Below are 57,671 nucleotides of genomic sequence, written 5' to 3'. Positions count from 1 at the left end.
TGGCCGCGTTCCAGACGCCCGCCGACGCCCAAACCACCGCTCCCGGCTCGTTCAATGCGGTGGACAAGCCGGTCACCCGTGCGGACACCGCCGCGAAGTTGGGCGGCGACGAACTGACCCGGAACCCGCTGAGCATTGGCGTGGTCGGCGAGGGCGGCGTTCCCGTCGAACAGGTGCGCGCCGCCGCCGTGACCGCGACGTTCGACGCCAAGGACGCCGGCAACGTGACGCTTGCCGGCCAGACCTTCGCGGTTCCGGCGGGACGCAGTGTGGTTTCCACCGTCGCCGTTCCGGATGACAAGGGCGCGCTTGAGATCAGCGCGGACAAGGATCTGGGCGAAGTCCGACTGGACGTGCGCGGCTGGGTCGCCGGTTCGGCGCAGGACGCCGCGACGGCCAACGTGGAGGGCGGCTATGTGCCCTCCTCCGGTTCCCAATGGGTGAAGACCCAAGGCGCGGCGGCCTATGCGCCGCAGCCGGTGGAGCTGGCGAACCGCTCCGCCGACGGCACGTTCGCTCTGGCTCTGGTAAGCGCGGACAAGCCCGCGGACGCGTCCGCCGCCCATGTCTTCACCGAGTATGGCTCGGCGGTGAAGGGACGTGCGCGTGGCGCCGTGGTGGATAAGACCGACGGCGCGCTCGCACAGCTCGACGTGGTTGATACCGCAGCCAAGGATGGCGCGTCGGTCACTTCCAATGCTGCCGGAATCTCGTCACAGGCGTTGCTGTTGGGAGACGTGATCGGTCAGGTGCCGGATGGCGCCGCCAAAGACGTTGCCACCACACTGGATTCCCCGGCGCAGGGCGTGGACGTCAATCTGGCCACCGAAGGCAAACTGACGCTTGAAGGCACGGTCAAGTCGGCCGTTGCCGTGGATCGCGTGGAGGTGTATGCGGATGGCAACCTCATTGGCGACGCGGCGGTGACCTACGCCGCGGATGGTGCGCACTGGAAGTACCAGACCGCCGTGCCATCCACCAAGCAGTATGCATTCAGCGCCAAGGCGGTGACCCGCGCCGGTGACGCGGCGCAGGCTGACCGTGCGATCAACGTGGCGCTGCCCGCCCCGGACGATACGGTCATCAACCCGCAGGCCACCACGGTGGTGTCGGACGACCAGTCCGCGCCGATCGCCAAAGTGGAGGCCAACACCGTCCTGTTCAAGGGCGATCCGAACCTGACGCCCGGCCAGATCATGAGCGCGACGCCCGGTGCGGCCGCGCCCAAGGGATTCCTGCGCAAGGTGCTCGGCGTGCAGAAGACCGCCGACGGCTGGCTCGTCACCACCGAGGACGCACAGCTCACGGATGTGATCTATCAGGCCAACATTGATCAGGACCAGCCGGCGTTCCCCTCGACGGGCAGCACGGTTGACGAATCCTCCGCGAAGCTGGATCCGTCCTACACCTCGCTTGGCGACGACAATGCGCCCACGGTGAAGCTGACCGAAACCGGCGATGCTCCGTCCTCCGGCGATGGCGGCCAGGACCCCGCGCCCACCGAGGACCTGCCGGCGACCTCCGGCAGCAGGGCCATGACCCCGTCCTCCGCGATGCTGAGCGCAAGTGCCGCCGCCCGTTCCGGCACGTGGGAACCGGACAAGGACCTCAAGTTCGCCCAGATCGACGTCTCCTGCTACGGCGCCTATGCCAAGACCTCGGAGAACGGCAAGGAGCAGGTGGAGAAGAAGGCGTCCTGCGGTCAGAGCGACAAGATCGAGAAGGAGAAGATCAAGGCGAAGATGGAGGCCGAGCGCACCTTGGGCGCCTCGCTGCAGGCGAGCTTCAAGGGCAAGTACGGCGTGCGCTTCCAGATGCAGATCGCCTATCCGAACCACTTTTACGAGATCTTCCTTCCGTACGTCTACAAGTTCAAGGTGTGGACCTACGGCGACAGCCACGCCGAGATGGATCTCAAGGCGTGGGGCGCCATCCACGAGTCCTTCAACAACACGCTGGCGACGATCAAGGGCAAGCCGGTCACGTTCGTCGTGGGCGGGGTGACGATCACGCTGACGGCGGAGATGCAAATGGGCTTCGAAGGCAATCTGGACGCCAAGTTCAACGCCTCGTACAACCCGAAGTGGGACAACCACTACGAGTACGGCGTCGTCTACGTGCACGCCGGGCGGTGGAACCCCATCGACATCAACGAAAGCAAGTCGTCGGACGATCATTCCTCCAACTGCTCGTACCTCAATGACCTGCAGGCCGATGGCACGCTGAACGCCGCCGCCGGACCGTGGATCAAGCCGGCGCTGTACCTGTACGATTCGGCCGGCGTGAACATCACGGCCAAGGTCAAGGGTCAGGTGGACGCCTCGTTCAAGACGAACAAGGCGGACGCCGACCACGCCGCGGACGCCAAGGTGAAGCTGTCCCTCGCCGGTTCCCTGCAGTCGGGCGTGAACTTCAAGCTGCCGCTGGGCAACAAGGAGCTCCTCAAGCATGACTTCAAGGAGGAGAAGCTGGGCCCGGTCACGGTCTACAGCAAGGACTGGCAGATCGGCCAGTGCGCGCCGGACAAGGACGTGCTCGTCAACGTGACGTTCACCGACCCGCGCTATGGCGACTCCAAGACCGTCGAATACAAGCTCGGCGAGAAAATCAAGCTCACGCAGGACTACGTCGAAAAGCAGCTCGGCGTCGCATCCGGCACGCTTGACGGCATCGACGGCTTCACCACCACGGCGGACGGCTCCGGCGCCAGGATCGCGCTCGGCAGCGAGTACACCGTGCCGGACAAGGCCGTGACGCTTTACGTCCACTACAGCAAGGAACCCGCTCCGCCCGCCGACCTGCCCGCCAACGAGCAGTCGGTGGTTATCGGCAAGGAAACCGCGTTCCTGGTGAGGAATGACGGCACCGTGCTCTCGTGGGGCACCGGTTCGTATGAGCTCGGTCAGGGCAATCCGAGCGGATGGCCCGAAGGCTTTGACTCGATGCGTCCGAATCCGATTCTCGGACTCGACCATGTGCGCAAGGTCGTGACGGATCAGGATGGCGCCGTGCTGGCCCTCAAGGACGACGGCACCGTGTGGGCATGGGGTGACGACGCCGTGCTCATGGGATCCGGACTGGCGAGCGGTGCCGGCAGTTACACGCCGCGGCAGGTGCCCGGTCTGACCGGCGTCAGGGACATCGTCATGAGCCCGAATGGATGGGGCTTTGCTCAGGTCTATGCGGTGAAGGACGATAACACCGTGTGGGCATGGGGCTATCAGGGTTTCTCCAGCCTGGGCGTGGGCAACACCGACCAGTTCATCAATGTGCCGACGCAATTGCCCGGTCTGACGGATGTGGATCATCTGTACATGGCGAGCATGGATAATGCCTATAGTGACCGTGGTGCGCGGTTCGCCATCCGCAAGGATGGCAGCGTGTGGGCATGGGGCCGTAACTATTACGGCACCGTCGGCGTCGGTTCCGATGATGAGTCCGTTACCACGGCGCGCCCGGTTCCCGGTCTGAGCAATGTCAGACAGTTCGCTGTGCGTAATGTTTCCTATGGCGGTCCTACCTATGTAGCCTTGCTCAACGATGGCAGCGTCAAGGTGTGGGGCGATGTCGACGACCTTAGCTGCGACGGCTCGCACGATAATTGCCGTGCCAACGCTCCGGTGACGGCCAAGGGATTGGTGAACGTCCGCCAGATCGAGGTGGCTGGAAATGCCATCTATGCGCTGGCGAACGATGGCACGGTGAAGGTGTGGGGCTCCGCAAGCTACGATGGCACCGGCTCCAACACCACGTCGGCCATTCATCAGGATCCGGTCAAGGTGGAGACCCTGTCGCAGGTCAAGCAGCTCGTCAATGCCGGTCGAGCTGACGGGTCAGCCGGGACCATGTTCGCCGTGCTCAACAACGGCACGGTGAAGGCGTGGGGCCCGAACTCTGCCGGTCTGCTCGGCGTGGGCGACGACGAACCGAGTCACGCGGTGAACACGCCGCTCCAGGTGACCGGGCTGTCCGGCGTGACGCGGCTGACTGTCGGCGGCGCCTACTACGACGGTTCGCCCGCAGCCAGCATGTTCGCGCTGACCACATCCGGCAAGGTGTTCGCATGGGGCAGCAACACTACGCGGGACGGAAGTGCAGATGCCAGTCTTCTGGGCATTGGCGTAACGGCGCGCGACAAGCCGTTCGTGTCCACGCCGGCACAGGTGAAGAACATTGCAAACTTGACCGGGCTCAGTGAAAGGCGCGATTGGGTATATTCCACCCAGGTCAATTACGCCATTGACAAGACCGGTCAGGTATGGAGCTGGGGTTACTCGGGTGAGGGACTCCTGGGCTTTGGTACCGGAAAGTACGCCACCGCGGTCCCGGTCAAGATAGCCACGAAGTAGCACGCTGCATCGTCACCTCGGGTGCAGGTTGAACGGATCCAGTGCGGTATGGGGCCTCCGGCCTCGTCGCCGCACTGGATCCGCTCATTGTGTTTCGGATGGGCTGCGGATTGAGCGAATCCAGTGCCGCGCGGCGCCGAAGCGGCCGGTACGCACTGGAACTGCTCAATGTGCACAAGCGTCGGTCCGCAAATTGAGCGGATCCAGTGCCGCAAGCAGTGCGCAGGGCAACATTGCGGGCTCAAAACGACGAAATCGGCAATTCTAAGCGCCAAACCCCCGCCACAGCGTCCGTTTGGCGCTTAGAACCCGGAATTTCGTCGTTTTGAGCCCGCAATTTGGTGCAGGGCCCGCTACTGCATCTGGCACATGACGCTGATGCTCAGGGCGGGCACGGTCCACAGCCCGGCGAGTTCGTCGGCGGTGGCCTGCTGCTGGGCGGCGGCTTCGGTGGCGATGCCGTCGTGGTCCATCGTCTCGGCGGAGCGGGAGATGGCCTCGGCGTCGCTGGAACCGTCGCGCGCGTCGTCCATGGCGTCGGTGACGGCGGTGATCGCGTCGTCGGTGGCGTTGCCGCCGGGCTTGCGCCGCGTGGCGTAGGTGAGCACGTGCGGGTCGTCGGTGGCGTTGGCCCCGCCCCCGGTCGAGCCGTTGCCGGCCGAACCGCCGTCCGCATACCGCTCGCCCAACGCCGGCGAAACGTCGAACTTCGCATAGTCCAGCTTCCGCTGCGCCGCCAGCTGCGCCTGCACCTGCTTGACCAGCGACGTGATGGCGTCCGATTCGTCCACGACGCTCGTCCAGTTGACGTCGCCGTCGACGTGCTCGTTGACGCGCCGTACCGCGAACCCCGGCGCCGGCGCAAATCCGACCGCCTCGGCGGAGCTCCATTCGCACTGCCACTCATAGTCGTTCGGCAGACGGAACGCCGCATCCTGATCGACGCCGTTGATCACGATGAGGATGTCCCGCGCGTCGTCGTTGGCCTGCGAGCGCAGCCGCATCACGAAGCTGCGTCGGCTCGTGTCGAACCAGTCGCCGTCCATGGGCGTGGTGCCGTCGGGCAGGTACCACTGCACGCGGCTCGACGGGCGGAACAGGCCCAGCTGCGTCAGGCGCGTGAAGAACTCCTCGTGGTGGTACAGGCCGAGCGCCTTGCGGATGGCGATCAGGCGCGAGACGCGTTCCAGCCGCCGCATCTGCGGGGTTTTGCGGGTCTGGTACAGCCAGTCCCAGTCGAGCCACGTGGTGTCGTTGTCCTGCGCGTACGGGTTGTTGTTGCCGCCCTGCGTGTTGCCGAATTCGTCGCCGGCGAGGATCATGGGCGTGCCGAGCGAAAGCATGAGCGTGCCGAGCATGTTCATGGCCGCGCGTTCGCGCTTGCGCAGGATCGCGGGGTTCTTGCTCGGTCCCTCCACGCCGAAGTTGGCGGAGTGGTTGTTGGTCGTGCCGTCGTTGTTGTTCTCGCCGTTGGCCTCGTTGTGCTTGTTGGCGTAGCTGGTCATGTCGGTGATGGTGAAGCCGTCGTGGCTGGCCACGTAGTTGATCGACGAGACGCAGCCGCGGCCCGGTTCGGTGGCGAACAGGTCGGCCGACCCGCACAGGCGCGTGGCCATCTCCTGCATGCCGATGGCGGGCGTGGATCCCGGCTGCGTGTCGGTGAGCCAGAAGCGGCGCGTGGAGTCGCGGAACCGGTCGTTCCATTCGCTGAACGGCATGCCGAACCCGCCGGTCAGCCAACCGTTCGGGCCCAAATCCCACGGTTCCATGATGAGCTTCAGGTTGCCGAGCAGCAGGTCCGCGCGCAGGGCGTACAGGAACGGGTGATGCTTGGTGAAGTTGCCCTCGAGCCGGCCCAGCGTGGCCGCGAGGTCGAAGCGGAAGCCGTCGATGCCGATGCGCTTGGCCCAGTAGCGCAGCGAGTCGACGGCGAACGTGACCACGTGCGTGTTGGTGAAGTCGAACGTGTTGCCGCATCCGGTGGTGTCGATGAGCCGCCCCTCGTTGGCGGGCTCCCGGCGGTAGTAGGGCACCGCGTCGAGTCCCCGCCAGCAGGTGGTGGGCCCCTCCACGCCGCCCTCGCATGTGTGGTTGTACACCACGTCCATGATCACCTCGAAGCCGGCCTCGTGCATGGCCCTCACCATGTTGATGACCTCGTCGCGCACGGCTCCGGCGCCCTTCTCCTGCGCCGCCTTGGTGGCGTAGCTCGGCTCGGGGGAGAAGTAGCTCAGCGTGGAGTATCCCCAGTAGTTGTGGCGGCCGTGCTCCTGCAGGAACAGCTCGTCCTGCTTGGCCTGGATGGGCAGCAGTTCGATCGACGTGACGCCGAGCCCCTGCAGATACGCCAGCGTGATCGGGTGCGCGAGCCCGGCGTAGGTGCCGCGCAGCTCCTTGGGCAGCCACGGCGCCTTGGCGGTGAAGCCCTTGACGTGCAGCTCGTAGAGCACGGTCTTGCTCCACGGCACGTGCGGGTGCGACGGGTCGGCGTCGTGCTTGGTGACGTCGCGGTCGTCGATCGCCACGGAGACGGGCATCTTGCCCAGCGCGTCCACGGTGCTCATCGGGCCGAACGCGGAGCCGATCACCTTGCGGTCCTTGACCTCGCACTGGTAGGAGAACGCCGCCGGATCGAGCTGCATGTGCCCGTCGATGCCCTTGCCGTACGGGTCGAGCAGCAGCTTGTACGGGTTGAACCGCAGCCCCTTCGCCGGGTTCCACGCCCCGTCCGCGCGGTAGGCGTAGCGCATGCCGTCCCACGCCTTGGGCAGGTGCACGTACCACAGGCCGTAATTGGGGCCCTCCATGCGGAACAGCGTCTCGCGCACGTACATCGACTCGATGATGCGCGTGCACACCGGGTGGCTGTGGATGTCCTTCAGAAACGGCGTGGGCGCGCCCTCGAAGATGCGCACCGCGTCGTTGAAGAAGGCGGTGGGCTGGTCGACGGGCTCGTACACGCACAGCCACACCTGATCGGCGGTTTCGGAACGCACCACAGCGTCCGCGCCCCCGTCCTCGGTGAAGTAGAAGCCCGGTCTGGTCGCGTAACGATGCGGTATCGCATACCGCTGGGGTATTGCGTTCTTCATACTTTCATTGTAGACGGGGGTGTTGGATCCGCCGGATTGGGGCTTGCTTCCCCGGTTGCTCCCTCAAGGTCGGCCATCGCGGCCCGCACGAACGGCAGCGCCGCGCCGACCGTCGTCCCGTGCTCGATCCGGGCCGCCGCGCGCAGGCGGAAACCGCCGTCCGCTCCGCCGTTGCCCGCCACGCGTTCGCGCAATGCGGCCAGATCGCGCTCGTCCAGGTACCCGGCCGCCTCGCCGCCCACGATCACGTCGCCGGGCACGACCGAGCGCGCGTTGCCGATGGCCAGCGCCAGCGAGTCCAGCCACTGGGACATGCGCTCGCGGTGGTGCGTCTCGCCCTGTTCGAGCACGCTGAAGAAGCCCGGGATGCTCTCGTAGTCCTCGGGCAGCGTTTCGAGCGAGCAGTAGGCGTCCATGCAGCCTCGCCGCCCGCAGCGGCATTCGCGTCCGCCGGGCACGAGCGTCATGTGCTCGATCCTCCCGCCGGTCGGGTGCACGCGGCCGTCCACGATCAGCGCGCCGGAGGGCCTGCGGTCCAAGTAGACGCACAGCGCGTCCGTGAGCGTGCGGTCGCGCCACAGCTCGGCCTCGGCGTCGGCGATCGGCGCGCGCACGGCGTTGGCGGGACGGCGTTGGCGCAGGGCCTGCACGAGCGCGGCGGGCATGATCGGGGCGGGGGAGGCGTCCATGACCGTTGCGGGGACGGCCACGCCCACTCCGGCGACGGGCCTGCGCAGCGCGTCCGCGAAGTCGCCGATCGCGTCCGCCGCGCGCTGGGCGTATGCCGCGTCGTCGCGCAGCCGCATCACCCGCGAACGCGCGTCCGTCACGTCTCCGTTCATGTCCACCGCGACCATGGTCAGGGCGGTGGCGCCGAGCTCCGCGCCGATCGCCGTGCGGCAGCGCGGGTCGAACGCGTAGGTGCCGGCTCTGCGCCCGCCGGTGGAGGCCAGTTCCCCGTCCCGGCGGACGACGCCGTCCGCGGCGAGGTCGCGCAGGTTCTGGGTGACGGTGGGCAGGCTCAGCCCGAGCGCCTGGGCCAGATCCCGCTTGGTGGCGGGCCCCTCGGCGTTGAGTCGGCGGATGATCGCGGCGCGGTTGTGCCGTTTGACGTCGTCCGGCGTGAGCGCCCGCGCGGTGGTTGGTTTGGTGTGCGCGGTGAATGCGGTGCCGTCGTCCATGACCGTTCCCTTCCGCGTTGCCTTGGCGTTCCGGTTCCGGTACACCGGCATCCCGTAGCCGATGCCCTGTATCCGGCGTCGCGGCAACTTTTGAAAAGTGACTTTTCTAAAAGTCTACGTTGCTGAGCGGATATGGAAAATCAATTATCAAAAGTGTGTCGGGCCAAAGGGTGGCGATGGTGTGCGGTAGGGGCAAAAAGCGAACAGAATGCATCAAAACACGATATTTCCGCCGGTTGATGTTCATGTAACCGCTATCAGATAACAAAAAAGCATCAAAATCAAACATGAAGCGCACGACACGTGACCCCGGTGCGAAAGCTTGCGGGCTTCGGTACATTGTGAGCTAGGTCACACCTGATGTGACGGCGTCGCCATGAGGCGAGCAACGAAGCCCATAACTCAAGATGAAACCAAGCCATGCGGTTTGCGAGGCAAGCCGTTCACCCTACGAGGAGGATACCGTGGCGGAAGCGAAGAAGAACACCGAGCCGGTCGAGCCCACCAAGCCGGCTCCCGAGGACAAGCAGGCGGCCGCCGAGGCCGAGGTCGACGCGCTGGTCAGGAAGGCCCTCGTCGCCCTCGACGAATTCGAGAAGCTCGATCAGGAGCAGGTCGACCACATCGTCGCCAAGGCGTCCGTCGCCGCGCTGAACAAGCACCTGGTGCTTGCCAAGATGGCCGTCGAGGAGACCGGCCGCGGCCTCGTCGAGGACAAGGCCACGAAGAACATCTTCGCGTGCGAGCACGTCACCCACTACATGGCCGGCCAGAAGACCGTCGGCATCATCCGCGAGGACGACATCATGGGCATCGACGAGGTCGCCGAGCCCGTGGGCGTGGTCGCCGGCGTCACCCCGGTCACCAACCCGACCTCCACCGCCATCTTCAAGTCCCTCATCGCCCTGAAGACCCGCTGCCCGATCGTCTTCGGCTTCCACCCCGGCGCGCAGAACTCCTCCGTGGCCGCCGCGAAGATCGTGCGCGACGCGGCCGTCGAGGCCGGCGCCCCGGCGAACTGCATCCAGTGGATCGAGCACCCGTCCATCGAGGCCACCGGCGCCCTGATGAAGCACCCCGGCGTCGCCACCATCCTCGCGACCGGCGGCCCCGGCATGGTCAAGGCCGCCTACTCCTCCGGCAAGCCGGCCCTCGGCGTCGGCGCCGGCAACGCCCCGGCCTACGTCGACTCCGACGTGGACATCGAGCGCGCCGCGAACGACCTCATCCTGTCCAAGCACTTCGACTACGGCATGATCTGCGCCACCGAGCAGGCCATCATCGCCCACAAGGACGTCTATGCCCCGCTCGTCAAGGAGCTCAAGCGCCGCAAGGCCTACTTCGTGAACGCGGAGGAGAAGGCCAAGCTCGAGCAGTACATGTTCGGCTGCACCGCCGGAAGCGGCCAGACCCCGAAGCTCAACTCCGTGGTGCCGGGCAAGTCCCCGCAGTTCATCGCCAAGGCCGCCGGCTTCACCATCCCGGACGACGCCACGATCCTCGCCGCCGAGTGCCGCGAGGTCTCCGACGACGAGCCGCTGACCCACGAGAAGCTCGCCCCGGTGCAGGCCGTCCTCAAGGCCGATTCCAAGGAGCAGGCCTTCGAGATGTGCGAGAAGATGCTCAAGCTCGGCGCCGGCCACACCGCCGCCATCCACACCAACAACCAGGAGCTCGTGCGCGAGTACGGCCTCAGGATGCACGCCTGCCGCATCATCTGGAACCAGCCCTCCTCCCTGGGCGGCGTGGGCGACATCTACAACGCCATCGCCCCGTCCCTGACCCTGGGCTGCGGCTCCTACGGCGGCAACTCGGTGTCCGGCAACGTGCAGGCCGTGAACCTGATCAACATCAAGCGCATCGCTCGGAGGAACAACAACATGCAGTGGTTCAAGATCCCGGCCAAGACGTACTTCGAGCCGAACGCGATCAAGTACCTGCGCGACATGTACGGCATCGAGAAGGCCGTGATCGTGTGCGACAAGGTCATGGAGCAGCTCGGCATCATCGACAAGGTCATCGACCAGCTGCGCGCCCGCTCCAACCGCGTCACCTTCCGCATCATCGACTACGTCGAGCCGGAGCCCTCCGTCGAGACCGTCGAGCGCGGCGCCGAGATGATGCGCGAGGAGTTCGAGCCGGACACCATCATCGCCGTCGGCGGCGGCTCCCCGATGGACGCGGCCAAGATCATGTGGCTGCTCTACGAGCACCCGGAAATCTCCTTCTCCGACGTGCGCGAGAAGTTCTTCGACATCCGCAAGCGCGCCTTCAAGATCCCGCCGCTGGGCAAGAAGGCCAAGCTCGTGTGCGTGCCGACCTCCTCCGGCACCGGCTCCGAGGTGACCCCGTTCGCCGTGATCACCGACCACAAGACCGGCTACAAGTACCCGATCACCGACTACGCGCTGACCCCGTCCGTGGCCATCGTGGACCCGGTGCTCGCCCGCACCCAGCCGCGCAAGCTGGCCTCCGACGCCGGCTTCGACGCCCTGACCCATTCCATGGAGGCCTACGTCTCCGTGTACGCCAACGACTTCACCGACGGCATGGCCCTGCACGCGGCCAAGCTCATCTGGGACAACCTGGCGGAGTCCGTCAACGGCGAGCCCGGCCTGGCCAAGACCAACGCGCAGGAGAAGATGCACAACGCCGCCACCATGGCCGGCATGGCGTTCGGCTCCGCGTTCCTGGGCATGTGCCACGGCATGGCGCACACCATCGGCGCCCTGTGCCACATCGCGCACGGCCGCACCAACTCCATCCTGCTGCCGTACGTGATCCGCTACAACGGCGAGATCCCGGAGGAGCCCACCAGCTGGCCGAAGTACAACAAGTACGTCGCCGCCGAGCGCTATCAGGACATCGCCCGCAACCTCGGCATCGACCCGGGCAAGACCCCGGCCGAGGGCGTGGAGAACCTGGCCCGCGCCGTGGAGGACTACCGCGACAACAAGCTCGGCATGAACAAGTCCTTCCAGGACGCCGGCGTGGACGAGGACTACTTCTGGAGCGTGCTCGACCAGATCGGCATGCGCGCCTACGAGGACCAGTGCACCCCCGCCAACCCGCGCATCCCGATGATCGAGGACATGAAGGACATCGCCGTGGCCGCCTACTACGGCGTGCCGCAGGCCGAGGGCCACAAGATCCGCGTCGAGCGCGAGGGCGAGGCCGCCACCGAGGAAGCCTCCCAGCGCGTCTGAGCGGGCGCCCGGCCGTCTGACCGGTCGGCATTGACCGGGGGCCGGCGGATAGGCGGATAACGCAAAGGGCCGCTCCCGAAGCACACATGCGATATGCGACGCTTCGGGAGCGGCCCTTTGCGTGGCTCCGCTCCGTGGTTCCGTGTCATTCGTCCCCGCGCCGGTCGCCCTCCGCATTGCTGATCGCCTCGGCGATGTTGTCGTGCGAGAAGTCATGGTTGCGGTACTCCGGATTGTCCACCGGCAGATGCTGCACCAGCGTGTCGAACACCTGCGTGTGGATCTCGCCGCGCTCGAGCACCGCGTCGAGCACATGCCCGCCGATCGAATGGTCGTCGGCGAGGAAGTGCTCGTGGAATCCGGCCACCGCGGCACCGTGGAACATGATCGGCGAAAAATACCCGAGCATCGTGCCCCGCACGTCCTGGCCGAGGAAGATCGCCTGACGGTCGGCCACCTCCTCGAGCGTGGGGTAGGGCGCCTGCTGCTTGATCACCGCGCGCGTCTTCATGAAGCTGAATGTGCCGCGCACGATCACCGCGAAGAACGTGTTCGCGCGCCCGTTGGCCTCCACGATGCGCCGGTTGAGCTCCTCGAGGCCGATGTCGGCGCGCTCGCACTGGTATTGGAACGCCGCCTGATGCATGGTGGCGAACGGCATGGTGAAGTCGTCGGGCACGGCCTCCACCTTGCCGCTGCGGCCCACGCGCCAGGGCCTGCCGTCGAGCACGATGATCTCGCCGTCGAGGCCCTCGCCGGTGCCGATGCCCGTGTCGCCGTGCGTGAGCAGTTCGCCCATCGTGGTGGTGCCTTCGAGCAGCCCCGGCACCAGCAGGGCCAGCGTGCCGTGTTGGTACAGCACGTTCGCCCGGTGTTCGCGGATCGGCTCGATGTTCTTCGCGATTGATGCGCTCATGCCTTCACCATACGGCACCCCGCCGGGCGTTCGCCAGACCCGTCTTCCGCGTCGAACCCGCCGGATGGCGAACGTCCGTCGAAAACTACATGCATAAATCCGATTTGTGCGGTGGTTTTTGCGGGTCTGCCCGTCTATCGGCGGCGCAAAACGGCGGAATGGCGGTGGCTGTTTCCCGGCATATTGCGGAAATCGACCGCACAAATCGGAAGTATTATTGCGGCAGGGCCTGAGCGGGGCATAGTTTGCCTTAAAGCAACGTAGTAACCGCGGAATTGGCAAGCGGCGGAAGACTGCGCATCGCAATTCGGGGGATCACGGGCGTGACTGCGGCGGATGGCCTCGCGCTGCACGGCGTTAGGATGGGCGGCATGGGCAATGAACAGCATGCGGCGGACGTCACCGTCGTCATCACGGGATTCAATCAGGGGGACATGCTCGCCGACGCGGTGGAATCCGCCTTGCGCCAGAGCATCGGACCGGCGAGCGTCATCGTGGTGGACGACGGCTCGACGGACGAGGATTCGATTGCCGTGCTGGATGCCTTGGGACGGCGTGGCGACGAGGGCGTGCGCGTCATCCGCCAGCGCAACGCCGGGGTGTCCGCCGCGCGCAATGCGGGCATAGCGACCGCGGACACCACATATATATCTGTATTGGACGGCGACGATCTGCTGCTTCCGGATTTTTTGAACCGCACCTTGGCCGCACTGCGCGCGGCCCCGTCCGTGGTCGCGGCGTCCGGTTGGCTCAAGTGCTTCGGCATTCTGGATTGCGTGGTGCGGCCCAGCGGCGGCACGCTTGCGGATTTCCTGCCGCGCAACTGCTGCCCCTCGGCGTGCACGTTCCGCCGGGAGACCTGGGAGCGCTGCGGCGGCTACGACGAGTCCATGCGCGAGGGCTTCGAGGATTGGGAGTTCTGCCTGAGCCTGCTGGAGACCGGCGGGGAAGGGTCCCGCGTCGAGGTGGTCGGCGAACCGCTGGTCAACTACCGCACGGCCCCGGTGAGCTCGAACGTGAAGAGCATGGAGCGGCGCACACGCCTGCTGGGGCACATCATCGAACGGCATCGCGCCTCCTACGCCGCGCACGTCGAACAGACGGTATTGGCGCTGGATGCGCTGGCCGGCGAGCGGCTGCACCTGTGGGAGGACGCGGTGCAGGTCCATCCCGAGCTGCGACAGCACTCCATGCTCACTCGTGGTTTCCTCGATCACCCCACCTACGGCGACGGCGGCATGGCCGCGGCCGTGCGCATCAACCGCGCCCGCTGCTCCGCGCCGCAATACCCGCCCGAGCCCCGCTGACCGTCCGACGTCCCCATTGCCGGATCCGGACGGGGCGGCACACCTCGCGCGGAACCTGCATGTCCGGAGACGGCGCGCTCCCCAGATGGCGTCCTGACCGTCGGTACCTTGCCGGGCCCACTGCATAACTGCGCATCAGGTGCTTGCTTGCGCTCCGTTCCTTGCCTGTGTCACGTTCCTGCCCAATCTGTGCCCGCAAATTGCAATATTGGGCAGAAGCGGAAGATTAGAGTGTTGGCTGGTGCCCTAATCCTATGTTTCTGCCCAATATTGCAATTTCCCCGCGCAAATTAGGCAGGATCGGCATAGGGGCTTCCGGGAATGCGCGGAGGATCGTGTCTTGGAACGCCCGCGAGCGCCAACTTGGCCTGCACTTTGCCGGGGTTCATTAGCACGTCGCGGTATGACGTGCGCAGAATGGTGACGTTGCCGAGAAGCTGTAGATCGTCCTCGCGCTCCTTCTCCGCCAGTACCGCGCCGACGGAGTCCGAGCCGTTCATCGCCGGGTTCTCGTATTTTTCACGGCCGTCCAGTTCCAATACGATGATGCGTCCGTCATCCAACCGCCACAGAAAATCGACGCGATATGCCCGCCCGCCCATGGGACTGCGGAACCATTGCTGCAGGTCCGGCACGGCGAAGCCCCAGATGATGATCCATGCCCGGACGATCGACTCTCCGCCGTTCTCGCTGCGTCCGTCTGCGTGCGCGACGACGAACCGTGCCCGTTGCGCTCCGGCGCACCCTCTTTGCTGTTGCACGAAGGATTCCAGCTGCCCTTTGGTGAAGTGATGCTCGCGCAGTGCGGCATCGCAGACCGCCAGGGCTTCGGGGAACGGTAGCGTCCTCGCGCAGTCGAACGCGGTCTGCATGAGCCCGGTGACGCGCAATCCGTTGATGACGACGGTTTGCGGATTGGGAATGTAATGGAACTTGAGATAGCGTCGGTCCCGGGAATGGGTGCTTGCCGTGACGGCCAGATGGATTTGGCCGTGCATGGTGTAGGTCCGATTAAGTCCCCAGACGGCCGCGGCGCTGATCGCGCAGAAGATCCACCGTGGGTGTTTGGCGGCCAATGCGCGGAGCATATGAAGAATGCGCTCCGCATATGGCAGTGCGTTCCAGTATTGCGGCCGCGCGTACAGATCGCATCGCACACGAAGCAGCTCCCCGGATTGCACGCGCGGACGGATGATGGCTCGCTCGGCGTCGTTGCCCGCCATCAGACACATGCCCGATCGCTCCGCGTCGCCGATGAGGCGTTCCAGCTTGTCATTGCGCTTCATAAGGGCACGGTACATGGGCATGGGCTGGCGGGGGAAGCCTAATGGGACCATGTGCGCGGACGTGCCCCACCTTTGGGGCTTTCGGGAGTGTCGCGCACCAGGTTATGCACAGGTGCGCGAATGTGCGGCGTTCGGTTTCCTTGGCATTGTGATCTGTTGGGGTTCTCTGGGGTGTGCGACGGCTTGCGATCTCGTGGATGATCTCACCGAATCCGCCCGGGGCATTCATGCGATGCAATGGGGATTGTGACTCCGACCACTGAACGTGATTCGGTAAGTATGACCGGTGAGCGTGCCCGCTGACCGTGCTCATGCGCGTGCATCCGGTGAATGTGCTCGGCGATGTGACCGAGCGGCCGTATTCAGCACTGTTGCCGTCGTACGCCCGTATGCCCCGCACCCGTTCCTGCCCAATCTGTGCCCAGAGATTGCAGGATTGGGCAGAAACCTGAGATTAGGACTCGTATTTGAGCTGTAATCCGCAGTCTTTGCCCAATATTGCAATGTACGCCCGCGGATTGGGCAGGAATGAAGTTATTCGTGACATGCGTCGCGCGAGTGCGACTCGTCCACGGCGCCGTGAAGCCGGCAATCCGGTGGATTGCCGGTAGGCGACGCCGAGCTGCCGAGCCGTGAAGCGTAGCCCTGTGGGCTGCGCATAGGCGAGGTGAGCGGGCCGTTTGGCCGCGAAGGCCGGGTGCAACCCGGCACGGAGGCGAGGCAGGAATACGGCATCCGCGGCGTGGCGCTAACGTGACTCGTCCACGGCGCCGTGAAGCCGGCAATCCGGTGGATTGCCGGTAGGCGACGCCGAGCCGACACCGCGGAGGCGAGGTAAAAAAACGGCATCCGCGGCGTGGCGCTAACGCGACACGCCCGGATTCTTCTAGGGCCATCCCCCGTGCTTTAATAGTCAAGTTGCCTGTTTTGGGCTCGCAAATTGGAATTCAAAAAGCGAGCGTGAGGCGGCCGCGCGTGGCAAGCGTGCGGGCGGGTTCACGCACTGATGTGGTTAAGACCGCCGGGTTCGCCCGCGTGCGTCGAACTGCCGGTGCCCTTGGAACAGGTTGGTAATAGTAACGAATCGCTAGAAAGGGCGGACGGCAATGGCGGGACAGAAAATCCGCATCAGGCTTAAGTCCTATGACCACGAGGTCATCGACCAATCGGCGAAGAAGATCGTCGAAACGGTGACGAACGCGGGCGCAACTGTTGTTGGCCCCGTTCCGCTGCCGACCGAGAAGAACGTTTTCTGTGTTATCCGTTCTCCTCACAAGTACAAGGATTCTCGCGAGCACTTCGAGATGCGCACTCACAAGCGCCTCATCGACATCGTGGACCCCACTCCGAAGGCTGTGGACTCCCTGATGCACATTGATCTGCCCGCGGACGTCAACATCGAGATCAAGCTGTAAGGGAGGAGGGAACCATTATGACTTCGCAGCGTGGCAGCCACAAGGCTATGCTCGGCAAGAAGCTCGGTATGTCTCAGGTTTGGGACGAGAATGGCTTCTTCGTCCCCGTCACCCTGGTGGAGGTTTCCACCAACGTGGTGACCGCCGTCAAGTCCGAGGAGACCGACGGCTACAAGGCCATCCAGATCGGCTACGGCCAGATCGACCCCACCAAGGTGACCAAGCCGCTCGCTGGCCACTTCGCCAAGGCCGGCGTCACCCCGCGTCGCCACCTCGTTGAGGTGCGCACCGCGGACGCCGAGACCTACGAGCCCGGCCAGGAGATCACCGCCGAGGTGTTCGCCGAGGGTTCCGAGGTCGACGTGACCGGCACCACCAAGGGCAAGGGCTTCGCCGGCACCATCAAGCGCTGGGGCTTCAAGTCCTACCGTCGTTCCCACGGTTCTCACAAGAACGAGCGTCGTCCGGGTTCCGTCGGCGCATGCGCCACCCCGAGCCGCATCCTCAAGGGCAAGCGCATGGCCGGCCGCATGGGCCACGTCACCTCGACCGTGCAGAACCTGACCGTCGTCTCCTCTGATGTGGAGAACGGCGTGCTCGCCATCAAGGGCGCCATCCCGGGCCCGAAGGGCAGCATCGTCCTCGTCCGCACCGCAGTGAAGGGAGCCTGATAAATCATGGCTAACATCGCTCTGAACCTTACGGACGCCCAGGGCCAGGCCGCCGGCACCGTCGACGCCCCCGCCGAGATCTTCGGCTTCTCCGCCGAGGAAGTGGAGTCCCGCATTCCGCTGATCCACCAGGTCGTCATCGCCCAGCTCGCCGCTGCCCGTCAGGGCACCCACGCCACCAAGACCCGTGGCATGGTCTCCGGCGGCGGCAAGAAGCCGTGGAAGCAGAAGGGCACCGGTCGTGCCCGCCAGGGCTCCATCCGCGCTCCGCAGTGGTACCACGGCGGCGTCGTCCACGGCCCGCAGCCGCGCGACTACTCCCAGCGCACCCCCAAGAAGATGAAGGCTGCAGCCCTGCGCTACATCCTTTCCGATCGCGCCAACAACGGCCGCGTCCACGTGGTTGACTTCGGTGTCACCGACACCCCGTCCACCAAGGCCGCCGTCGCCGCCCTGGCCGTGACCGAGAACCGTTTCACCACGGTCGTCCTCTCCCGCGAAAACGTGAACGAGTGGCTGTCCGTTCGCAACATCCCCACCGTGCACCCGATTTTCGCCGATCAGCTCAACACGTACGATGTGGTCACCGCCGAGGACGTCGTCTTCTCGAAGGAAGGCTTCGAAGCCTTCGTCGCCGCGAAGACCGCCCAGGCTGAGACCAAGGAGGCCTGATCCCCATGGCAGCTATCCACAACCCCGCGCACGACGTGATCATCAAGCCCGTCGTCTCCGAGAAGAGCTACGCCAACTCTGACCGCGGCCAGTACACCTTCGTGGTGGCCGGCGACGCCAACAAGGTCCAGATCAAGCAGGCTGTCGAGCAGATCTTCAAGGTGAAGGTGACGAACGTCAACACCCTCAACCGCGCTGGCAAGGTCAAGCGCACCCGCTTCGGTTTCGGCCAGCGCGTTTCCCAGAAGCGCGCCATCGTGACCGTGGCCGAGGGCCAGACGATCGACATCTTCGGCAACTGAAGGCTAGCCGAGAAAAGTTAAAGGAAGAACTACATTATGGCTATCCGCGTTTACAAGCCGACGACCGCAGGCCGTCGCAACGCGTCCGTTTCGGATTTCTCCGAGATCACGCGTTCCACGCCTGAGAAGTCGCTGGTTCGCAAGCTCACCAAGACCGGCGGTCGCAACTCTTACGGCCGTATGACCTCCCGCCACCGCGGCGGCGGTCACAAGCGCGCCTACCGTCTCATCGACTTCAAGCGTTGGGACAAGGACGGCGTGCCGGCCAAGGTCGCTCACATCGAGTACGACCCGAACCGCACCGCCCGCATCGCGCTGCTGCACTACGCAGACGGCGAGAAGCGCTACATCATCGCCCCCAAGGGCATCAAGCAGGGCGACGTCATCGAGACCGGCGAGGCCGCTGACATCAAGCCCGGCAACAACCTGCCGCTGAAGAACATCCCCACCGGTACCGTGGTGCACGCCATCGAGCTCCGTCCGCTGGGCGGCGCGAAGATCGCCCGCTCCGCCGGCGCCGCCGTGCAGCTCGTCGCCAAGGACGGCGCCTACGCCCAGCTGCGTATGCCGTCCGGCGAAATCCGTAACGTGGACGCCCGCTGCCGCGCCACCGTCGGTGAGGTCGGCAACGAGGACCACGCCAACATTCAGCTCGGCAAGGCCGGCCGCGCCCGCTGGATCGGCAAGCGTCCGTGGACTCGCGGTGAGTCCATGAACCCGGTCGATCACCCGCACGGTGGTCGTACCCGCGGTGGCAAGCCGCCGGTGTCGCCTTGGGGCAAGGGCGAGGTTCGTACTCGTCGTCCTAAGAAGGCTTCGAACAAGATGATCGTTCGTCGCCGCCCGAATGGTAAGAACCGCAAGTAAGGGAGTAACGAGAAGATGACTCGTAGCATCAAGAAGGGCCCCTTCGTCGACGCCCACTTGCAGAAGAAAGTCGACGAGCAGAACGAGAAGGGCACGAAGAACGTCATCAAGACGTGGTCGCGCCGTTCGATGATCACCCCTGATTTCATCGGACACACCTTCGCCGTTCACGATGGCCGCAAGCACGTCCCGGTGTTCGTCACCGAGGCCATGGTTGGCCACAAGCTCGGAGAGTTCGCCCCGACCAAGACCTTCAAGGGTCATGTGAAGGACGACAAGAAGGCACGCCGCTAAGGAGTAAGGACACATGGAAGCTAAAGCAATCGCTCGTCACGTCCGCGTGACGCCGCGCAAGGCTCGCCGCATGGTCGACCTCATCCGAGGCAAGCAGGCGACCGAAGCCATCACCATTCTCAAGTTCGCTCCCCAGGACGCGTCCCTCCCGGTTCGCAAGGTCCTCGAGAGCGCCATCGCGAACGCCCGTGTGAAGGCCGACAAGGCCAACGAGCCGTTCCGCGAGAACGACCTGGTCATCAAGGAGACCTACGTTGACGAAGGTGTGACCCTCAAGCGCTTCCGCGCTCGTGCCCAGGGCCGCGCCGCTCGCATCAACAAGCGCACCTCCCACATCACCGTCGTCGTCGCTACCAAGGAAGGAGCCCGCTAAAGATGGGTCAGAAGATTAATCCCTTTGGCTACCGTCTGGGCATCACCGAAAACCACCGTTCCAAGTGGTTCTCCGATTCCGCCAAGGTCGGCGAGCGCTACCGTGATTTCGTCCTTGAGGACGACCAGATCCGCAAGGCCATGAGCAAGGATCTCGAGCGCGCGGGCGTGTCCCGCATCGTCATCGAGCGCACCCGCGACCGCGTGCGTGTGGACATCCACACCGCCCGCCCGGGCATCGTCATCGGTCGCCGCGGCGCCGAGGCCGAGCGCGTTCGTGCCAAGCTCGAGAAGATGACCGGCAAGCAGGTTCAGCTCAACATCTTCGAGGTCAAGAACGCCGCGCTGGACGCCCAGCTCGTCGCTCAGGGCATCGCCGAGCAGCTGACCAACCGCGTCACCTTCCGCCGCGCGATGCGCAAGGCTCAGCAGGACGCTATGCGTGCTGGCGCCAAGGGCATCCGCATCAAGCTCTCCGGCCGTCTCGGCGGCGCGGAAATGAGCCGTTCCGAGTTCTACCGCGAGGGTCGTGTTCCGCTGCAGACCCTGCGCGCCCTGATTGATTACGGCTTCTTCGAGGCCAAGACCACCTACGGCCGCATCGGCGTCAAGGTGTGGATCTACAAGGGCGATATGACCGAGCGTGAGTTCGAAGAGCAGCAGGCTCAGCAGAACAACCGCCCCGGCCGTCGTGGCGACCGTGATCGTCGTCCGCGCCGTGGCAACCGTTCCGCCGAGGCCCAGCAGCAGACCGCCGCCGCAGCGCCGGCCGCCGCCGAGGCTCCTGCCGCCACGGAAACGAAGGAGTGAGCTGATGCTTATCCCAAAGAGGACCAAGTACCGTAAGCAGCACCGTCCGGACCGCCATGGCATGACCAAGGGCGGCGCCAACGTCGCCTTCGGCGATTACGGCATCCAGGCGCTGGCTCCGGCCTACATCACCAACCGTCAGATCGAGGCCGCTCGTATCGCCATGACCCGCTACATCAAGCGTGGCGGTCGTGTGTGGATCGACGTCTTCCCGGACCGTCCGCTGACCAAGCACGCCCTGGGCGCCCGAATGGGTTCCGGTAAGGGCGCGCCCGAGTTCTGGGTTGCCAACATCCACCCCGGTCGCGTGCTGTTCGAGATCGGCGGTGTGTCCGAGGACGTCGCTCGCGAGGCCCTGCGCCGCGCCATCGACAAGCTCCCCATGAAGTGCCGTGTGATTGCGCGTGAAGGCGGTGACATCTGATGGCAGTCGGAACCAAGGAATATTCCATCAAGAACCTGACCGAGAAGACCAACGCTGAGATCGAGGACTTCCTCAAGAAGTCCAAGGAGGAGCTCTTCAACCTCCGCTTCCAGCTTGCCACCGGTCAGCTCGACAACACCTCCCGTCTGAAGGCTGTCAAGCGCGACATCGCACGCATGTACACCGTGCTTCGCGAGCGCGAGCTGGGCATCGTCCCGACGCCGGCCGAGGAATCCACCGAGACTAAGGCTGAGGAGAAGTAAGCATGGCTGAGGAAAAGCAGGAGCGCAATTCCCGCAAGGTTCGTCGTGGTTACGTCGTGTCCGACAAGATGGACAAGACGATCACCGTCGAGCTCGAGCACCGCACGACCCACCCGCTGTACGGCAAGGTCGTCCGTACCACCAGCAAGGTCAAGGCCCATGATGAGCAAAACGCCGCACACGTTGGCGATTTAGTGAGTATTATGGAGACTCGGCCTTTGAGCAAGACCAAGCGCTGGCGTCTCGAATCCATCATCGAGCGCGCCAAGTAAACAAGTTCGGCCAGGCTCCGCGTACACCGAGCGGAGCGGAGGCGCGAAACCCCGGGCAACCGGGGGATTGCGCCCTCGCTCCGCTCCGGTGTGCGGGGAGGACCAGCACGGCTAAGGAGAATCAATGATTCAGCAGGAAACGCGGCTTCATGTCGCCGACAACACGGGTGCCAAGGAACTCCTTGCCATCCGCGTGCTCGGTGGTTCGAAGCGACGCTATGCCGGCCTCGGCGACGTGATCGTCGCCTCCGTCAAGGACGCGATCCCTGGCGGGTCGGTCAAGAAGGGTGACGTGGTCAAGGCCGTCGTCGTCCGCACCGTCAAGGAGCACCGTCGCGTGGACGGCTCCTACATCAAGTTCGATGAGAACGCCGCCGTCATTCTCGGCTCCGGCCGCGAACCGAAGGGCACGCGTATCTTTGGACCGATCGCTCGTGAGCTGCGCGACAAGCGCTTCATGCGCATCGTGTCCCTCGCCCCGGAGGTGATCTGATTATGGTAGCCAAGATCAAGAGCGGCGACCAGGTGAAGGTCATCCGCGGCAAGGATCGCGGTAAGGAGGGCAAGGTCCTCCGCGTGCTCAAGGACGATCGTCTGATCGTCGAGGGCGTGCAGATCGTCAAGAAGCACGTTCGCGCCACCCAGCAGGGCCAGCAGGCCGGCATCGTCTCCACCGAGGCGCCGATCCATCGCTCCAACGTGATGCTGGTCGACCCGGAGACCGGCAAGCCCACCCGCGTCGGCGTGATCGTCAAGGAAGAGGCCCGTGACGGCAAGGTGAAGACCGTGCGCGTCCGCGTGGCCAAGAAGTCAGGCAAGGAGCTGGCATGAGCGAAACTACCACCGCAGTTGAAGCGCCTGCAGTCCCGCGCTTGAAGCAGCAGTACAAGGACGTCATCATCCCCGAGCTCGAGAAGGAGTTCCACTACTCCAACCCGATGCAGGTGGCGCGTCTCCAGAAGGTCGTCGTCTCCATGGGCGTCGGTGCCGCGGCTCGCGACTCCAAGCTCATCGAGGGCGCCGTCAAGGACCTCGCCCTGATCACCGGCCAGAAGCCGAAGATCACCAAGGCCAAGAAGTCCGTCGCGCAGTTCCACCTGCGTGAGGGCCAGGCCATCGGCGCGTACGTCACCCTGCGTGGCGACCGCATGTGGGAGTTCCTCGATCGTCTCCTGACGCTGGCCCTGCCGCGCATCCGCGACTTCCGCGGCATCAACGGCAACCAGTTCGACGGCCAGGGCAACTACAACTTTGGTCTCACCGAGCAGTCCATGTTCCACGAGATCGATCCGGATTCGATCGATCACCAGCGCGGCATGGACATCACCGTGGTGACCAGCACCAAGGACGACAAGGAAGCCCGCGTGCTCCTCAAGCACCTCGGCTTCCCCTTCAAGGAGAACTGATATGGCAAAAACCGCTCTTAAGCAGAAGGCGGCCGCCAAGCCGAAGTTCAAGGTGCGCGCCTACACGCGTTGCCAGGTGTGCGGTCGTCCCCATTCCGTGTACCGCAAGTTCGGCCTGTGCCGCATCTGCCTTCGCGAGAAGGCCCACCGCGGCGAGCTGCCCGGCGTGACGAAGTCCAGTTGGTAAACATCGACGTTGAAGGTCCGCGGCCTTAGCCGATCCCGGCGGGCGGCGGAAACCACGACGAGAAAGGGCATAAGCCCACAATGACAATGACAGATCCGATCGCAGACATGCTCACGCGTCTGCGTAACGCGAGCGCGGCTAAGCACACGACCGTTGACATGCCGTACTCCAAGTTCAAGGCCAACATCGCGCAGATCCTCAAGCGCGAAGGCTACATCGCCGACTTCACCGCCAAAGAGGCGAAGGTCGGCCAGACCCTTGAGGTCACCCTCAAGTACGGTCCGAACGGCGAGCGCTCCATCCAGGGCATCAAGCGCATCTCCAAGCCGGGCCTGCGTCGCTACGCGAAGTCCGATTCCCTGCCCATGCCTTTGGGCGGCCTCGGCATCGCCATCATCTCGACTAGCTCGGGACTGCTGACCCAGAAGGAATGCCTGGACAAGGGCATTGGCGGCGAGATCGTCGCCTACGTGTGGTGAGAAAGGAGAGCTGAATCATGGCATCGCATATTGGTAAGCTCCCCGTCGCCATTCCCGCCGGCGTTGAAGTGACGATCGATGGTCAGAACTTCTCCGCCAAGGGCGCGAAGGGCTCCGACTCCTACGTGATCCCCGAGGGCATCACCGCCGCCGTCGAAGGCAACGAGATCATCCTGACCGCGGCCGACGACCTGCGTCCGACCCGTGCCAAGCACGGTCTGGCCCGCTCGATCGTCGCCTCCATGGTCAAGGGCGTGCACGACGGCTTCGAGAAGCACCTGCTCATCGTCGGCACCGGTTACCGCGCCGCGATGAAGGGCAAGGGCATCGAGTTCTCCCTGGGCTACTCCCACACCATCACGGTCGAGGCCCCCGAAGGCATCACCTTCGAGCTGCCGAACCCGAACGAGGTCGTGGTGAAGGGCACCGACAAGCAGCAGGTCGGCCAGGTTGCGGCCAACATCCGCAAGCTGCGTGCTCCGGAACCGTACAAGGGCAAGGGCATCAAGTACGCCGACGAGCACATCCTGCGCAAGGCTGGAAAGGCTGGTAAGTAATATGACCGTCCAGATTTTCGGTAAGGGCAAGTATGTCGCGCGTCTGCGTCGTCACGCACGCATTCGCAAGAAGGTCGTGGGCACCCCCGAGCGCCCGCGTCTGGTCGTCTCCCGCTCCACCCGCCACATGGTCGCGCAGATCATCGACGACACCAAGGGCATGACCCTGGTGTCCGAGTCCACCCTGCACAACGACTTCAAGGGCTTCGAAGGCACCAAGACCGAGGCCGCCAAGCAGGTCGGCGTGCTCATCGCGAAGAAGGCCCTCGAGGCCGGCATCACCAAGGTGGTGTTCGACCGCGGTGGCAACAAGTACACCGGTCGCGTCGCGGCTGTGGCCGATGGCGCCCGTGAGGGAGGTCTGGCACTGTGAGCGACAACGAGAAGGAAACTCAAGTGGCTGAAGAAACCCAGAACACTGCGGCTGCCGAAGAGACCAAGAACAACGGCGAGGACCGTCGCGGCCGTCGTGGCCAGCGCGGCGAAGGCCGTCGTGGCGAGCGCCGCAACCGTCGCGAAGAGAACAAGGGCGATGAGCTCCTTGATCGCGTCGTGACCATCAACCGCGTGTCCAAGACCCACAAGGGTGGCCGTACGTTCAGCTTCGCCGCCCTCGTGGTGGTCGGCGACGGCAACGGCACCGTGGGTGTCGGCTACGGCAAGTCCCGTGAGGTCCCGGCGGCCATCGCCAAGGGCCAGCTGGACGCCAAGAAGCACATGTTCTCCGTCCCGCGCGTTCGCGGCACCGTCACCCACCCGGTGATCGGCCACGACGCGGCCGGCACAGTCCTGCTGCGTCCCGCCGCCCCCGGTACCGGCGTTATCGCCGGTGGCCCGGTCCGCGCCGTCATGGAGTGCGCCGGCATCACCGACATCCTGACGAAGTCCATGGGCTCCGCCACCGCCGTGAACATGGTTCGCGCCACCGTGGACGCCCTCAAGCAGCTCGAGGAGCCGGAGGAGATCGCCGCCCGTCGTGGCCTTTCCCTTGAGGAAGTCGCCCCGGACGCCCTGCTCCGCGCTCGCGCCGCCGGCATCGCCGAGGCCCGCAAGGCTCGTGAAGAGGCTCAGGCCAAGGCCGCCGCTGAAGCAAAGGATGGTGAGTGAGCATGGCTAACATCAACATCACCCTGCACCACGGTCTGGTGAACTCCACCCCGAAGCAGCGCGCCGCTGCCCAGACCCTGGGCCTCAACAAGATCGGTAAGACCGTGACCCGCGAGGACACCAAGGCCGTGCGCGGTCAGGTGGCCGTCCTGCGTCACCTGGTCACTGTCGAGGAGGTCGACTGATCATGGCAAACGAAGAAGAGCGCACCATCATTCAGATGCACCACCTCCAGCCGGCTGCCGGCGCCAACAAGGCGCGCACCCGCGTTGGCCGTGGTGAGGGCTCCAAGGGTAAGACCTCGGGCCGTGGCACCAAGGGCACTTCCGCCCGTTACCAGGTCCGTCCGGGCTTCGAGGGCGGTCAGCTCCCGCTGTACATGCGCCTGCCGAAGCTCCGCGGCTTCAAGAACCCGTTCAAGACCACCTTCGAGGTCGTGAACATCGCCAAACTGGTCGAGTTCTTCCCGGCCGGCGGCGAGGTCTCCGTGGCGGATCTGGTCGCCAGGGGCCTGGTTCGCAAGAACGCCCCGGTCAAGATCCTCGGCAACGGCGACGTGACCGTGGCCTACACGCTCAAGGGCGTGAAGGTCTCCGCGTCCGCCAAGGCCAAGATCGAGGCCGCCGGCGGCTCCGTCGAGGAGTGAGCCCAAAGCTGAGCGAACGCTGAGTTCGTATTGACCCTTTCCCGCGTCATTGCGACGCGGGGGAGGGTCTTTTTGTTGCACGGCGGTGTTGCATGCCGGTGTTGCATGCCGTGCAGTCGGTGTTGCATGTTGAGCGCATCTGTGAGCCCGGCGTTCGCATCATCCGGCCCGCTGCGCGTCAAATGTGCGCAAAACCGACCCGTCCGGTGGGATTTGGGACCGGAAGAGAGTACACTGGCTGACAGTCTGTGTTTTTATCTAGGAGGATCATTCAGGTGAGGACGTTAATCCAGGCCTTTAAAACGAAGGAACTGAGGAAGAAGATCCTCTTTGTCTTCTTTATCATCATCATCTACCGCATCGGCTCGTTCATCCCGACCCCGGGCGTCGACTACAAGGTCGTGCAGCAGTGCGTGGCCAGCTCCAGCAGCGAGGACTTCGTCGGACTGGTCAACCTGTTCTCCGGCGGCGCATTGCTCCAGCTGTCCATCTTCGCGCTGGGCGTCATGCCGTACATCACCGCGTCCATCGTGGTGCAGCTGCTGCGTGTGGTGATCCCGCGCTTCGAGGCCCTGCACAAGGAGGGCCAGTCCGGCGAGGCGAAGCTCACGCAGTACACCCGTTACCTCACCATCGGCCTGGCGCTGCTGCAGTCCACCACCATCCTCGTCACCGCCCGCTCCGGCGCGCTGTTCAACTACTCCTGCTCCCAGGTCATTCCGGACGGCTCCGTGTGGAACCTCGTCGTCATGGTGCTCATCATGACCGGCGGCACCGGCCTGATCATGTGGATGGCCGAGCTCATCACCGACAAGGGCATCGGCCAGGGCATGTCCATCCTCATCTTCATGTCCATCTGCTCCGGCTTCCTGCCGCAGCTGTGGACCATCGGCTGGGGCACCAACGGCACCGACGGCAACTGGCTCAAGTTCGGCATCGTCGTGGGCGTCCTGCTCGTCATCTTCGTGTTCGTGGACTTCGTCGAGCTGTGCCAGCGCCGCATCCCGGTGCAGTACACCCGCCGCATGATCGGCCGCAAGATGTACGGCGGCTCCTCCACCTACCTGCCGCTCAAGATCAACATGTCCGGCGTCATCCCGCCCATCTTCGCGTCCTCCATCCTCGCCATCCCGACGCTGCTCGCGCAGTTCGGCAACTCCGAGCAGAGCTGGGTCGTGTGGATCGAGAACAACCTCGCGTCCACCACCTCCGTGTGGTACATCGGCCTGTACGCCCTCATGATCGTGTTCTTCTGCTTCTTCTACACCTCGATCACGTTCAACCCGGACGAGACCGCGGACAACATGAAGCAGTACGGCGGCTTCATCCCCGGCATCCGCGCCGGCCGCGCCACCAGCGCCTACCTGAGCTACGTGATGAACCGACTCAACACCGTCGGCGCCGTCTACCTGCTGTTCGTGGCGCTCATCCCGACCGTGCTCATCATGGCCCTGCAGATCAACTCGCAGCTGCCCTTCGGCGGCACCACGATCCTGATCATCGCGGGCGTCGGCCTCGACACCCTGCGTCAGGCCAAGGCCCAGACCGAGCAGTTCCAGTACGCCGGCTTCCTCTTCGAGGACAACGCCAAGGCGTCCGAGAAGTAAGATCATGAAGTAGACAATCGGGAAGTCCCGCCGCATCCAAGCGACGGGATTTCCCGTTTCAGCCGGCGGCAATTCCATCCGGCGGCAATTCCATCCGGCAAGATTTCAACCAGCAACCACAGAACAGAAAGAGAGACGATTATGCGTCTGCTGATCATGGGCCCGCAGGGCGTCGGCAAGGGCACCCAGGCCGCCCTGCTCGCCGAGCACTACAACATCCCCGCCATCTCCACCGGCGACATCTTCCGCTACAACATCAAGAACAAGACCCCGCTCGGCCTTGAGGCGCTCAAGTACACCGACAAGGGCGAGCTGGTCCCCGACGAGCTGACCAACAAGATCGTCAAGGACCGCCTGGCCCAGGACGACGCCAAGAACGGCTGGATCCTCGACGGCTATCCGCGCAACGCCGCGCAGGTCGAGGCGCTCGACGCGATCCTCGCTGAGCTGGGCACCCCGCTCGACAAGGTCGTCGCGCTGGACGCCGACCACGACGTGCTCATGGAGCGCATCGCCAAGCGCGCAAAGATCGAGGGCCGCTCCGACGACACCCCGGAGGCCATCGCCAAGCGCCTCGAGACCTACGCCAAGGAGACCGCCCCGCTGCTGGGCATCTACCGCGACCGCGGCCAGCTCGTCGAGGTCGACGGCGTGGGCGAGATCAAGGAGATCTCCGCGAATATCATCGCCAAGCTCGACGCCTGAGTTCGGGCCTGATCGTTCGGTCGTCACGATTTTGGGGCTCCCCGCCGGGGGAGCCCTTTGTCGTATTCGGACCGGCGGGCCTGACGGCGTTGGACGCGGCGCGGGACTCGCCGTGTCGCAAGGTAAGTCAAGAAGCGGAATGCATCTTTGACAAGCCATGACCCCTTGCGTATGCTGAAGGTAATCCATTACCTGCCTACTGTCGAAGAGGAGAGTCATGGCAGCAAAACGAGTCACCATGGCGGAGGTCGCCAAGGAAGCCGGCGTCTCCATCAAAACCGTCTCCAACGCCATCAACGGCGTGGGCAACGTGCTGCCCAAAACCCAGAAGAAGGTCGACGCCGCCGTCGCCAAGCTCGGCTACCGCATCGACACCGCGGCCCGCTACCTCAAGACGCGCAAGCACCAGAACATCGGGCTCGCCATCGGCGGCTTCGACAGCCCGTTCTACACGCAGCTGCTCGAAGGCGTGATCGAGGAGTCCACGGCCAAAGGCTACACGGTGACCATCAGCACCTACAACCAGCTCGAGGGCGGCGTGGAGGAGCTCATCCGCGAGGCGCCGTACTCCAACGCGGACGGGTGGATCGTGTACGCGAGCCATCCGCTGGCCGACGAGGGCAAGGTGCTCGAAGGCGAGTATCCGATCGTGCAGTGCGGCAACTACACCGCGTTCGGCAAGGCCGACCTCATCACGCTGGACAACCGCGGCTCGTTCCGCGAGACCACGCAGCTGCTCCTCGACCGCGGCTGCACGCGCATCGCCGCCCTGTGCGCCCCGGAGGGCATCACGCGCGACACCTATCACCGCAAGGACGCCGTGCGCGGCGCCGCCGTGATCGACCGACTCGAAGGCTACATCGACGCCCTGCGCGACAACGGCGTGGACGTGGACTGGTCGCTCATCCCGGACGGCCGGCGCTGGACCATGGCGGGCGGCGCCTCGGCCGTGGACGACTTGCTCGGCGGCGCGGGGGACGGAGGTGCGGGCGGCTCGGGCGACGGTGCTCGGCCCGATGCGATCCTGTGTTACAACGACTCGGCGGCGCTCGGTGCGCTGTACGAGCTCCAGCTGCGCGGCGTGTCCGTTCCCGGCGACGTGCAGGTGATCGGCTTCGACAACATCGCCGAAAGCCAGTACTCGTCCCCGTCGCTCACCACCGTGGACCCCATGTGGAAGGACTACGCGCGGATGTGCGTCACACGCCTCATCGCGCGCATCAACGGCGACGACTCGCCCTACGCCACCATCGCCCTGCACCCGCGGCTCGTGGAGCGCGATTCCACCAAGCGGTAGCGCGCGTGATGGCTGGCCGACGGAATGCGGGCGGCGAGCGGCGCAGCGTGTGTGGCGCGAGTGCGCGGCGCGTGACTGGGGCGGCATGGCATGCTTGGATGTGACGTGCCCGGCGCGAGTGCGCGGTGTCGCTGACCGGGACATGCGAGAACACGATGCGTGTGGCTGTGCGCCATAAGTTGCGGGCTCAAAACGACGAAATCGGCTTTTCCAAGCGTCAAACCCCCACCAAAAGGCCGTTCTCCGTCGGTTCGGGCCCGTATTTCATATGCGATCACCACTTTGCGGGCTCAAAACGACGAAATCCGCGATTCTAAGCGCGAATGCGACGCCTGGGCGTCGGTTTGGGCCCGTAACTCATGCTTGGGCGGCGCTTTAAGCGCAAGCTGGGCGGCTTCTCAGCATTACGGTCGCGCTTGGAATTCCCGATTCCGCTGCGCCGAGCCCGCTTTTTCACGTCTTCACATCCGAAGGGCGGCATGAGGCTGCCCGTTCGTGCATGGCGCAGGCACCTGGGGGCGGTGAAGTGCGGCGCCGGCAACGCCGTCCTGTGTGGGGACCCGTCGGGCGCGGCGCATCATGCGTCGCGAACATGTCTGCGCGTGGCGGCGTAAGTTGCGCAATGCGTGATGCGCCGCGAATCGCGGCCTGTGAACATGCCCATGGCCTTTATTACAACGATGTAATACACTGGTGGGCAGGGATTCCGTTCAACGAAGACGCACAAACCACACGAAGGTGCATACGCATGAGCAACACATTGGAACTTGATCCGCTGTTCCGCGACGGTGCGGTATTGCAACGCAACCGGGCCGTCGCCGTCTGGGGGATCGCGCGCCCGTCGGCCCGCATAGCGGCCACCCTCACGCGTGCGGGCGCATGCGGCGGTGCCGGCACCAGTAACGGGGATTGCGCGTCCTCCTACGCCGACGCGTCCGGCAGTTGGCGCGTCACGCTGCCCGCGCACCCGGCCGGCGGGCCGTACGAGCTGCGCGTCGAATCCGACGGGGAGTCCGTCGAGACGCACGACCTCCTGTTCGGCGACGTCTGGCTGCTCGGCGGCCAATCGAACATGTGGCTGTGGATGGACCGCGTGGCCGCGCGCTACCCCGGCGAGCTCGACCGGGCGAGGGACGGGTCGATTCGTTTCTTCCTCGTGCCGCAGGAGGCGGACTTCACCGGTCCGCGCACGCGCACGGCCGGCGGGACGTGGCTGGTGGAGGGCCGCGACGACGTGTCCGGCGTTTCGGCGGCGGGATTCTTCTTCGCCAAGCATCTGCGCGAGGACGCCGGCGTGGACGTGCCGCTCGGATTCGTGCAGGCGGCGATCGGCGGCACGCCCATCGAACCGTGGATCGCCGAGCCGTGGCTCAGGCGCCTTGACTTGATCCCCGACGATTTCGACCGTTGGCGCGAACCCGGATACGCCGGGCGGCTGGAATCGGAGGCCGACGACCGGTTCGGGCAATTCGTGCGCGACGCCGATTCCGCGGACCTTGGACTTGCGGAGCATTGGGAGGATCCGCGCTACGACCCGTCCGCCTCCGCCGGATGGAAGAGCGCGGACCTTGCCAAGGCGGACTGCATGCACGAGGCGGACCTTGGCAAGCCGGGCGTGTTCTGGTTCCGCAAGACCGTCGAGCTGCCGGACGCCGTGGTGGGCAAGCCCGCGAGCATGCGCTTCGGCACGCTGGTCGACGCCGACGACTGCTATGTGAACGGCGAACCCGTCGGCTCGACCGGTTACCGTTACCCGCCGCGCAACTACGCCATCGCCGCGCTGCCGAAGCGCATGACCATCGCGTTCCGCCTGCGCGTGAACAACGGCGTGGACGGCGGCTTCACGCCGGGCAAGTGGCACATGATCGTCATCGACCCGACCGTGCCCACCGACGGCTCCGGCAACCCCCTGCCGCGGGCGGACGGCAGCATCGCGCGGGTGTGGCCCGAAAACGGGCGGGGCGCCGCCCCGAAAGCCCCCATCGACGTGATCGACGTGGGCGCGCTCGGCCCGTGGCGCTGGCGGCGCTCGGCGTCCTTCGCGCCCGCGCCGGCCAAGGTGTTCCCCACACGCATGCCCGCCGGCTGCTACAACGCCATGATCGCGCCGCTCAGGGGCCTCGCGCTCACCGGCGTGCTGTGGTACCAAGGCGAAACCAGCGCGTCGCGCGGCCCGGCCGGGTATGCGGCCAAGATGATGGCGCTCATCCAATGCTGGCGTGCACTGTTCGGCCGTCCCGACCTGCCGTTCATCTACGCGCAGCTGCCGAACCTGACCATCCAGGCTCACGGGTACGCCCGTCTGCGCGACGAACAGCGCAGGGCGCTGGCGCTGGACGGCACCGCCATGATCGTCACGCTCGATGCCGGCGAGGACAACGACCTGCACCCGATCGACAAGGAAACCATCGGCAGGCGGTTCGCCGTCGCGGCCGACGCGCTGGTCTACGGGGGCGGCGTCGAATCCATGGGGCCGTTGGTCTCCCGCGCCGAAGTGCGGCGCGGCGCCGGGGAGATCGTGGTGCGGTTCACGCACTGCGGCGGCGGGCTGCGCACGGCGGGCGGCCCGGGCGCCGGCGTGATTCCGTTCGAGCTGATCGACCCGGCGGGGGAGAGCCCGGCGCTCGCGGTCAGGGGAAGCGTGTCGTCGCCGCACACGGTGACCATTCCGCTGCCGTGGGGCGTGGAGCCGGGTGAGGACGCCATGCTGCGCTACGCGTGGGGAGAGTCGCCGGAACCGGTGCTGCGCAACGCCGACGGACTGCTCGCCAGCCCCTTCGAGGTGCCGCTCGGCTGAGAGTCCGGGGCTTGGTTCGCGGATTGGGCGGGCGCCGATTCCACGGACGGGGGCTCTGTTTGCTGTGCCGGCCGTTTCGGCATGGACGGCCGGCCGCGATGATCGGGTTGGACCGCGCCTGAAAGGCGAGTCCATAATTGCAGGGGCCGAAGGCGAGCCGATGAGCCGGCCGTCCACCGGGCTGCGGGCCGCGTCAGCCTGAATGGCCCGCGCTGGTCTGAGCGGCCTGCACTGGCCTTCATACTTCTCAACTTACGGGCCCAAAACGATGAAATCGGCTCTTCCAAGCGTCAAGCCCCCGCTGGAAGGCCGGTTTTCGTCGGTTCGGGCCCGTAACTCATGCGTGGGCGGTATTTTGCGGGCACAAAATGACGCGGACTGCAGCGGGGACTGCGCCGGTGGCATGCGTGGGCGTCACTTTGCGGGCTCAAAACGACGAAATCCGCGATTCCAAGTATCAAACCGACGCTCTGGCGTCCCATTCGCGCTTAGAATTGCGGATTTCGTCGTATTGGGCCCGTATTTCATCCCCGGACGGCATTGCGCGTTTTCAGTTCGCGGGATGACGTGGGATGACATGGAATGACGCGGAATGACGTGGAATGACGCGGGATGACCGGCATGTGATTATGCGAACCGGAGGCGCGCGGGGAATGGAATACAACGAAAGTAATAAATCTCCGTTTGACAATCTGAGAAACATCAGTATATAGTTCAGGTAAACGGTTACCTCACGAGGTGTGAGCCGATATGAGGACGACGTGGTCGCGGGCGCGTGGAAGGGTCCGCGCGCCGCAACAGGCCACGGCAATCCACAGCCAAGGCAACGACCAAGGAATCGGAGTGACGATGACAGCCCTGTATTTCCACCACGGATGGAAGTTCCAGCTCGCGGACGCGTTCCCCATGCGCGAGGCGGTCGAGCGGTGGAGGGACGCCGAAGGGCGCGCGTTCACCGACCCGGCGTACGACGACGGCGCATGGGAGCGCGTCGCCCTGCCGCACACGTTCAACGATGCGGACATCTTCCGCGACCGCATCCTGGACGGCGGCAGTCGCCAGAAGCGCTGCGCCGCGTTCTACCGCAACTGGCTCACCGTGCCCGCCGAACACCGCGGCGAGAAGGTCATCCTCGAATTCGAGGGCATCCGTCAGACCTGCTACCTGTACGTCAGCGGCACGCTCGCCGGCTACGTGGAGAACGGCGTGGCGCCCTTCGGCATCGACGTGACCGACCTCGTCGACCCGGACGCGCCGAACCTCATCGCCATCGCCACCGACAACACCAGCTCGCGCAACCTGCCGTTCTACGGCGCGGAAACCCCGAACGAACCCGGCGTGGAGCCGGGAAGCTACGTGGCGCGCGGCGACGGCGACGTGCCGGCCGGCCACCCCGAGGGCGTCCCGTTCTTCTGGAACACCAACGACTTCAACCCCACGCTCGGCGGCATCACCCGCCCGATGAAGGTGCACTTCAAACCGAGGACGTACCTCACGCTTCCGCTGTACTCGAACCTGAAAACCAAGGGCACCTACGTGTACGGCGCCGACTTCGACCTCGCGGACCACGCCGCGCCCAAAGCCAACGTGCACGTGGAGTCCGAGGTGCGCAACGAGACCGACCACGTCGTGCGGGCGAGCCTGCACGTCTCGGTGCGCACGCTGGACGGCGTGGAGGCGGCCGCCTTCTCGTCCGAGCCGGTGACGGTCCAGCCGTCCGGGCGCGTGGTGCAGCCGCTCTCCATCACGCCCGCCGACGCCTACGAGTGGGACGACGGCAAAGGGCGGTACGTCGCCGTGGAGGACGAGGACGCCGTCGCGCCCACCGAGACCGCATCCCTCGACGTGACCGTGCTCAAGGCCGCCACCGCGGCGCCCGTCCCGCTGCGCCTGTGGAGCCTCGCGGACCCGTACCTGTACCGCGTGACCGTCACGCTCGTGGTGGACGGCGAGCCGGTCGACGAGACGACCGTGGAGACCGGCTTCCGGGCGATCGGCTACGACAACGCCAAGGGCGTCACCATCAACGGCGTGCCCGTCTGGCTGCGCGGCTACGCCCAGCGCGCCACCAACGAATGGTCCGCCACGGGCATCGCCACCGAATGGATGAAGGACGAGGACGCCAAGCTCATCCGCGCGTCGAACGCCAACCACGTGCGCTGGATGCACGTGGCCGCGTCCCCCGCGGACATCGCCGCCTACGACCGCCACGGCGTGGTGTGCACGCAGTCCGCCGGCGACAAGGAGAAGGAGACCTTCGGACGCCAGTGGGACCAGCGCGTGGAGCTCATGCGCGACGTGATCATCGCGTTCCGCAACAACCCGAGCATCGTGTTCTGGGAGGCCGGCAACAACTCGCTGCACGCCAACCACATGCACGAGATGCTCGCGCTCAAGCGTCTGCTCGACCCGCACGGCGGCCGCTTCATGGGCTGCCGCACGCTCAACACCGAGGACACGGTGGCCGAATCCGAATACGTGGGCACCATGCTCAACCGCCACGCCGCCCGCTTCATCGCCGAGCACGGGCCGATCACCGAAACCGAGTACGCGCGCGAGGAGGCGCCGGGCCGCGTCTGGGACGACTACACCGGCCCGGACTACGACTACCGCAACAAGTGGATCGGCGTGGGCGGGCGCAAGGGCCCGGGCGTGGATTTCTACGATCTGACCGCGGAGGGGCTGGCGCTCGCCGATGCGCGGGGGTACGCCGAATTCTTCAACGACCGCCTGTCCGGCGCCTCCGGGCGCGATCTGTACTCGGCCGCGGCGGCCCTGTGCTGGACGGACTCCGCGCAGCACGGCCGCCAGTCCTACTCGGAGAACGCGCGCATGTCCGGCCGCGTGCGCCCCGACCGCATCGCCAAGCAGAACTTCGACGTGTTCCGCGTGATGCAGTCCGAGGCGCCGGCCGTGAAGATCCTGGGCCATTGGAACTACGAGCCCGCGAACACCGCCAAAACCGGCCCGGTCTACCGCTACGAGAGGAAGCGCTTCAACGGCCGGTTCTGGGAGGGCACCGGCGAATTCGACTACCGCGACCCCACGCGCAAGACCGTCTACGCGATCGCGAGCTACCCGGTGGCCCGCGTGGAGCTGCTCGTCAACGGCGAGCGGGCGGGGGAGTGCACCGAGCCGCAGGACACGTTCGTCTTCGCCTTCCCGAACGTGGACGTGACCCGCTCCGGCACGGTGGAGGCCGTGGCCTACGGATACGACGGCAACGAGGTGGCCCGCGACCGCATCGAGACCGTGGGCGAGCCGGCCAAGCTCGTGCTCGCCGCTCATGCGGGGCCGGGCGGTTGGCGCGCGGATGGCGAGGATCTGGCCTACGTGGACGTGAGCGTGGTGGACGCGCGGGGGCGCGTGTGTCCGCTGGCGTCCGACCGCATCGACTTCTCGGTGGAGGGCCCGGCCTCGTTCCTGGGCGGCTACAACGAGGGACGGTTCGACGACCGCGTGGACGGCAGGCCGGACGACAGCGTGATCCACACGGACCATGTGTTCGCCGACTGCGGGCTCAACCGCGTGTTCCTGCGCGCCACGGAAACGCCCGGCGTGGTGCGGCTCACGGCCCGCGCCGAGGGATTGCCCCCGGCCGTGGCGGAACTGCGTGCCGAGCGTGCGGAGGTGAATACCCTGAGCGAGACGCCCGCGGCCCGCGAATACGCGGCGTATGCGCCGGAAGCCCCGTGGTCCGCGCGCGAGTTTCCGCCGATCCCCGCCGCGGACAAGGCCAAGTACGTGCCGCCGAGCGAGGACTTCTGCAAGATCCTCATCGATGGGCAGGAGCCGGACTCCCGCATGGTGCCCACCGTCAACAAAAACGGCGCCGTGTGGGGCAACGTGATGGTGGTGCTCGAACGCATGGCCATGCAGTGCGGCGACCGGTTCTCCTATTCGTGGGATCCTGCGGCCAGGACGCTCACGCTGCGCTCCGGCGGCCATGTGGTGCAGGCGGAGGTCGGGCGCACGCACCTTCTGGTGGATGGGCGCGAGAACCTCATGGACGGCGAGCCGTACCTGTCCCCGCGCGGCGACGTGGTCATGGAGGTGGCCGCGCTGGTGAGCTGGGTCAAGGACGTGACCGTGCAGTACGACGACCGCGTGCACGTGCTGCGCGTGGAGACCGGGGCGCTCGACGGCGGCGACGCCTTTACCCCGGCGGCCGCATCCGTGCCCGCCCCGTCGGCCTCGGCGCCGGGCGGTCTGCCGCCGATGGTCGCCGTGCCGCGGTAGGGGCGGCGATGGGGCGGCGATGGGGGCGATCTGGATGGGCGGGCCTTTCCGGCGAAGCCGATGCGACGGGCGACGGCCCGCGACCGTGGCGGCGAATGCAATGGCCACGGCCGCGGGCCGCCGCGTCGTTGCGGGCGTGTTGCCCAAGCGTGCGCAAGAACGGATAGCTTTTTGCCGTCAACGCACAACAACGACCCATGCCGAACGGGCATCGCGCGGAATCGGCGCGGCGATGCCGATATCGATGTTGATGTAAAAAATTTACAAACGTTGTAATAGTATAAAAACCCAGTATTTGCAACAAAAATAGATATCCGACGCGCAAATCCTATACGATTCGAGCTTGACAGGAATTCCAACGTTGTAATACACTGATTCCAACAGTTCGGCAACGGACTGCACAGCGTAGGGGAACCGGGAACACCGCGCATGGAGGCGCGACGGCAACCCACCAATTTCGGCACCGAAGCCGAGAAGGAGAGAATCATGAAATCCACCAAACTCACCGGAGCGGTAGCCTTCGTCGCCGCGGCCACCATGATGCTCGGCGCCTGCGGATCGAACAACGCCGCCGGCGACGGCGCGTCCATCCCGGCCTTCGACCCGAACGCCAAGACCACCATCACCTTCGGCGCGTGGGCCCTGTCGCAGTCCCCGGAGTTCACGTACCTGAAGGAGGGCTTCATGAAGAAGTACCCCAACGTGACCGTGGAGATCAAGGAATACTCCAACGACAACTACGAGAAGCAGCTCACCGCCGACCTCTCCGCCGGCAAGCCCACCGACGTCATCCCGCTCAAGTCGATGAACAGCTACTACACCTACGCCGTGGAGTCCAAGGGCCTCGCGGACCTGACGGACATCGCCAAGTCGTTCGACTCCAAGAACCTCGACTCCTCCACCCACGAGCTGGACGGCAAGTACTACGGCATCCCGTACCGCCGCGACTTCTGGGTCATGTACTACAACAAGGACATCTTCGAGAAGACCGGCGTCGCCGCCCCGGACGGCACCTGGACCTGGGACGACTACGTCAAGACCGCCGAGGAGATGAAGACCGCCCTCAAGAAGGCCGGCTACGGCGACGACGTCTACCCGACCTTCACGTGGAACAAGAAGTCCTTCGTGCAGGACTTCGCCAACAACCAGTCCCAGAAGGACCCGAAGGCCTCCATGCTCTCCGGCGACTACAACTACTTCAAGCCCTACTACGAGCGCGCGCTGAAGCTGCAGGACGAGAAGCTCGCCCTCGACTTCAACACCCTGACCTCCACCAAGGTCACCTACCAGGGCCTGTTCGGCTCCCAGAAGATCGCCTTCTTCCCGGTCGGCAACTGGTACACCTCCGCGCTGGTGAGCTCCCAGAAGAACGGTGACGCCGAGAAGTTCAACTGGGGCATCGCGCCGGTTCCGCAGAACCCGGACAAGTCCACCAACACCCAGACCGACAAGCCCGTCACCGTGGCCGGCGCCATGGGCCTGGCCGTCTCCAAGTACGCCACCGGTCAGAAGGGCGCCGCGGCCCGCGAGTTCGTCAAGTGGGCCGCCGGCGAGGAGGGCGCGCTCGAGCTCGCCAAGAACGGCGTGAGCCCCGCCTACCTGTCCGACAAGGTCACCGAGGCCTACCTCGGCGCCGAGGGCATGCCCACCGACGAGCTGAGCAAGAAGACGATCACCGACTTCGACACCAAGGTGTCCGCCCCGGTCGTCACCGGCAAGGAGATCTCCAAGATCACCACCCTGCTCAACGACGCGCACTCCGCGATCATGACCGAGACCACGCCGATCGACCAGGCGCTCGCCGACGCCGGCCAGAAGGCCAAGGACGCCGGGGTCGTCAAGTAAGGCGCACCGCCCCATCGCGCGAAGTCCGGCGGCCCCTCTCGCCCGGGTCGGCCCGCCGGACTTCGCGCGCCCGGAACCGTCAACCATATTCATGTGAAAGGAGTTGCGCCATGTCCCACAGCGCAACAAGCGTGGCCGGCCGCAAGCCCACCAACGGCGGCGCGAAGGTCATCGGCTCGGACAATTCGAAGGAGCTCAACAGGGCCTTCCAGACCGTGCACCGGCGCAACATCCGCAACGGCCTGATCTTCATCGCGCCGAATTTCGTCGGCTTCGCGGTGCTGATCCTCGCCCCGGTGTGCAGCATGTTCTACATCGCGTTCTCGGAGTGGAGCGCGTTCGGCGACCCGACCTTCAACGGTCTGGCCAACTGGAAGCGCCTCGCCAAGGACGACCTGTTCTGGGCCTCGTTCTGGCAGACCCTGTACTACGCCGTGGTGCACATCCCGCTCACCCTCGCCATCGCGTTCGGCCTCGCGGTGCTGCTCAACACCAAGCTCAAGGGCCGTGCGTTCTTCCGCACCGCCGCCTACTTCCCGTACATCACCTCGATCGTCGCCGCCGCGCAGGTGTGGAACATGATGTTCGACCCGAACTCCGGCCCGATCAACCAGTTCATCCGCGTGTTCACCGGCGGCGCCGCCCCCGGGTGGCTCTCCACCACGCAGTGGGCCATGCCCGCCGTGATCGTGGTAGGCACCTGGCGCGAGGTGGGTTACTTCATGATCCTCCTGCTCGCCGGCCTGCAGACCATTCCCACCGAGCTGTACGAGGCCGCCCGCGTGGACGGCGCCAACGGCTGGCAGCAGTTCTGGAAGATCACCGTGCCCATGATGCGGCCCACGCTGTTCTTCGTGCTCGTGACCATGACCATCGGCTCGTTCCGCGTCCTCGACCTGACGCTCGTCATGACCGCCGGCGGCCCCGGCACCTCCACCATGGTGATCGCGCAGTACGCCTACCGCGTCGCCTTCGAGGAGCAGGAGTTCGGCTATTCGAGCTCCGTCTCGCTGGTCCTGTTCGCCATGTGCATGATCGTGACCATCATCCAGTTCGTCTACAACAACATCAAGGAGAAGTAAGATGAGCGCTGCGGTTCCTTACACTCCGGCCGGCACGATCCACTCGGCCAACATCCCGTTCAACAGGAAGCGGGTCTCGCCGCTGAGGATCGTCGGCACGGTCGTCGGCTATGCGGTCATGATCGCCGTCGCCGCGTTCACGCTCCTGCCGTTCGTGTGGATGGTCCTGTCGTCCGTCAAGAACAACAACGAGATCTTCACCGTCCCGATCAAGTGGTTCCCCGAAGTGTGGCACTGGGAGAACTACGCGACCATCTGGTCCAAGGCCAATCTGGTCGTGTGGACCAAGAACACGGTGGTCATCGCCGTGGCCGTGACCCTCCTGCAGGTGTTCACCGGCTCGTTCGCCGCCTACGGCTTCTCCAAGATCAAGTTCGCCGGCCGCGACCTGCTGTTCCTGTGCTACATCGCCACGATCGCCGTGCCGTGGCAGGCCTACATGATCCCGCAGTTCAAGATGCTCTCCAGCTGGGGGCTGTCCGATTCGCTGCCGTCGATCATCCTCATGCAGTCGTTCTCCGCGTTCGGCGTGTTCATGATGAAGCAGTTCTACGACACCATCCCCGAGTCCCTCTCCGAGGCGGCGCGCATCGACGGCCTGTCGGAGTTCGGCATCTATGGGCGGATCATTTTGCCGTTGTCCGGTCCGTCCATCGCCGCGCTGGGCATCATCACGTTCACCAACGCGTGGAACGAGTACATGCAGCCGCTGCTCTACCTGCGCTCCCCGGAGCTGTGGACCATCCAGATCGGCCTGAAGTCCTTCGTGGGCGAGTACTCCGCCGCGTACGACCTGATCATGACCGGCTCTGTCCTGTCCGTTCTGCCCATCCTCGTGGTCTTCCTCTTCGGACAGAAGTACTTCATCGAGGGCATCGCGACGAGTGGCATGAAGGGCTGAGCCCTGGCGGGAGTCCGGTGGACTCCCGCCAGGGCTCAGCCTGAGCGGCCTCCGCCGGCCGCGAAGGTCGGATTGAGCCTCGCCCGTCAGGGCGAGTCCGTAATTGCAGGGCTAGCGCGAAAAGTTGGCAGTCCGGTGGACTGCCAACCGCGCTGGCCTGAGCGGCCCGCGCTGGCCGCGAAGGTCAGATTGAGTCTCGCCTGAAAGGCGAGTCCATAATTGCAGGGGCCGAAGGCGAGCCAATGAGCCGGCCGTTCGCCGGGCTGCTGGCCGCGCTGGTCTGAGCAACCTGCGCTGGCCTGAGCGTCTTGCGCTGGCCTGAGCGGCCCGCACTGGCCTTCAGGTCTCCCAACTGCCCAACTTACGGGCCCAAACCGATGAAATCGCCTTTTCCAAGCGCCAAATCCCCGCTGGGAGGCCGGTTTCCGTCGGTTCGGGCCCGTAACTCATGCGTGGGTGGTACTTTGTGGGCTCAAAACAACGCTAGGCCGGTCATGTACTTGGCGCTGGACATGCGTGGACGTCACTTTGCGGGCTCAAAACGACGAAATCCGCGATTCCAAGTATCAAACCGACGCCCTGGCGTCCCATTCGCGCTTAGAATTGCGGATTTCGTCGTATTGAGCCCGTATTTTCATGCCCCGGACGGTCGAATGCACCGCACCGCCCGTCACCCGTGCTATAGTGTTGCCCGTATTCACACCCGGTCGGCATGCACACGAGCCGCAGGGCGCGACACGCCGTTGTGTCGAGGGCCATCTTCTGTTATACTCGCGGTTTGGCGTGTCTTTTGGCATGCTGTAATAGTAATCAGCCAACGAACGGAAACTGAGGCTCATGGCAAAAGACGGTGTGATTGAAGTCGAAGGTCGGGTAGTGGAGGCACTGCCGAACGCGATGTTCCGCGTCGAACTTGAGAACAAGCACATCGTGCTCGCCACCATCTCCGGCAAGATGCGGAAGAACTACATCCGCATCCTCCCGCAGGATCGCGTGGTGCTTGAGATGAGCCCCTACGATCTGAACCGCGGTCGCATTACGTACCGTTACAAGTAATAGGTACACAAGCAAAAGGAAAACCATGAAGGTCAGCCCTAGCGTGAAGAGGATCTGCGAGAACTGCCGCGTGATCCGCCGTCACGGCCGCGTCATGGTGATCTGCGTCAACCCCCGCCACAAGCAGCGTCAGGGCTGAGAGCAGATTCCAGCGGCAATACCATCAGGCGCTGAGTCACAGCGAAAGCTGAACCCCGGGTACGCAGGCCCGGGCCGGGAGACCGGACGACTCGGTGCACGACCTGCGTAGAAACAGAAGGAATCGCAATGGCACGTCTTGCCGGAGTCGACATCCCCAATGAGAAGCGCATTGAAATCGCCCTCACCTATATTTTCGGTGTTGGTCGTACCCGCGCGAAGGAGACCCTCGCCGCGACCGGTGTGAACCCGGATACCCGCGTCAAGGACCTCACCGATGAGCAGCTGATCACGCTGCGTGACTATCTGGAAGCGAACTACAAGATCGAGGGCGATCTGCGTCGTGAAATCGACGCCGACATCCGCCGCAAGATCCAGATCAACTGCTACCAGGGTCAGCGTCATCGCCGTGGCCTGCCTGTCCGCGGTCAGCGCACCAAGACCAACGCTCGCACCCGCAAGGGCCCGAAGCGTACCGTCGCCGGAAAGAAGAAGGCCACCAAGTAAGGTCGGCCCGCCCGGACCACGGGGCCGTAGCCCCATCGCCCGGACAAGCAAACAATTCGTTATATAGGAAACGAGGATCTCAATGGCAGCTCCCAAGCAAGCCGCGCGCAAGCCTCGTCGTCGTGATCGCAAGTCGATCCCGGTCGGGCAGGCGCATATCAAGTCCACTTTCAACAACACCATCATCTCCATCACGGATCCGTCCGGCGCGGTTGTGTCCTGGGCGTCCGGTGGCGACGTCGGTTTCAAGGGCTCCCGTAAGTCCACTCCTTACGCCGCCGGCATGGCCGCCGAGTCCGCCGCTCGCAAGGCGATGGAGCACGGCCTCAAGAAGGTCGACGTCTTCGTGAAGGGCCCGGGCTCCGGTCGCGAAACCGCGATCCGTTCCCTGCAGTCCGCCGGTCTCGAGGTCGGTTCCATCACCGACGTCACTCCGCAAGCCCACAACGGCGTTCGTCCCCCGAAGCGTCGTCGCGTCTGAGCACTGACAGAACCCATTCGTCCACCCGCTTCGCCGTCGGCAAGGTGCACAGCCGACGGAAGCTGAAAGGATAACCAAAGTGCTGATTGCACAGCGTCCGACACTCACTGAGGAAGTAGTCAACTCTCAGCGTTCCCGTTTCGTGATCGAGCCTCTCGAGCCCGGTTTCGGCTACACGCTTGGCAACTCGCTGCGCCGTACCCTCCTGAGCTCCATCCCGGGAGCCGCGGTGACGTCGGTCCGCATCTCCGGTGCCCTGCACGAGTTCACCACTCTGCCGGGCGTCGTCGAGGACGTGACCGAGATCCTGCTCAACATCAAGGGGATCGTGCTCACCAGCGAGTACGACGAGCCGGTCGCCATGTATCTGCGCAAGAACGGTAAGGGCGAAGCCACCGCCGGGGACATCACCCCGCCCGCCGGCATCACCATCGCCAACCCCGACCTCCACATCGCCACCCTCGATGAGGACGGCGAGCTGGAGATCGAGTTCACCGTCGAGCGCGGCCGTGGTTATGTCCCGGCCCAGCTGAACAAGCAGGACAACGGCGAGATCGGTCGGATCCCGGTGGATTCGATCTACTCTCCGGTGCTCAAGGTGAGCTACAAGGTCGAGGCCACGCGCGTTGAGCAGCGTACCGACTTCGACAAGCTCATTCTGGACGTCGAAACCAAGCCCGCCATCTCCCCGCGCGACGCCGTGGCGTCCGCCGGCTCCACTCTGGTGGAGCTCTTCGGCCTGTGCCGCGAGCTCAACACCCAGGCGGAGGGCGTGGAGGTCGGCCCGGCCCCGGTGGTCGAGGAGACCAGCCCGGAAATGGCCGTCCCGATCGAGGACCTCAACCTCACGCAGCGCAGCTACAACTGCCTCAAGCGCGAGGGCATCCACACCATCGGCGAACTGGTTTCACACACCGAGCAGGATCTGCTCGACATCCGCAATTTCGGTATGAAGTCGATCGACGAGGTCAAGGAGAAGCTGCAGTCCCTCGGCCTGTCGCTCAAGAGCTCGCCGCTCGGTTTCGATACCACCAACCTCGAAGGCGGCACCTTCTTCTCGCCGGAAGACGAGTGAGATCAAGCCGTCGTTGTTGATCAAACCCATGCGGGCGGACGTTCGGGCGTCTGCCCACCTGCCCGCATGGCCATAAGGAGATAACATGCCTACACCCAAGAAGGGCCCGCGTCTGGCTTCCAGCCCCGCCCACGAGCGCCTGATGCTCGCGAACATGGCCACCAGCCTGTTCCAGCACGGCCGCATCACCACCACGCTGCCGAAGGCCAAGCGCCTCCGTCCGCTGGCCGAGCGCCTGATCACCTTCGCCAAGCGCGGTGACCTGCACTCCCGTCGTCGCGTGATGCGCGTCATCCGCAACAAGTCCGTGGTGCACGTCCTGTTCACCGAGATCGCCGAGCAGATGGAGCAGCGCGAGGGCGGCTACACCCGCATCGTGAAGATCGCCCCGCGTCAGGGCGACAACGCCCCCGCCGCGATCATCGAGCTCGTCACCGAGCCGGTGTCCGCCAAGCAGGCCGTGGTGAAGGAAGCCGAGGCCGCCACCAAGGTCGCCGCTCCGGCTGAGGAAGCCCCGGCCACCGAGGCTCCGGCTGAGACCGCCGCCCCCGCTGAGGCTGAGGCCGAGAAGGCTGAGTGAGTCGCGGTGCCCGGTCGGGCCATGTGATGGTCTGATTCGAGCATGACTCGCGCCTAGCTCGCGCGTGACTTACGGCAAGGGCCGTTGGATCCGATTTTCCGGAATCGTCCGGAACGGGTTCAACGGCCCTTTCGCATACTTCTTTGGCATATTCGCAGATCCGCACATCCGCGTGTTTGCCTCTCAGACAACGTTCGCGCCTGTGACGCGGCGGGCACGGCTGATGTAATGGGCGCGATGGATGGGCGGATGCGGATTGAGACACCGAGCGGCCGGTTTGTGTCCGGATTCGCATCCACCGGCGGGAATGGAGGCGAATCGGGACGCAGGTAGACCGGTTGGCGTCTACATTCGCGCCCAATCCCGTATGGGCCGATATTATTTCTGCCACGTAGGTGGCTCCGGCGTCCGATCCCGTATCGGATCGATATTATTTCGGATACTGACAGGCGGTATCTGTCCGTTTTCATATCACCCGGATATGATTTGCGCCGTCTATGGGGCCTTCGTGTACGTTTTTGTACTGGCTGATATTATTTCCGCCGCTTGGATGGCCTGGCACCCACTGTTATGGCATCCCGGCGTTTGACGTCATCAAAGTCCGCAATGGATGCGGATTGAGACACGGAGAGGCCTATTGATATCCCGACTCGCATCCACTTGCGGGAATGGATGCGAATCGGGACATAGGAAGACCGGTTTGCGTCTTGATCCGCATCCAATTCCGGAATCGGATGCGAATCGGGACACAACGGCCGTCGAGCCGCCGGTATGCGACAATGGGGGGCGTGATACGACTGCGGATTGATTTGGCATATGACGGCGGCGGGTTCTACGGCTGGGCGAAGCAGCCGACGCTCAGGACCGTGCAGGGGGAGATCGAAGGCGCGCTGGCGAAGATCCTGCGCGCCCCGGCCGACGGGCCGCAGCCGAGGCTCGTGGTGGCCGGGCGCACGGACACGGGCGTGCACGCGGCGCATCAGGTCTGCCATCTGGACGTGGAGGAATCCGCGCTCGATGCGTGCGTGGGCTATATGGACGTGCCCGCGGAGACCGCGTTGCAGCGCCGGATCGACCGCATGTTGCCGGATGACATCGTGATCCATCGCGTCAGCCGCGCGCCGGAGGGGTTCGACGCCCGATTTTCCGCGCTTGAGCGCACCTACGTGTACCGCGTGTGCGACGCGGACGACCCGGCCACCGCGCCCATGGATCCGCGGCTGCGCGGCTTCGTGTTGCGCGTGGACGGCGGCCCGCTCGACGTGGACGCCATGAACGAGGCCCTCGCCGCGACGATCGGCCTGCATGACTTCGGCTCGTTCGCCACGCCCAATCCGGGCGGCACCACCATCCGCGAGGTCAAATACGCGCGCTGGGACCGCGTGCCCGTCCGGCCGCTCGTGCCGTCGGCGTGGAATCAGAATCAGAACCGGGAACGGACGACGGGGGAAGACCGGTCCGACGGAATCCGTCTGTCCGCGCCCGGTCTCGTCGTGCCGACATCGGAACCGGTCGGTCAACACGCAGAGGGGAGCATGGACGCTTCCGGCCTCACCGCGTCGGTGTCGGCGGAACCGGTCGGTCAGCCCGCGTCTCGTCTCGTCGCCGGTGCCGACGTTGCCCCATCGCCCGCCTACGTCACGCCGACCGCGGAATCCGGCCTGCTGGCACTGACGATCGTGGCTGACGCATTCGCGCGCAACATGGTCCGCTCGCTGGTGGGCGCGTCGATCAAGGTGGGGCTCGGCAAGCGGAGCGTCGATTGGTTCCGCGGCAAGGTCGCCGTGCCGAAGCGCGAGGGGGAGACCGGGCCGATCGCGCCGCAGGGTCTCACGCTCGAACATGTGGCGTACCCGCCGGACGACCAGCTCGCCGCCCGCGCCGAAGCCATCCGCGCCAAGCGCACGCTGTGACCGCGCCCATTGCGACCGCGCTCGCCGCCCGATTAGCACGGCCGTAACATAACCGCGCGTCTTCGGTAACGCCGCGCGCCTAGCGTAGCAGTCATGCAGCAGACGGGCCGCGGTCCAAACGCGGCCTTGCGGAACCCCGAACCTCCGCCTACGCGCGTGGCGCGGGCGGGGAGGGCGTCCGGGTTGAAGAGCCGGACCAGGGGACGGGACAGCCGAATTACGGGGGAACCGGATCCGGAGCCCCGGAACGCCCGGTTCCCTAACCGGCCCGGAAGTTGGACGGTCCCGCATGCAGGGACGGGAACGACAGACAAGGAGCGCGTGAGATGGCCGAGACAAGTGCACAGAAGCTGGCCGCCGAACTGGTCAACCGACGGGAGGCCATCAACCGCGAGCTGAGCCGCAACGGCGTGCGGTTCGGCATCTACAAGAACGGCACGTACCACGACCAGCTGTTCCCGTACGACCCGGTGCCGCGCGTGATCGCCTCCGACGAGTTCGACGAGCTCGAGCGCGGCTTGAAGCAGCGCGTCAACGCCCTGAACGCGTACCTCAAGGACATCTACTCCGACAAGCGGATCATCCACGACGGCATCATCCCCGAGGAATACGTGTACACGTCCGCCGGCTACTTTCCGCAGGTCAACGGCGTGACCCCGCCCGGCGGCATCTTCGCGCACATCGCCGGCGAGGATCTGGTGCAGGGCGAGGACGGCCAGTGGTGGGTGCTCGAGGACAACCTGCGCATCCCGTCCGGCGCGAGCTACCCGCTGTTCGTGCGCGACATCGAGCGCCGCATCTGCCCCACGCTGTTCCGAGACGTGCACATCCGCGACAATCGCGCCTACCCGACGCTGCTGCGCAAGTCCATGGACTTCGTCTCCACCGAGGGCATCGCCGTGGTGCTCACGCCCGGCCGCTACAATTCGGCGTTCTTCGAGCATGCGTATCTGGCGGAGAAGACCGGCGCGGTGCTGGCCTTCCCGGAGGACCTCGAGGTGGAGGGCAACAAGCTGTGGTTCGTGGACTACTCCGGCGCCAAGCACCGCGTGGGCGTGGTCTACCGCAGGCTGTCGGACGAATACCTCGACCCGTTCGCGTTCAACCCGGACTCCGTGATCGGCGTGCCGGGCCTGCTGTCCGCGTACCGCGCCGGCAACGTGGCGATCATGAACGCGCCGGGCAACGGCGCCGCGGACGACAAGGCGATCTACTACTTCGTGCCCGCCATGATCCAGTACTACCTGCACGAGGACCCGATCCTCAAGAACGCTCCCACGTACATGCCCATGTTCGAGTCCGACCGCAAGGAGGTGCTCGACCGTCTGGGCGAGCTCGTGATCAAGGACGTGGCGGAGGCCGGCGGTTACGGCGTGGTCTTCGGCTCGTCGCTGGACGCGGCCCGCCGCGAGGAATTGGCCGACCGCATCAAGGCCGAGCCGAGGCGCTTCATCGCGCAGGAGGTCATCCAGTTCAGGGACCTCACCGTGATCGATCCGGCCACCGGCGAGCCCGTGCCGCGCAAGGCCGACCTGCGCGCCTTCGTGGTGACCGGCAAGGACACGCACGTGTGGTACTCCGGCCTGACGCGCTACTCGTCCATCCCGGGGCAGATGATCGTCAACTCCTCGCAGGGCGGCGGCTTCAAGGACACGTGGATCATGGCCCCGGACGCGCAGTCGGGCGTGCAGGAGGACGCCGACCAGTCGCGCGACCGGGAGAAGATCGCGCTCGCCGCCGAGGCCGCCCGCCATTCGCTGGCGCTCGTCACCTCGTCCAAGACCGACACGCTCTACTGGCTCGGCCGCTACACCGAGCGCGTGTTCACCACGATCAAGCGCTTCTTCCCGTTCTACGACCAGGTAATGGACACGGACGTGGACGCGTTCCGCCCGTTCGCCCGCGCGCTCGACCTGCCCGAGGACTTCGCCGACTTCGACACGTTCATCAAGAACTTCCTGTACGACGCCGGCAACCCCGACTCCGTGCACGCCGCGATCAAGGCCGCGTTCAACAACGCGGTGATCCTGCGCCCCGAACTCGGCTCCGACCTGCTGCAGTACGTGGAGCTCGCGCTGACGAACATCGTGGACGCCTCCAAGCACGCCGCCAACGCGGACGACCTGTACAAGCAGCGCGACATCACCGACGACCTGCTCGCCTTCTGGGGCGGCATCGAGAACTCCACCGTGGATCCGACGCTCAAGGCGTTCATCTTCATCGGCAAGTACGTGGAGCGCATCGACCTGTACACCCGCTTCGGCCTGCCCAAGGAGCAGCTGCTGCCGCCCCTGAGGAAGCTCGCCTCCTACGCCATGACGCTCGACGGCATGCCGCTGCCGCAGTGCTTCGCGAACGGCGTGCGCTGGCTCATCGGCCAGATGCCGGTGCGCGGCTACGGCGAGCTCGCGGACACGCTGAAGACGTTCCTCAACGGGTTCGGCGACCGCATCAGCGCCAGCCGCCTGAGGGACATCGGCATGATCAGCGCCATGAACATGGACGCCATGAAGCCGTGAGGGCCGGATCGTCTACAATAGGCTATGCTTATGTGACCGCGTGTGACCGAGTGCGACCACGCAAGATGACCGTGCATAATGACCGCGCAGTTGGGTCATTGCCCGAGACGAGAGGCTGGAACCGTTGAAAAAACTGGTGTTCGACTATCGGATGAAGCTGTCGTTCAGCGCGCCGGTCACTGACCACCGGTTCCAGTTGCGGTGCATCCCCGCCACCGGCCCGCGCCAGCAGGTCGTGGACGTGGAGGTGTCGATCGATCCGGACGTGGAGCTGGAGACCACCATCGACTCGTTCGACTCGGTGGTGAAGACCGGCTACATCGCCGAGGAGCACGACCACTTCAACTACGTGGTCACCGGCATCGCCTTCGTGGACAACGAGCACATCAAGCCGGAGATCTACAAGCCGCTCTACCGCTTCGACTCGGCGCTCACCGTGCCGGGGCCCACCGTCACCGCGCTGACCGAGCGCTGCAAGGAGCGCCTGCGCCACGAGCCCAACACCGGCTCGCCGGTCGCCGTGGCCCAAGTGGTCATGGACGAGGTCTACAAGTCGTTCGTCTACACGCCGCTGTCCACCACGATCCGCACCACCGCCGAGCAGGCGCTCGCGCGGGGCAAGGGCGTGTGCCAGGACTACGCGCACGTGATGCTCGCCGTGTGCCGCCACGTGGGCCTGACCGCCCGCTACATCGCCGGCCTGCTGGGCGGGGAGGGCGCCACGCACGCGTGGGTGGAGGTCTACCACAAGAACCGCTGGATCGGCCTCGACCCCACGCACAACCGCATGGTGGACGACAACTACATCACCATCGCCCACGGGCGCGACTACCGCGACTGCATGCTCGACATCGGCATCTTCTCCGGCGTGAACGTCAAGCAGACGCAGTGGGTCAACGCCTCCGTGCACGAGCCGCGCATCTGAAGCCCGACGGCCGCGCATCTTTTGCGGCCAGCCATCTTGCGACCAGTCATTCCGCAGTCAGTCATCCTGCAGTCAATCATTCCGCAGCCAAGCATCTGAAAGGATTCACGTCATGACCACCGTAGCCGTCATCGGGGCGCTCAACGAGGAAGTCGCGCTCATCGCGCAGTCGCTGGAGGGCGTGGAGCACGACCGGGGCGCCAGCCTCGACGTTTTCCGCGGCACGCTCGTCACGAACGCCGGCCCGACCGTCAACGTGGCCGCCACCGTGGGCGGCATGGGGCTCGTCAACGCCGCCGCCACCGCGCAGCGCCTCATCGACGCCTACCATCCCGACGCCGTGATCTTCTCCGGCATCGCCGGCAACCTCAACCGCGACCTGCACGTCAACGACGTGGTGCTCGGTGGCACGCTGCGCTACCTCGACACTGACATGCGCCTCGTGGGCCAGTGGAAGCCCGGCACCGAGGATGCGCCCGTGGAGGAGTTCCACTCCGACCCGCATCTGCTCGCGCTCGCCGACGCGGCGTTGAACGACGCCGGCATCCACCACATCACCGGCATCATCGCCTCGGGCAACTACTTCGTGGACACGCCCGAGAAGGTCAGCGAGGTCACGCTCGCCACCGGTGCCGACGCCGTGGAGATGGAGGGCGCCGCCGTGGCCCACGTGGCCGCGCGCAACGACGTGCCCGCGCTGGTGATCCGCGCCCTGTCCGACAACGCGGATACCGACTACGAGGTTTTCAAGGAGTTCGACATCTCCGAATACGCGAACACTGCCGCCCGTCTGGTGACGGACATCCTGCGCCGCATGTGAGACGGCGTGCGTGAGACGGATGGAACGCGACGTGGATGACGGGGACGCGAAAGCTCATGAGACCGCCCGGGAGGCCAGTGAGCCCCGGCGCGGCAGCGGCCGTGTGACCCTGCGCGAGGTGGCGGCCGCGGCGCACGTGTCCGTGGCGACCGTGTCGAACTACCTGAGCGGCTACCCGTACATGCGCGCGACGACCAAGGAGCGCATCGAGCGGGCGATCGGCGAGCTCGGCTACGTGGCGAACACCGCCGCGCGCACGCTCAAGACCGGGCGCACCGGCCTGCTCACGCTGTCCGTGTCCGATTTGCGTCAGGCATACTTCGCGGAGCTGTCGGAGCGGATCATCGCCGCCGCGCGCGACCGTGGCTACGGCGTGCTCATCGAATCCACCGGCCTCGACCGCGCCCGCGAACTCGCCAGCCCCACCAACGTGCTCAACCACGCCACCGACGGCCTGATCGTGAGCCCCGCCATGCTCACCGCGCGGGACACCGACGTGTTCGCCGGCGACTACCCGCTCGTCATGCTCGGCGTGCAGCCGTTCACGCCGCCGTGCCCGTACTTCGTGGTGGACAACGTGCGGGCGGCGTACGACGCCACCACGCATCTCATCCAGGCCGGGTGCCGTCGCATCGCCATCATCGGCGGCGAGCTGAGCGGTCCGCCGTCGTCGCGCACCACGCGGGCTCTTGGATACCGCCGGGCCCTTGAAGCGCACGGTATCGCGTTCGACCAGCGGCTGGTGCGTCCGGTGAAGGACTGGAACGGTTTGGCCGGCGCCCGCGCCGTGACCGCGCTGCTGGACGACGGACTCAGGCCGGACGGCATTCTGGCCTGCAACGACCATCTGGCGTTCGGCGCCATGCGTCAGGTCAGGGATCTGGGCATGAACATCCCCGAGGACGTGCGCGTGGTGGGCTTTGACAACATCGACGAGGCCCGCTTCTCCATCCCGTCGCTCACCACCGTCGACCAGAGCGCCGACGCCGTGGCCGCCAAGGCCGTCGGCTCGGTCATCGCCCAGATCGAGGCTGGGCGGCGCGCGCCGGCCATGCTCGAGCACGTGCCGCACCGCTTGGTGTACCGGGCCTCCTCGCCCGAGGCGTAGGGCCGATCGCGGGACTGTGGGCGGCGGATGGCGTCCGGTGGGCGGCGGTTAGTGGCCGGCTGGGCGGCGGTCGGCTGGGTGAAACCGTCGGTCAGCGGCCGGCGGCCTGCGGGCCGGGCTTGGCTGCGCGGCCGACGGGCAGGCTTAGGCCGGACGTGTCGGGGTGCCGCCGATAGTTTGAGCTTGGCCGGCGTGTTTGCGGCGACCACGGAATGCTGTCTTTTTCGCCCGGTTTGGCGCTATTCCGCCAAAAGCGTCGGAAATGTGCGTCTTCCGTGGTCAACGTAGACCGGTTTGGTCGGACATGGATCGGCGCTGGTTAGTTTGACTGATCTGCCCGGTTTGATTGGCAAAGTCAACCGGGAGCAGCCGTATCAGCCGGAGCCGACCGGGGCCGGTTGGGGCTGGTTGGCATATTCCCGCGTGGGTTCTCTCTCCGCTGACAAGGAAAGGCCGACTTTTTCGGCCGGATTGGCTTCATACCGGCGATTCACTCGAAAAGTCGGCATTCCGTTGTCGGGCCTTGACAAATAAACGCGGGTATTTTTGATCGGAATGGCGGAATGCCAATGCGCGGGCCAGAAAAATCGGCATTCCGTTGTCGGGATGGGTTCCCGGGGTGCTGCGGGCGGGGCGCCGGGCGTCTTGGTTGGCGTCCGTGCCTCCGGCTCGGTTTGGGCGCTCAAACGATTCGATGAGCTGAGCTCGGTCGGCGTGCCGGGTGCCGAGCGGATGCCGGGGTGCCGTCGATGGTTTGATGAGCTCGGCCAGCGTACTTCCGGCGACCATGGAACGCCGGTTTTCTTGACCGATGTGGCGGCATTCCGCCAAAGTCGTCGGGAAGGCGTGCCTTCCGTGGTCGGAAGTATGCGGAAATGCGCGATATATCGTGATATGATCGTGGGTGAACGGACAAGGCGACGGAAGGAGTCGTGATGACCGAGGATCGGAGCGAGGCGCAGTCCGGGGATGCGACTGAGGATGCAACCGAGGGCGCAAGCGCAGTTGAGGATGCGAACGCGACTCGGGCGGCTGAGACCAGGCCAAACAAGACCACGGCAAACGAAGCCGAGACAAGCGAAGCTGGAAGAGAGGGAATCGCGACGGGCATCATCGAATCGTGGACGGTCGAACCCGGCGAAGGCAAGGTGGTCGAGCTGGACGACGTCGCCACGCTCAAGGTGAGTCTGGTGCGCGGGCGCGTGGACGTGATCGGGGCGGACGAACCGGTCACGCGCGTGGAGGTCTCGAACGTGACGGGCAGGCCGGTGACCGTCGCCCTCGACGCGGACGGCAGGCTGACGGTCCGCCATCCCCAGGACTCCACCAAGATCGAGGTCAGGAGCTTCGGTGAGGGGATGCGCATGCTGCGTTCGATCTTCGGTGGCAAGGGCAACGGCAACGGCCAGAACCACAACGGCCGGAACAAGGACGACGGCGAGCCCATCCCCGGCGTTGCGGGCAGCCGCACCCCGAGCGCGGACGTGAGCATCGTGCTGCCGCGCGCGGTCAGGGCGAAGATCAACGTGATCCGCGGCGACGCACTCGTCAGTGGGCTCACGGGCGGGGCGAAGCTGGACACCGTGTCCGGCACGGTGCTGTCCGACGCGCTGACCGGCCCGCTCAAGCTGGACACGGTGTCCGGTCGCGTGGAGGCGCGCAATCATCGCGGCCCGATCACGGTGAATTCCGTGAGCGGCGAGGTCGTGCTTTCCGGCGCGTGCGAGAGCGTGAAGGTCAACTCGGTGAGTGGCGATGCGTACCTCGACCTGACCGGCGCGCCGTCCGAAGTGAGGATCAACGCGGTGGGCGGCGGCGCCGTGGTACGCGTGGACGACGACGTGCTGACCACCTACAACGTGAACACGCTCTCCGGCAAGGTGACGGTCGACGGCAACCAGTTCAAGGTGCCGCGGAAGGGCTTCGCGTACGAGGACGGCCCCGAGGACGGTCCTCGCGTGGACGTGCGCTTCAACGCGGTGTCCGGCGGGCTCACGGTGGTGCATCGCGCGCCCGAAGCCGCGTCCGAAGCCGCGCCCGAACCCGAGGCGGGGGAGGCACGCTAGTGGCCGCCAACAACACGTTCGCGCACGGGCAGATCCGCCTGTACATGCTCGCGCTGCTGGCCGAGGGGCCGAAGCACGGCTACGAGCTCATGCAGGCGATCGAGGAGCGCTGCCATGGGGCCTACGTGCCCAGCGCCGGCACGGTCTACCCGCGTCTGGCCAAGATGGTCGAGGACGGGCTGATCACCAAAACCGTGGTCGGCCGACGGACCATCTACGCGATCACGGACGCCGGGCGTGCGGAGGCGGAGGCGCGTCGCGGCGAGACCGAGCGGCTGGAGCGCGAGATCGACGAGTCCACGCGCGAGCTGGCGGACGGACTGCGCGCGGACGTGCATTCGTCGATGGGCTCGCTCAGGGACGAGCTCGCCGCGGCGGCCGGACGCGCGCATGCAGCCGGGCGGTCGGCCGGATCAACGGACGGACAGGCGCCCGAATGGACCGAACGTGCCATCCTGCGGCCATTGCGTCCGCTGGGATCGAGGAAACCCCGCAATCCCGGCAGCGCAGTCGGCGACGACGAACAGGTGCGCGCGGCCGAGCGGCTGGTCTACGACTTCGGGCTGGAGGTGCGCGACGTGCTGCGGTCGGCCGATGCCGCGGGGCTGCTGGACGACCGGGCCGTCAAGGCGATCGGCGCCGAGCTGGACCGCGCGCGCGACGCCATCCGGAAGGCTATCTAGGCGGGAGAAACGGGCCTGAGAGCCGGTGGACGCGGGCCGGCGCTAGGCGATGGTGGCGACGGATCCCCGGTCCACCAGCGTCGGGTCCACGAAGATGTGGCGCGTGGCGGCCTCCGGGTCGGCGATGCGCTGCATGAGCGTGCGCACGCAGATCTCGCCCAGCTCCTTGCTGTTGGAGCGCAGCACGGTGAGCGGACGGGAACTCGGCGTGGCGTAGCCGTCGATGGAGATGAGCGAGACGTCGTCCGGCACGCGCTTGCCGCGGCGTTCGAGCACCTGCGCGATGGCGATGGCCAGATAGTCGGAGTGCACGAGCATGGCGGTGACGCCCGTGTCGATGATCTTGTCCACGATGCCGTCCACGCCGGAGGTGTCGTACGGCTGGATGCCGTCGAGGATGAACGGGCAGTCGATGCGGTCGGAGTCGTTGAGGATGTGCTTCCAGCCGTTCTCGATCACGCCGGAGGTGGGGGTGTCGGAGAACGCGGCGCCGATGCGCGTGTGGCCGTGCTGCAGGAAGTGCACGGCGGCTTTGCGCACGCCGAAGTGGTGGTTGGTGCGCACGGAGTCCACGTAGCAGGTGCCGAACACGGGCTGGTCGCGCTCCACGACCACCACGGGCACGGGGGAGTGCGCGATCCAGTCCCACGTGCGCTCGGCGATCTCCGGGCGGCCGGAGGGGGACAGGATGATGCCGCACAGCGACGGCTCCTTGGCGATCCAGTCGAGGATCTCCGTCTCGTCGATCTTGTCGTAGGAGCTCTCGCGCGAGACGACGCGGGCGCCGAGCTCGCCGGCGGTGTCGCGGATCGATTCGATGACGTTGGGCCAGAAGAAGCTCGGCTCGGGCAGCATGACGCCGATCACGGGCTTGGCGCCGTTCGGGTCGTCGATGCCGGCGGGCAGCGGGATGTCGCTGATGCCGTCCGGCGCGGGGACGGGGGCGGCGAACGACGGGGCGAGCGAGCCGGCGCGCGTGGTGGTGCCGGACAGGGACATGGCTCCGCCGCGCACACGCTTGAGCAGGCCGGCGTTGGCGAGGATGGTCAGGTCGCGGCGGACGGTGATCTCGGTGGTGTTGAGCAGCGAGGCGAGCTCCGTGACGGTCACGACGCTTTGCCGCGTGAGCAGGCTCAGGATCATGTCCTGTCGCTCGGCGGGCAGCAAATCACGCCCAGTTTGATCGTTTTTGTTCTCAGCCATTGTCGCTTCCTCGCGTGTTGGACCTATCATGGTCCGTTGGTCGTTCATTTTTAATCATATTGTAGCGCATTGCATCGCCAAATGATCATTTTTGATAACATCCGCGCGTTGAAACGGCGGCGGCGGGGTGATCGTTTGTGATCGAACTTGATTGTATTTGAAATTTGCGCTACACTGTCTGCTGTCAGGAAAGACAAGCCGGCCACGCCGCCGTGGCCGCAGGACAAGGAGCAAGGGAACACACCATGCCGAACACCTTCGCCAATGAATTCTGGACGGTCACCTCCGGCGACCTCAAGCAGCGCCGCGAAGCCATTCCAACCCCGGCCGTCGAGGCCGAGTCCGGCGACGCCGCCCGCATCGTCATCGACACCGCCGACCGCAAGCAGCCGTGGATCGGCGCCGGCGCGGCCATCACCGACGCCGCCGCCAGCCTGATCTGGGGCTCCATGAACGCCGAGCAGCGCCACGCCTTCCTCGACGACGCCTTCAACCCCGCCAAGGGCGGCTTCTCCGTGATCCGCATCCCGCTCGGCTCCTGCGAGCCCAGCTCCCAGCCGTACTACACCTACGACGACCTGCCCTTCGGCGAGCACGACAACACGCTGTCCAAGTTCTCCCTCGGCACCGGCGAGCCCGGCGCCCCGGACGCCACCAAGGACTTCAAGTACATCATCCCCGTGGTGCTCGAGATCCTCAAGATCAACCCGGCCGTCAAGATCATCGCCTCCCCGTGGAGCGCCCCGGCCTGGATGAAGAACACCGGCCACCTGTGCCAGGGCGGCCACCTGCGCTTCGGCGAGTGGACCGGCAACGGCTTCGACCCGATGCACGACTCCTTCGAGGGCTGCTACGCCCGTTACTTCGTCAAGTACGTTGAGGAGATGGCCAAGATCGGCATCCCGATCTGGGGCGTGACCGTGCAGAACGAGCCGTCCAACGCACCGAAGTGGCCCGCCATGATGTGGACCCTCAAGCAGCAGGCCGCGTTCGCCCACGACTTCCTGCGCCCGGCCATGAACGAGAAGTTCCCGGAGATGCGCATCTTCATCAACGACGACTCCACGCACAACCTGCTGTGGCCGGTGCGCGACCTCGTCACCCCCGACCAGGCCAGCGCCATCGACGGACTCACGGTGCACACCTACGAGGGCCCGTACTCCAACTTCTTCAACGCATCCCGCGCCTACCCGCACTGGATGCTCGGCATGACCGAGCGCCGCTGCATGATCGACGAGACCGTCGAGGACGCCGCGCACATCATGTCCGGCATCATCGGCAACTGGCTTGTGCGCAACGGCGAGAGCTTCATCGCCCTGTGGAACATGGCTCTCGACGAGCGGGGCCTGCCGAACCAGGTGGGCGCCACCGGCCGCCGCGGCGTCGTGACCATCCAGCACGAGACCGGCCAGGTGATCCGCAACCTCGAGTACTTCATGCTGCGCGCCTTCGGCCAGGACGTCAAGCCCGGCTCCGTGGTCGTGCGCTCCTCCAACTACACCCCGGACGGCTGGTCCGGCGGCCTCGGCTCCGTGGCCTTCCTCGCGCCGGACGGCGACGTGGCGGCCCACATCTACAACCCGACCGGCGAGCCGATCGAGGCGGCCGTGACGATCAACGGCGAGGGCGCGGCCTGGCAGAAGGTCACCGTCCCGGCGTGGGGCACCGTGACCGTGCACAAGTCCAACTTCGCCATCAACGAGTCCTCCGTGCCTGAGGACGACGAGTTCGAGCTCAACCCGGCGCCGAAGCACCTCCTCGGCGACGTGGCCCCGGGCAAGGTCCGCGTCTGGGGCTCCGACGACTGATCGTCGGCTGGGCTGGTTGGTTGGACTGATCGGCGCGAGTGGCTGGGCCGGCCCGATTTTGACGGCTTGAATCCGGCAAATTGAGCGAATCCGATGCCGCGCATCCCACGGGGGTGCGGACTTTTTCTTGGACGGCTACACCGCCAGCCCAAGGTGTCTGCGGTATTGCACCGGGCTCATCCAGCCCAGCGACTTCTTGATACGGGTCCCATTGTAATGGGACAGGTAGGCGGCC

52 protein-coding genes (1 of these 52 running past the window's edge) are annotated in these 57,671 nt (G+C 65.5%); 46 read left to right on the top strand and 6 right to left on the bottom strand.

Features of this window, described 5'->3' with window-relative positions; genetic code table 11:
* On the top strand, positions 1-4,349 hold the 3' portion of the coding sequence (locus DSM100685_RS08370; protein WP_152350891.1) for an Ig-like domain-containing protein. Its footprint begins 442 nt before the window's first position; 4,349 of the gene's 4,791 nt are visible here — the last part of the coding sequence; its start codon lies beyond the left edge, outside the window; the stop codon is at positions 4,347-4,349.
* A 353-nt stretch (positions 4,350-4,702) separates the two neighbouring features.
* Here DSM100685_RS08370 and glgX read toward each other — a convergent pair whose 3' ends face one another.
* Both glgX and DSM100685_RS08360 read right to left on the bottom strand, forming a co-directional pair.
* Positions 4,703-7,441, bottom strand: coding sequence for a glycogen debranching protein GlgX (glgX, locus tag DSM100685_RS08365; RefSeq protein ID WP_152350890.1), 2,739 nt, complete (start codon positions 7,439-7,441; stop codon positions 4,703-4,705).
* Complete coding sequence (locus DSM100685_RS08360) at positions 7,438-8,622, bottom strand: ROK family transcriptional regulator (protein ID WP_163201077.1); 1,185 nt, start codon at positions 8,620-8,622, stop codon at positions 7,438-7,440. The genes glgX and DSM100685_RS08360 overlap by 4 nt, the downstream gene beginning before the upstream one ends.
* A gap of 464 nt (positions 8,623-9,086) precedes the next feature.
* Between DSM100685_RS08360 and adhE the strand changes: the two genes are divergently transcribed.
* Entirely contained in the window at positions 9,087-11,828 is a 2,742-nt protein-coding gene (gene adhE / locus DSM100685_RS08355) for a bifunctional acetaldehyde-CoA/alcohol dehydrogenase (RefSeq protein WP_152350888.1), read from the top strand.
* Between the two features lie 145 nt (positions 11,829-11,973).
* Here adhE and budA read toward each other — a convergent pair whose 3' ends face one another.
* Entirely contained in the window at positions 11,974-12,744 is a 771-nt protein-coding gene (gene budA, locus DSM100685_RS08350) for an acetolactate decarboxylase (RefSeq protein ID WP_152350887.1), read from the bottom strand.
* A gap of 371 nt (positions 12,745-13,115) precedes the next feature.
* Between budA and DSM100685_RS08345 the strand changes: the two genes are divergently transcribed.
* The gene (locus tag DSM100685_RS08345) at positions 13,116-14,051 is read left to right on the top strand and encodes a glycosyltransferase family 2 protein (protein WP_152350886.1); all 936 of its coding nucleotides are present in this window, start codon (positions 13,116-13,118) and stop codon (positions 14,049-14,051) included.
* Between the two features lie 290 nt (positions 14,052-14,341).
* On the opposite strand, the gene DSM100685_RS08340 is transcribed toward DSM100685_RS08345, so the two are convergent.
* Positions 14,342-15,337: a hypothetical protein gene (locus tag DSM100685_RS08340; protein ID WP_152350885.1), complete on the bottom strand. Its 996-nt coding sequence runs from the start codon at positions 15,335-15,337 to the stop codon at positions 14,342-14,344.
* 1,106 nt (positions 15,338-16,443) lie between these two features.
* Between DSM100685_RS08340 and rpsJ the strand changes: the two genes are divergently transcribed.
* From rpsJ to DSM100685_RS08130, 42 genes are all read left to right on the top strand, one after another.
* Positions 16,444-16,752: a 30S ribosomal protein S10 gene (gene rpsJ, locus DSM100685_RS08335; protein ID WP_003827292.1), complete on the top strand. Its 309-nt coding sequence runs from the start codon at positions 16,444-16,446 to the stop codon at positions 16,750-16,752.
* 17 nt (positions 16,753-16,769) lie between these two features.
* A complete protein-coding gene (rplC, locus tag DSM100685_RS08330) occupies positions 16,770-17,423 on the top strand; it encodes a 50S ribosomal protein L3 (protein ID WP_152350884.1) in 654 nt (217 codons plus the stop codon).
* Positions 17,424-17,429: 6 nt separating this feature from the next.
* On the top strand, positions 17,430-18,095 hold the full coding sequence (rplD, locus tag DSM100685_RS08325; protein ID WP_152350883.1) for a 50S ribosomal protein L4: 666 nt from the start codon (positions 17,430-17,432) through the stop codon (positions 18,093-18,095).
* Positions 18,096-18,100: 5 nt separating this feature from the next.
* The gene (gene rplW / locus DSM100685_RS08320) at positions 18,101-18,397 is read left to right on the top strand and encodes a 50S ribosomal protein L23 (protein ID WP_152350882.1); all 297 of its coding nucleotides are present in this window, start codon (positions 18,101-18,103) and stop codon (positions 18,395-18,397) included.
* A 36-nt stretch (positions 18,398-18,433) separates the two neighbouring features.
* The gene (rplB, locus tag DSM100685_RS08315; RefSeq protein WP_152350881.1) at positions 18,434-19,264 is read left to right on the top strand and encodes a 50S ribosomal protein L2; all 831 of its coding nucleotides are present in this window, start codon (positions 18,434-18,436) and stop codon (positions 19,262-19,264) included.
* A gap of 15 nt (positions 19,265-19,279) precedes the next feature.
* The gene (gene rpsS, locus DSM100685_RS08310; protein ID WP_003814508.1) at positions 19,280-19,558 is read left to right on the top strand and encodes a 30S ribosomal protein S19; all 279 of its coding nucleotides are present in this window, start codon (positions 19,280-19,282) and stop codon (positions 19,556-19,558) included.
* Between the two features lie 13 nt (positions 19,559-19,571).
* Positions 19,572-19,931: a 50S ribosomal protein L22 gene (gene rplV, locus DSM100685_RS08305; protein ID WP_152350880.1), complete on the top strand. Its 360-nt coding sequence runs from the start codon at positions 19,572-19,574 to the stop codon at positions 19,929-19,931.
* A 2-nt stretch (positions 19,932-19,933) separates the two neighbouring features.
* The gene (gene rpsC, locus DSM100685_RS08300) at positions 19,934-20,740 is read left to right on the top strand and encodes a 30S ribosomal protein S3 (protein ID WP_152350879.1); all 807 of its coding nucleotides are present in this window, start codon (positions 19,934-19,936) and stop codon (positions 20,738-20,740) included.
* A gap of 4 nt (positions 20,741-20,744) precedes the next feature.
* On the top strand, positions 20,745-21,164 hold the full coding sequence (rplP, locus tag DSM100685_RS08295) for a 50S ribosomal protein L16 (RefSeq protein ID WP_152350878.1): 420 nt from the start codon (positions 20,745-20,747) through the stop codon (positions 21,162-21,164).
* The gene (rpmC, locus tag DSM100685_RS08290) at positions 21,164-21,427 is read left to right on the top strand and encodes a 50S ribosomal protein L29 (protein WP_150353360.1); all 264 of its coding nucleotides are present in this window, start codon (positions 21,164-21,166) and stop codon (positions 21,425-21,427) included. The genes rplP and rpmC overlap by 1 nt, the downstream gene beginning before the upstream one ends.
* Positions 21,428-21,429: 2 nt before the next feature.
* Positions 21,430-21,699 carry a 30S ribosomal protein S17 gene (gene rpsQ, locus DSM100685_RS08285; protein ID WP_152350877.1) on the top strand — a complete coding sequence of 90 codons (270 nt, stop codon included), beginning with the start codon at positions 21,430-21,432 and terminating at the stop codon, positions 21,697-21,699.
* 124 nt (positions 21,700-21,823) lie between these two features.
* On the top strand, positions 21,824-22,192 hold the full coding sequence (gene rplN, locus DSM100685_RS08280; RefSeq protein WP_003814521.1) for a 50S ribosomal protein L14: 369 nt from the start codon (positions 21,824-21,826) through the stop codon (positions 22,190-22,192).
* A gap of 2 nt (positions 22,193-22,194) precedes the next feature.
* Positions 22,195-22,530, top strand: coding sequence for a 50S ribosomal protein L24 (rplX, locus tag DSM100685_RS08275; RefSeq protein ID WP_152350876.1), 336 nt, complete (start codon positions 22,195-22,197; stop codon positions 22,528-22,530).
* A complete protein-coding gene (gene rplE / locus DSM100685_RS08270; RefSeq protein ID WP_152350875.1) occupies positions 22,527-23,105 on the top strand; it encodes a 50S ribosomal protein L5 in 579 nt (192 codons plus the stop codon). Before rplX ends, rplE begins: the two co-directional genes overlap by 4 nt.
* Position 23,106: 1 nt before the next feature.
* A complete protein-coding gene (locus tag DSM100685_RS08265; RefSeq protein WP_152350874.1) occupies positions 23,107-23,292 on the top strand; it encodes a type Z 30S ribosomal protein S14 in 186 nt (61 codons plus the stop codon).
* An 80-nt stretch (positions 23,293-23,372) separates the two neighbouring features.
* Positions 23,373-23,771 (top strand): 30S ribosomal protein S8, encoded by a 399-nt coding sequence (rpsH, locus tag DSM100685_RS08260; protein ID WP_152350873.1) that lies wholly within the window; start codon positions 23,373-23,375, stop codon positions 23,769-23,771.
* A 17-nt stretch (positions 23,772-23,788) separates the two neighbouring features.
* Positions 23,789-24,328, top strand: a complete 540-nt coding sequence (rplF, locus tag DSM100685_RS08255) for a 50S ribosomal protein L6 (protein ID WP_152350872.1) — start codon at positions 23,789-23,791, stop codon at positions 24,326-24,328.
* A gap of 1 nt (position 24,329) precedes the next feature.
* A complete protein-coding gene (gene rplR, locus DSM100685_RS08250; protein WP_152350871.1) occupies positions 24,330-24,701 on the top strand; it encodes a 50S ribosomal protein L18 in 372 nt (123 codons plus the stop codon).
* Positions 24,698-25,435, top strand: a complete 738-nt coding sequence (gene rpsE, locus DSM100685_RS08245; protein WP_152350870.1) for a 30S ribosomal protein S5 — start codon at positions 24,698-24,700, stop codon at positions 25,433-25,435. The genes rplR and rpsE overlap by 4 nt, the downstream gene beginning before the upstream one ends.
* A 2-nt stretch (positions 25,436-25,437) precedes the next feature.
* Complete coding sequence (rpmD, locus tag DSM100685_RS08240) at positions 25,438-25,620, top strand: 50S ribosomal protein L30 (protein ID WP_152350869.1); 183 nt, start codon at positions 25,438-25,440, stop codon at positions 25,618-25,620.
* A gap of 2 nt (positions 25,621-25,622) precedes the next feature.
* A complete protein-coding gene (gene rplO, locus DSM100685_RS08235; protein ID WP_152350868.1) occupies positions 25,623-26,081 on the top strand; it encodes a 50S ribosomal protein L15 in 459 nt (152 codons plus the stop codon).
* A 275-nt stretch (positions 26,082-26,356) separates the two neighbouring features.
* Entirely contained in the window at positions 26,357-27,688 is a 1,332-nt protein-coding gene (secY, locus tag DSM100685_RS08230; protein WP_152350867.1) for a preprotein translocase subunit SecY, read from the top strand.
* 141 nt (positions 27,689-27,829) lie between these two features.
* Complete coding sequence (locus DSM100685_RS08225; RefSeq protein ID WP_152350866.1) at positions 27,830-28,393, top strand: adenylate kinase; 564 nt, start codon at positions 27,830-27,832, stop codon at positions 28,391-28,393.
* Between the two features lie 217 nt (positions 28,394-28,610).
* The gene (locus DSM100685_RS08220) at positions 28,611-29,690 is read left to right on the top strand and encodes a LacI family DNA-binding transcriptional regulator (protein ID WP_152350865.1); all 1,080 of its coding nucleotides are present in this window, start codon (positions 28,611-28,613) and stop codon (positions 29,688-29,690) included.
* 748 nt (positions 29,691-30,438) lie between these two features.
* The gene (locus DSM100685_RS08215) at positions 30,439-32,487 is read left to right on the top strand and encodes a sialate O-acetylesterase (RefSeq protein ID WP_163201079.1); all 2,049 of its coding nucleotides are present in this window, start codon (positions 30,439-30,441) and stop codon (positions 32,485-32,487) included.
* An 849-nt stretch (positions 32,488-33,336) separates the two neighbouring features.
* Positions 33,337-36,726, top strand: coding sequence for a glycoside hydrolase family 2 TIM barrel-domain containing protein (locus DSM100685_RS08210; RefSeq protein WP_163201081.1), 3,390 nt, complete (start codon positions 33,337-33,339; stop codon positions 36,724-36,726).
* Positions 36,727-37,212: 486 nt separating this feature from the next.
* Positions 37,213-38,571, top strand: coding sequence for an ABC transporter substrate-binding protein (locus DSM100685_RS08205; RefSeq protein ID WP_163201083.1), 1,359 nt, complete (start codon positions 37,213-37,215; stop codon positions 38,569-38,571).
* A 110-nt stretch (positions 38,572-38,681) separates the two neighbouring features.
* Positions 38,682-39,653 carry a carbohydrate ABC transporter permease gene (locus DSM100685_RS08200; protein ID WP_152350861.1) on the top strand — a complete coding sequence of 324 codons (972 nt, stop codon included), beginning with the start codon at positions 38,682-38,684 and terminating at the stop codon, positions 39,651-39,653.
* Position 39,654: 1 nt separating this feature from the next.
* Positions 39,655-40,554: a carbohydrate ABC transporter permease gene (locus tag DSM100685_RS08195; protein WP_152350860.1), complete on the top strand. Its 900-nt coding sequence runs from the start codon at positions 39,655-39,657 to the stop codon at positions 40,552-40,554.
* Positions 40,555-41,391: 837 nt separating this feature from the next.
* Positions 41,392-41,610, top strand: coding sequence for a translation initiation factor IF-1 (gene infA, locus DSM100685_RS08190; protein ID WP_004268611.1), 219 nt, complete (start codon positions 41,392-41,394; stop codon positions 41,608-41,610).
* A 25-nt stretch (positions 41,611-41,635) separates the two neighbouring features.
* On the top strand, positions 41,636-41,749 hold the full coding sequence (gene rpmJ / locus DSM100685_RS08185; RefSeq protein WP_003808136.1) for a 50S ribosomal protein L36: 114 nt from the start codon (positions 41,636-41,638) through the stop codon (positions 41,747-41,749).
* 128 nt (positions 41,750-41,877) lie between these two features.
* The gene (rpsM, locus tag DSM100685_RS08180) at positions 41,878-42,255 is read left to right on the top strand and encodes a 30S ribosomal protein S13 (protein WP_150353344.1); all 378 of its coding nucleotides are present in this window, start codon (positions 41,878-41,880) and stop codon (positions 42,253-42,255) included.
* A gap of 82 nt (positions 42,256-42,337) precedes the next feature.
* Entirely contained in the window at positions 42,338-42,736 is a 399-nt protein-coding gene (rpsK, locus tag DSM100685_RS08175; RefSeq protein ID WP_043164473.1) for a 30S ribosomal protein S11, read from the top strand.
* A gap of 79 nt (positions 42,737-42,815) precedes the next feature.
* A complete protein-coding gene (locus tag DSM100685_RS08170) occupies positions 42,816-43,811 on the top strand; it encodes a DNA-directed RNA polymerase subunit alpha (protein WP_152350859.1) in 996 nt (331 codons plus the stop codon).
* 85 nt (positions 43,812-43,896) lie between these two features.
* The gene (gene rplQ, locus DSM100685_RS08165) at positions 43,897-44,391 is read left to right on the top strand and encodes a 50S ribosomal protein L17 (RefSeq protein ID WP_152350858.1); all 495 of its coding nucleotides are present in this window, start codon (positions 43,897-43,899) and stop codon (positions 44,389-44,391) included.
* A 791-nt stretch (positions 44,392-45,182) separates the two neighbouring features.
* Positions 45,183-46,304, top strand: coding sequence for a tRNA pseudouridine synthase A (locus DSM100685_RS11135; RefSeq protein ID WP_170284999.1), 1,122 nt, complete (start codon positions 45,183-45,185; stop codon positions 46,302-46,304).
* 326 nt (positions 46,305-46,630) lie between these two features.
* Complete coding sequence (locus DSM100685_RS08155) at positions 46,631-48,823, top strand: circularly permuted type 2 ATP-grasp protein (protein WP_152350857.1); 2,193 nt, start codon at positions 46,631-46,633, stop codon at positions 48,821-48,823.
* A gap of 124 nt (positions 48,824-48,947) precedes the next feature.
* Positions 48,948-49,748 carry a transglutaminase family protein gene (locus DSM100685_RS08150; protein ID WP_152350856.1) on the top strand — a complete coding sequence of 267 codons (801 nt, stop codon included), beginning with the start codon at positions 48,948-48,950 and terminating at the stop codon, positions 49,746-49,748.
* Positions 49,749-49,860: 112 nt separating this feature from the next.
* Positions 49,861-50,568: a 5'-methylthioadenosine/S-adenosylhomocysteine nucleosidase gene (gene mtnN, locus DSM100685_RS08145; RefSeq protein ID WP_152350855.1), complete on the top strand. Its 708-nt coding sequence runs from the start codon at positions 49,861-49,863 to the stop codon at positions 50,566-50,568.
* A 31-nt stretch (positions 50,569-50,599) separates the two neighbouring features.
* Entirely contained in the window at positions 50,600-51,676 is a 1,077-nt protein-coding gene (locus tag DSM100685_RS08140; RefSeq protein WP_240811898.1) for a LacI family DNA-binding transcriptional regulator, read from the top strand.
* Positions 51,677-52,611: 935 nt separating this feature from the next.
* A complete protein-coding gene (locus DSM100685_RS08135; protein ID WP_152350854.1) occupies positions 52,612-53,742 on the top strand; it encodes a DUF4097 family beta strand repeat-containing protein in 1,131 nt (376 codons plus the stop codon).
* A complete protein-coding gene (locus DSM100685_RS08130; RefSeq protein ID WP_152350853.1) occupies positions 53,742-54,425 on the top strand; it encodes a PadR family transcriptional regulator in 684 nt (227 codons plus the stop codon). Before DSM100685_RS08135 ends, DSM100685_RS08130 begins: the two co-directional genes overlap by 1 nt.
* 42 nt (positions 54,426-54,467) lie before the next feature.
* Here DSM100685_RS08130 and DSM100685_RS08125 read toward each other — a convergent pair whose 3' ends face one another.
* Positions 54,468-55,628, bottom strand: coding sequence for a substrate-binding domain-containing protein (locus DSM100685_RS08125; protein ID WP_163201087.1), 1,161 nt, complete (start codon positions 55,626-55,628; stop codon positions 54,468-54,470).
* Between the two features lie 245 nt (positions 55,629-55,873).
* On the opposite strand from DSM100685_RS08125, the gene DSM100685_RS08120 reads away from it, so the two are divergent.
* Positions 55,874-57,436, top strand: a complete 1,563-nt coding sequence (locus tag DSM100685_RS08120) for a glycoside hydrolase family 30 protein (protein ID WP_152350851.1) — start codon at positions 55,874-55,876, stop codon at positions 57,434-57,436.
* A 135-nt stretch (positions 57,437-57,571) separates the two neighbouring features.
* Here DSM100685_RS08120 and DSM100685_RS08115 read toward each other — a convergent pair.
* Positions 57,572-57,671 (bottom strand): IS3 family transposase (locus tag DSM100685_RS08115; RefSeq protein ID WP_152350281.1); only part of this gene is annotated, 100 nt, incomplete at its 5' end.

Origin of the sequence: Bifidobacterium avesanii, from assembly GCF_009299475.1 — a bacterium.
GTDB classification, from domain to species: domain Bacteria; phylum Actinomycetota; class Actinomycetes; order Actinomycetales; family Bifidobacteriaceae; genus Bifidobacterium; species Bifidobacterium avesanii.
Note: the sequence above shows the minus strand (reverse complement) of the source record. Positions and strands in the feature narration are given on the sequence as shown.

Excerpts from the sequence above, each read along its gene's own strand:
- glgX (WP_152350890.1), bottom strand. The coding sequence starts at position 7,441 with ATGAAGAACGCAATACCCCAGCGGTATGCGATACCGCATCGTTACGCG.
- DSM100685_RS08360 (WP_163201077.1), bottom strand. The coding sequence starts at position 8,622 with ATGGACGACGGCACCGCATTCACCGCGCACACCAAACCAACCACCGCG.
- budA (WP_152350887.1), bottom strand. The coding sequence starts at position 12,744 with ATGAGCGCATCAATCGCGAAGAACATCGAGCCGATCCGCGAACACCGG.
- DSM100685_RS08345 (WP_152350886.1), top strand. The coding sequence starts at position 13,116 with ATGGGCAATGAACAGCATGCGGCGGACGTCACCGTCGTCATCACGGGA.
- DSM100685_RS08340 (WP_152350885.1), bottom strand. The coding sequence starts at position 15,337 with ATGAAGCGCAATGACAAGCTGGAACGCCTCATCGGCGACGCGGAGCGA.
- rpsJ (WP_003827292.1), top strand. The coding sequence starts at position 16,444 with ATGGCGGGACAGAAAATCCGCATCAGGCTTAAGTCCTATGACCACGAG.
- rplC (WP_152350884.1), top strand. The coding sequence starts at position 16,770 with ATGACTTCGCAGCGTGGCAGCCACAAGGCTATGCTCGGCAAGAAGCTC.
- rplD (WP_152350883.1), top strand. The coding sequence starts at position 17,430 with ATGGCTAACATCGCTCTGAACCTTACGGACGCCCAGGGCCAGGCCGCC.
- rplW (WP_152350882.1), top strand. The coding sequence starts at position 18,101 with ATGGCAGCTATCCACAACCCCGCGCACGACGTGATCATCAAGCCCGTC.
- rplB (WP_152350881.1), top strand. The coding sequence starts at position 18,434 with ATGGCTATCCGCGTTTACAAGCCGACGACCGCAGGCCGTCGCAACGCG.
- rpsS (WP_003814508.1), top strand. The coding sequence starts at position 19,280 with ATGACTCGTAGCATCAAGAAGGGCCCCTTCGTCGACGCCCACTTGCAG.
- rplV (WP_152350880.1), top strand. The coding sequence starts at position 19,572 with ATGGAAGCTAAAGCAATCGCTCGTCACGTCCGCGTGACGCCGCGCAAG.
- rpsC (WP_152350879.1), top strand. The coding sequence starts at position 19,934 with ATGGGTCAGAAGATTAATCCCTTTGGCTACCGTCTGGGCATCACCGAA.
- rplP (WP_152350878.1), top strand. The coding sequence starts at position 20,745 with ATGCTTATCCCAAAGAGGACCAAGTACCGTAAGCAGCACCGTCCGGAC.
- rpmC (WP_150353360.1), top strand. The coding sequence starts at position 21,164 with ATGGCAGTCGGAACCAAGGAATATTCCATCAAGAACCTGACCGAGAAG.
- rpsQ (WP_152350877.1), top strand. The coding sequence starts at position 21,430 with ATGGCTGAGGAAAAGCAGGAGCGCAATTCCCGCAAGGTTCGTCGTGGT.
- rplN (WP_003814521.1), top strand. The coding sequence starts at position 21,824 with ATGATTCAGCAGGAAACGCGGCTTCATGTCGCCGACAACACGGGTGCC.
- rplX (WP_152350876.1), top strand. The coding sequence starts at position 22,195 with ATGGTAGCCAAGATCAAGAGCGGCGACCAGGTGAAGGTCATCCGCGGC.
- rplE (WP_152350875.1), top strand. The coding sequence starts at position 22,527 with ATGAGCGAAACTACCACCGCAGTTGAAGCGCCTGCAGTCCCGCGCTTG.
- DSM100685_RS08265 (WP_152350874.1), top strand. The coding sequence starts at position 23,107 with ATGGCAAAAACCGCTCTTAAGCAGAAGGCGGCCGCCAAGCCGAAGTTC.
- rpsH (WP_152350873.1), top strand. The coding sequence starts at position 23,373 with ATGACAATGACAGATCCGATCGCAGACATGCTCACGCGTCTGCGTAAC.
- rplF (WP_152350872.1), top strand. The coding sequence starts at position 23,789 with ATGGCATCGCATATTGGTAAGCTCCCCGTCGCCATTCCCGCCGGCGTT.
- rplR (WP_152350871.1), top strand. The coding sequence starts at position 24,330 with ATGACCGTCCAGATTTTCGGTAAGGGCAAGTATGTCGCGCGTCTGCGT.
- rpmD (WP_152350869.1), top strand. The coding sequence starts at position 25,438 with ATGGCTAACATCAACATCACCCTGCACCACGGTCTGGTGAACTCCACC.
- rplO (WP_152350868.1), top strand. The coding sequence starts at position 25,623 with ATGGCAAACGAAGAAGAGCGCACCATCATTCAGATGCACCACCTCCAG.
- DSM100685_RS08225 (WP_152350866.1), top strand. The coding sequence starts at position 27,830 with ATGCGTCTGCTGATCATGGGCCCGCAGGGCGTCGGCAAGGGCACCCAG.
- DSM100685_RS08220 (WP_152350865.1), top strand. The coding sequence starts at position 28,611 with ATGGCAGCAAAACGAGTCACCATGGCGGAGGTCGCCAAGGAAGCCGGC.
- DSM100685_RS08215 (WP_163201079.1), top strand. The coding sequence starts at position 30,439 with ATGAGCAACACATTGGAACTTGATCCGCTGTTCCGCGACGGTGCGGTA.
- DSM100685_RS08210 (WP_163201081.1), top strand. The coding sequence starts at position 33,337 with ATGACAGCCCTGTATTTCCACCACGGATGGAAGTTCCAGCTCGCGGAC.
- DSM100685_RS08205 (WP_163201083.1), top strand. The coding sequence starts at position 37,213 with ATGAAATCCACCAAACTCACCGGAGCGGTAGCCTTCGTCGCCGCGGCC.
- DSM100685_RS08200 (WP_152350861.1), top strand. The coding sequence starts at position 38,682 with ATGTCCCACAGCGCAACAAGCGTGGCCGGCCGCAAGCCCACCAACGGC.
- DSM100685_RS08195 (WP_152350860.1), top strand. The coding sequence starts at position 39,655 with ATGAGCGCTGCGGTTCCTTACACTCCGGCCGGCACGATCCACTCGGCC.
- infA (WP_004268611.1), top strand. The coding sequence starts at position 41,392 with ATGGCAAAAGACGGTGTGATTGAAGTCGAAGGTCGGGTAGTGGAGGCA.
- rpmJ (WP_003808136.1), top strand. The coding sequence starts at position 41,636 with ATGAAGGTCAGCCCTAGCGTGAAGAGGATCTGCGAGAACTGCCGCGTG.
- rpsM (WP_150353344.1), top strand. The coding sequence starts at position 41,878 with ATGGCACGTCTTGCCGGAGTCGACATCCCCAATGAGAAGCGCATTGAA.
- rpsK (WP_043164473.1), top strand. The coding sequence starts at position 42,338 with ATGGCAGCTCCCAAGCAAGCCGCGCGCAAGCCTCGTCGTCGTGATCGC.
- rplQ (WP_152350858.1), top strand. The coding sequence starts at position 43,897 with ATGCCTACACCCAAGAAGGGCCCGCGTCTGGCTTCCAGCCCCGCCCAC.
- DSM100685_RS08155 (WP_152350857.1), top strand. The coding sequence starts at position 46,631 with ATGGCCGAGACAAGTGCACAGAAGCTGGCCGCCGAACTGGTCAACCGA.
- mtnN (WP_152350855.1), top strand. The coding sequence starts at position 49,861 with ATGACCACCGTAGCCGTCATCGGGGCGCTCAACGAGGAAGTCGCGCTC.
- DSM100685_RS08135 (WP_152350854.1), top strand. The coding sequence starts at position 52,612 with ATGACCGAGGATCGGAGCGAGGCGCAGTCCGGGGATGCGACTGAGGAT.
- DSM100685_RS08125 (WP_163201087.1), bottom strand. The coding sequence starts at position 55,628 with ATGGCTGAGAACAAAAACGATCAAACTGGGCGTGATTTGCTGCCCGCC.
- DSM100685_RS08120 (WP_152350851.1), top strand. The coding sequence starts at position 55,874 with ATGCCGAACACCTTCGCCAATGAATTCTGGACGGTCACCTCCGGCGAC.